The 57,671-nt window shown below is 47.4% G+C and carries 52 protein-coding genes, 1 tRNA gene and 1 pseudogene (1 of these 54 running past the window's edge); 18 read left to right on the plus strand and 36 right to left on the minus strand.

Annotated elements, in window-relative coordinates:
• The coding region (locus ACZM6M_RS14615; RefSeq protein ID WP_489490519.1) for a DUF4368 domain-containing protein at nt 1-1,555 on the plus strand (1,555 nt) is incomplete at its 5' end.
• A gap of 22 nt (nt 1,556-1,577) precedes the next feature.
• On the opposite strand, the gene ACZM6M_RS14620 is transcribed toward ACZM6M_RS14615, so the two are convergent.
• Nucleotides 1,578-1,955: a TOTE conflict system archaeo-eukaryotic primase domain-containing protein gene (locus ACZM6M_RS14620; protein ID WP_489490520.1), complete on the minus strand. Its 378-nt coding sequence runs from the start codon at nt 1,953-1,955 to the stop codon at nt 1,578-1,580.
• A gap of 356 nt (nt 1,956-2,311) precedes the next feature.
• Between ACZM6M_RS14620 and ACZM6M_RS14625 the strand changes: the two genes are divergently transcribed.
• Together ACZM6M_RS14625 and ACZM6M_RS14630 are read left to right on the plus strand one after the other, a co-directional pair.
• Nucleotides 2,312-2,497, plus strand: coding sequence for a hypothetical protein (locus ACZM6M_RS14625; RefSeq protein WP_014080774.1), 186 nt, complete (start codon nt 2,312-2,314; stop codon nt 2,495-2,497).
• On the plus strand, nt 2,490-3,098 hold the full coding sequence (locus ACZM6M_RS14630) for a GNAT family acetyltransferase (protein WP_489490521.1): 609 nt from the start codon (nt 2,490-2,492) through the stop codon (nt 3,096-3,098). The genes ACZM6M_RS14625 and ACZM6M_RS14630 overlap by 8 nt, the downstream gene beginning before the upstream one ends.
• 47 nt (nt 3,099-3,145) lie before the next feature.
• Here the strand turns inward: ACZM6M_RS14630 and ACZM6M_RS14635 are convergent, their stop codons facing one another.
• Nucleotides 3,146-3,289, minus strand: coding sequence for a hypothetical protein (locus ACZM6M_RS14635; protein WP_417301337.1), 144 nt, complete (start codon nt 3,287-3,289; stop codon nt 3,146-3,148).
• A gap of 249 nt (nt 3,290-3,538) precedes the next feature.
• Here ACZM6M_RS14635 and ACZM6M_RS14640 point away from each other — a divergent pair.
• Nucleotides 3,539-3,862 (plus strand): annotated as a pseudogene (locus tag ACZM6M_RS14640) (tetratricopeptide repeat protein); the annotation flags it as partial.
• 56 nt (nt 3,863-3,918) lie between these two features.
• On the opposite strand, the gene ACZM6M_RS14645 reads toward ACZM6M_RS14640, so the two are convergent.
• Entirely contained in the window at nt 3,919-4,206 is a 288-nt protein-coding gene (locus ACZM6M_RS14645; RefSeq protein WP_418496681.1) for a hypothetical protein, read from the minus strand.
• Nucleotides 4,207-4,474: 268 nt separating this feature from the next.
• Here ACZM6M_RS14645 and ACZM6M_RS14650 point away from each other — a divergent pair, with 268 nt between their 5' ends.
• Nucleotides 4,475-4,804 (plus strand): AAA family ATPase, encoded by a 330-nt coding sequence (locus tag ACZM6M_RS14650; RefSeq protein ID WP_337933866.1) that lies wholly within the window; start codon nt 4,475-4,477, stop codon nt 4,802-4,804.
• 40 nt (nt 4,805-4,844) lie between these two features.
• Nucleotides 4,845-5,261 carry a DUF3592 domain-containing protein gene (locus ACZM6M_RS14655; RefSeq protein WP_337933868.1) on the plus strand — a complete coding sequence of 139 codons (417 nt, stop codon included), beginning with the start codon at nt 4,845-4,847 and terminating at the stop codon, nt 5,259-5,261.
• A 127-nt stretch (nt 5,262-5,388) separates the two neighbouring features.
• Here the strand turns inward: ACZM6M_RS14655 and rlmD are convergent, their stop codons facing one another.
• From rlmD to ACZM6M_RS14670, 3 genes are all read right to left on the minus strand, one after another.
• Nucleotides 5,389-6,792, minus strand: coding sequence for a 23S rRNA (uracil(1939)-C(5))-methyltransferase RlmD (rlmD, locus tag ACZM6M_RS14660; protein WP_337933869.1), 1,404 nt, complete (start codon nt 6,790-6,792; stop codon nt 5,389-5,391).
• Between the two features lie 106 nt (nt 6,793-6,898).
• A complete protein-coding gene (locus ACZM6M_RS14665) occupies nt 6,899-7,240 on the minus strand; it encodes a hypothetical protein (protein ID WP_066550662.1) in 342 nt (113 codons plus the stop codon).
• Nucleotides 7,241-7,416: 176 nt separating this feature from the next.
• A complete protein-coding gene (locus ACZM6M_RS14670) occupies nt 7,417-9,777 on the minus strand; it encodes an ATP-dependent helicase (RefSeq protein ID WP_418926636.1) in 2,361 nt (786 codons plus the stop codon).
• Between the two features lie 163 nt (nt 9,778-9,940).
• Between ACZM6M_RS14670 and ACZM6M_RS14675 the strand changes: the two genes are divergently transcribed.
• Nucleotides 9,941-10,564, plus strand: a complete 624-nt coding sequence (locus ACZM6M_RS14675) for a DUF1836 domain-containing protein (RefSeq protein ID WP_337933873.1) — start codon at nt 9,941-9,943, stop codon at nt 10,562-10,564.
• 115 nt (nt 10,565-10,679) lie between these two features.
• Here the strand turns inward: ACZM6M_RS14675 and xdh are convergent, their stop codons facing one another.
• The 4 genes from xdh to ssnA form a co-directional block, all read right to left on the minus strand.
• Nucleotides 10,680-13,358 carry a selenium-dependent xanthine dehydrogenase gene (gene xdh, locus ACZM6M_RS14680; protein WP_066547142.1) on the minus strand — a complete coding sequence of 893 codons (2,679 nt, stop codon included), beginning with the start codon at nt 13,356-13,358 and terminating at the stop codon, nt 10,680-10,682.
• The gene (locus ACZM6M_RS14685; protein ID WP_337933513.1) at nt 13,342-13,581 is read right to left on the minus strand and encodes a putative Se/S carrier protein; all 240 of its coding nucleotides are present in this window, start codon (nt 13,579-13,581) and stop codon (nt 13,342-13,344) included. Before ACZM6M_RS14685 ends, xdh begins: the two co-directional genes overlap by 17 nt.
• 153 nt (nt 13,582-13,734) lie before the next feature.
• Nucleotides 13,735-16,722, minus strand: coding sequence for a putative selenate reductase subunit YgfK (gene ygfK / locus ACZM6M_RS14690; RefSeq protein WP_489490522.1), 2,988 nt, complete (start codon nt 16,720-16,722; stop codon nt 13,735-13,737).
• 153 nt (nt 16,723-16,875) lie between these two features.
• Entirely contained in the window at nt 16,876-18,207 is a 1,332-nt protein-coding gene (ssnA, locus tag ACZM6M_RS14695; RefSeq protein WP_489490523.1) for a putative aminohydrolase SsnA, read from the minus strand.
• A gap of 234 nt (nt 18,208-18,441) precedes the next feature.
• On the opposite strand from ssnA, the gene ACZM6M_RS14700 reads away from it, so the two are divergent.
• The 6 genes from ACZM6M_RS14700 (at nt 18,442) to ACZM6M_RS14725 (ending at nt 25,547) form a co-directional block, all read left to right on the plus strand.
• Nucleotides 18,442-19,095 carry a helix-turn-helix transcriptional regulator gene (locus ACZM6M_RS14700; protein ID WP_066547132.1) on the plus strand — a complete coding sequence of 218 codons (654 nt, stop codon included), beginning with the start codon at nt 18,442-18,444 and terminating at the stop codon, nt 19,093-19,095.
• Between the two features lie 28 nt (nt 19,096-19,123).
• Nucleotides 19,124-20,332, plus strand: a complete 1,209-nt coding sequence (gene dpaL, locus ACZM6M_RS14705) for a diaminopropionate ammonia-lyase (RefSeq protein ID WP_066547130.1) — start codon at nt 19,124-19,126, stop codon at nt 20,330-20,332.
• 31 nt (nt 20,333-20,363) lie between these two features.
• Nucleotides 20,364-21,680, plus strand: a complete 1,317-nt coding sequence (locus ACZM6M_RS14710) for a YgeY family selenium metabolism-linked hydrolase (RefSeq protein ID WP_337934211.1) — start codon at nt 20,364-20,366, stop codon at nt 21,678-21,680.
• A 91-nt stretch (nt 21,681-21,771) separates the two neighbouring features.
• The gene (gene ygeW / locus ACZM6M_RS14715) at nt 21,772-22,965 is read left to right on the plus strand and encodes a knotted carbamoyltransferase YgeW (protein WP_337934212.1); all 1,194 of its coding nucleotides are present in this window, start codon (nt 21,772-21,774) and stop codon (nt 22,963-22,965) included.
• Nucleotides 22,966-23,133: 168 nt separating this feature from the next.
• On the plus strand, nt 23,134-24,096 hold the full coding sequence (gene arcC, locus ACZM6M_RS14720) for a carbamate kinase (RefSeq protein ID WP_066547119.1): 963 nt from the start codon (nt 23,134-23,136) through the stop codon (nt 24,094-24,096).
• Nucleotides 24,097-24,215: 119 nt separating this feature from the next.
• A complete protein-coding gene (locus tag ACZM6M_RS14725) occupies nt 24,216-25,547 on the plus strand; it encodes a uracil-xanthine permease family protein (RefSeq protein WP_337934062.1) in 1,332 nt (443 codons plus the stop codon).
• Between the two features lie 118 nt (nt 25,548-25,665).
• Here the strand turns inward: ACZM6M_RS14725 and ACZM6M_RS14730 are convergent, their stop codons facing one another.
• The 7 genes from ACZM6M_RS14730 to ACZM6M_RS14760 form a co-directional block, all read right to left on the minus strand.
• Nucleotides 25,666-26,400 (minus strand): SIMPL domain-containing protein, encoded by a 735-nt coding sequence (locus tag ACZM6M_RS14730; RefSeq protein WP_484073964.1) that lies wholly within the window; start codon nt 26,398-26,400, stop codon nt 25,666-25,668.
• A 159-nt stretch (nt 26,401-26,559) separates the two neighbouring features.
• The gene (locus tag ACZM6M_RS14735) at nt 26,560-27,426 is read right to left on the minus strand and encodes a TrmH family RNA methyltransferase (protein ID WP_066547113.1); all 867 of its coding nucleotides are present in this window, start codon (nt 27,424-27,426) and stop codon (nt 26,560-26,562) included.
• Nucleotides 27,427-27,555: 129 nt separating this feature from the next.
• The gene (locus ACZM6M_RS14740) at nt 27,556-29,946 is read right to left on the minus strand and encodes a DNA internalization-related competence protein ComEC/Rec2 (RefSeq protein WP_489490524.1); all 2,391 of its coding nucleotides are present in this window, start codon (nt 29,944-29,946) and stop codon (nt 27,556-27,558) included.
• 9 nt (nt 29,947-29,955) lie between these two features.
• Nucleotides 29,956-30,912: a GerMN domain-containing protein gene (locus ACZM6M_RS14745; RefSeq protein WP_417045348.1), complete on the minus strand. Its 957-nt coding sequence runs from the start codon at nt 30,910-30,912 to the stop codon at nt 29,956-29,958.
• The gene (locus ACZM6M_RS14750) at nt 30,909-32,378 is read right to left on the minus strand and encodes a sensor histidine kinase (RefSeq protein ID WP_337934056.1); all 1,470 of its coding nucleotides are present in this window, start codon (nt 32,376-32,378) and stop codon (nt 30,909-30,911) included. The genes ACZM6M_RS14745 and ACZM6M_RS14750 overlap by 4 nt, the downstream gene beginning before the upstream one ends.
• Nucleotide 32,379: 1 nt before the next feature.
• Nucleotides 32,380-33,249, minus strand: a complete 870-nt coding sequence (locus tag ACZM6M_RS14755; RefSeq protein ID WP_337934055.1) for a DegV family protein — start codon at nt 33,247-33,249, stop codon at nt 32,380-32,382.
• A gap of 14 nt (nt 33,250-33,263) precedes the next feature.
• Complete coding sequence (locus ACZM6M_RS14760) at nt 33,264-35,039, minus strand: ABC transporter ATP-binding protein (protein ID WP_417045350.1); 1,776 nt, start codon at nt 35,037-35,039, stop codon at nt 33,264-33,266.
• Nucleotides 35,040-35,215: 176 nt separating this feature from the next.
• Here ACZM6M_RS14760 and ACZM6M_RS14765 point away from each other — a divergent pair, with 176 nt between their 5' ends.
• Nucleotides 35,216-36,100, plus strand: coding sequence for a DMT family transporter (locus ACZM6M_RS14765; RefSeq protein WP_337433461.1), 885 nt, complete (start codon nt 35,216-35,218; stop codon nt 36,098-36,100).
• Nucleotides 36,101-36,206: 106 nt separating this feature from the next.
• Here ACZM6M_RS14765 and gpmI read toward each other — a convergent pair whose 3' ends face one another.
• From gpmI to gap, 4 genes are all read right to left on the minus strand, one after another.
• Entirely contained in the window at nt 36,207-37,748 is a 1,542-nt protein-coding gene (gpmI, locus tag ACZM6M_RS14770; RefSeq protein WP_337433460.1) for a 2,3-bisphosphoglycerate-independent phosphoglycerate mutase, read from the minus strand.
• Between the two features lie 22 nt (nt 37,749-37,770).
• Complete coding sequence (gene tpiA, locus ACZM6M_RS14775) at nt 37,771-38,526, minus strand: triose-phosphate isomerase (protein WP_066547098.1); 756 nt, start codon at nt 38,524-38,526, stop codon at nt 37,771-37,773.
• Between the two features lie 95 nt (nt 38,527-38,621).
• The gene (locus tag ACZM6M_RS14780) at nt 38,622-39,845 is read right to left on the minus strand and encodes a phosphoglycerate kinase (protein ID WP_066547096.1); all 1,224 of its coding nucleotides are present in this window, start codon (nt 39,843-39,845) and stop codon (nt 38,622-38,624) included.
• An 84-nt stretch (nt 39,846-39,929) separates the two neighbouring features.
• A complete protein-coding gene (gene gap, locus ACZM6M_RS14785; protein WP_296038380.1) occupies nt 39,930-40,961 on the minus strand; it encodes a type I glyceraldehyde-3-phosphate dehydrogenase in 1,032 nt (343 codons plus the stop codon).
• Nucleotides 40,962-41,228: 267 nt separating this feature from the next.
• Between gap and ACZM6M_RS14790 the strand changes: the two genes are divergently transcribed.
• Nucleotides 41,229-42,038 carry a histidinol-phosphatase HisJ family protein gene (locus ACZM6M_RS14790; protein WP_066547092.1) on the plus strand — a complete coding sequence of 270 codons (810 nt, stop codon included), beginning with the start codon at nt 41,229-41,231 and terminating at the stop codon, nt 42,036-42,038.
• 33 nt (nt 42,039-42,071) lie between these two features.
• Here ACZM6M_RS14790 and ACZM6M_RS14795 read toward each other — a convergent pair whose 3' ends face one another.
• Both ACZM6M_RS14795 and ACZM6M_RS14800 read right to left on the minus strand, forming a co-directional pair.
• Nucleotides 42,072-42,824, minus strand: a complete 753-nt coding sequence (locus tag ACZM6M_RS14795) for a peptidoglycan recognition protein family protein (protein ID WP_334302654.1) — start codon at nt 42,822-42,824, stop codon at nt 42,072-42,074.
• Nucleotides 42,825-42,961: 137 nt separating this feature from the next.
• A complete protein-coding gene (locus ACZM6M_RS14800) occupies nt 42,962-44,542 on the minus strand; it encodes a glucose-6-phosphate isomerase (RefSeq protein WP_066547091.1) in 1,581 nt (526 codons plus the stop codon).
• A gap of 271 nt (nt 44,543-44,813) precedes the next feature.
• Here ACZM6M_RS14800 and ACZM6M_RS14805 point away from each other — a divergent pair, with 271 nt between their 5' ends.
• The gene (locus ACZM6M_RS14805) at nt 44,814-45,314 is read left to right on the plus strand and encodes a sigma-70 family RNA polymerase sigma factor (RefSeq protein ID WP_066547090.1); all 501 of its coding nucleotides are present in this window, start codon (nt 44,814-44,816) and stop codon (nt 45,312-45,314) included.
• A 13-nt stretch (nt 45,315-45,327) separates the two neighbouring features.
• Complete coding sequence (gene rsiV, locus ACZM6M_RS14810; RefSeq protein ID WP_337433458.1) at nt 45,328-46,215, plus strand: anti-sigma-V factor RsiV; 888 nt, start codon at nt 45,328-45,330, stop codon at nt 46,213-46,215.
• An 83-nt stretch (nt 46,216-46,298) separates the two neighbouring features.
• Here the strand turns inward: rsiV and ACZM6M_RS14815 are convergent.
• From ACZM6M_RS14815 to yqeC, 10 genes are all read right to left on the minus strand, one after another.
• A tRNA-Ser gene (locus ACZM6M_RS14815) sits at nt 46,299-46,387 on the minus strand.
• Nucleotides 46,388-46,481: 94 nt separating this feature from the next.
• On the minus strand, nt 46,482-47,831 hold the full coding sequence (locus ACZM6M_RS14820; RefSeq protein ID WP_066547085.1) for an MATE family efflux transporter: 1,350 nt from the start codon (nt 47,829-47,831) through the stop codon (nt 46,482-46,484).
• Nucleotides 47,832-47,989: 158 nt separating this feature from the next.
• Entirely contained in the window at nt 47,990-48,346 is a 357-nt protein-coding gene (gene rplT / locus ACZM6M_RS14825; RefSeq protein WP_021869087.1) for a 50S ribosomal protein L20, read from the minus strand.
• A gap of 29 nt (nt 48,347-48,375) precedes the next feature.
• Nucleotides 48,376-48,573, minus strand: coding sequence for a 50S ribosomal protein L35 (rpmI, locus tag ACZM6M_RS14830; RefSeq protein WP_021869086.1), 198 nt, complete (start codon nt 48,571-48,573; stop codon nt 48,376-48,378).
• Nucleotides 48,574-48,604: 31 nt separating this feature from the next.
• A complete protein-coding gene (infC, locus tag ACZM6M_RS14835; protein ID WP_066547082.1) occupies nt 48,605-49,099 on the minus strand; it encodes a translation initiation factor IF-3 in 495 nt (164 codons plus the stop codon).
• Nucleotides 49,100-49,408: 309 nt separating this feature from the next.
• The gene (locus ACZM6M_RS14840) at nt 49,409-49,723 is read right to left on the minus strand and encodes a DUF1540 domain-containing protein (protein WP_066547079.1); all 315 of its coding nucleotides are present in this window, start codon (nt 49,721-49,723) and stop codon (nt 49,409-49,411) included.
• Between the two features lie 104 nt (nt 49,724-49,827).
• The gene (locus tag ACZM6M_RS14845; RefSeq protein WP_337934049.1) at nt 49,828-51,471 is read right to left on the minus strand and encodes a glycoside hydrolase family 113 protein; all 1,644 of its coding nucleotides are present in this window, start codon (nt 51,469-51,471) and stop codon (nt 49,828-49,830) included.
• Nucleotides 51,455-52,831, minus strand: a complete 1,377-nt coding sequence (locus ACZM6M_RS14850) for an MATE family efflux transporter (protein ID WP_489490525.1) — start codon at nt 52,829-52,831, stop codon at nt 51,455-51,457. Before ACZM6M_RS14850 ends, ACZM6M_RS14845 begins: the two co-directional genes overlap by 17 nt.
• Nucleotides 52,815-53,438, minus strand: a complete 624-nt coding sequence (locus ACZM6M_RS14855; RefSeq protein ID WP_337433454.1) for a nucleotidyltransferase family protein — start codon at nt 53,436-53,438, stop codon at nt 52,815-52,817. Before ACZM6M_RS14855 ends, ACZM6M_RS14850 begins: the two co-directional genes overlap by 17 nt.
• Nucleotides 53,439-53,464: 26 nt before the next feature.
• The gene (gene yqeC / locus ACZM6M_RS14860) at nt 53,465-54,271 is read right to left on the minus strand and encodes a selenium cofactor biosynthesis protein YqeC (protein WP_418496686.1); all 807 of its coding nucleotides are present in this window, start codon (nt 54,269-54,271) and stop codon (nt 53,465-53,467) included.
• A 550-nt stretch (nt 54,272-54,821) separates the two neighbouring features.
• Here yqeC and ACZM6M_RS14865 point away from each other — a divergent pair.
• Nucleotides 54,822-55,118 carry a DUF2325 domain-containing protein gene (locus ACZM6M_RS14865; RefSeq protein WP_066547061.1) on the plus strand — a complete coding sequence of 99 codons (297 nt, stop codon included), beginning with the start codon at nt 54,822-54,824 and terminating at the stop codon, nt 55,116-55,118.
• Here ACZM6M_RS14865 and ACZM6M_RS14870 read toward each other — a convergent pair.
• The 3 genes in view from ACZM6M_RS14870 to yedF are tightly spaced (at most 12 nt apart) and all read right to left on the minus strand, a layout consistent with a single transcriptional unit that may run on beyond the window.
• Nucleotides 55,115-56,266: an aminotransferase class V-fold PLP-dependent enzyme gene (locus ACZM6M_RS14870; RefSeq protein WP_418496687.1), complete on the minus strand. Its 1,152-nt coding sequence runs from the start codon at nt 56,264-56,266 to the stop codon at nt 55,115-55,117. The genes ACZM6M_RS14865 and ACZM6M_RS14870 overlap by 4 nt on opposite strands.
• A 12-nt stretch (nt 56,267-56,278) precedes the next feature.
• Complete coding sequence (yqeB, locus tag ACZM6M_RS14875) at nt 56,279-57,103, minus strand: selenium-dependent molybdenum cofactor biosynthesis protein YqeB (protein WP_337934044.1); 825 nt, start codon at nt 57,101-57,103, stop codon at nt 56,279-56,281.
• 10 nt (nt 57,104-57,113) lie between these two features.
• Nucleotides 57,114-57,671, minus strand: the 3' portion of a protein-coding gene (gene yedF, locus ACZM6M_RS14880) for a sulfurtransferase-like selenium metabolism protein YedF (RefSeq protein WP_337934064.1). 78 nt of this gene lie beyond the right edge of the window; 558 of the gene's 636 nt are visible here — the last part of the coding sequence; its start codon lies beyond the right edge, outside the window; the stop codon is at nt 57,114-57,116.

Below are 57,671 nucleotides of genomic sequence, written 5' to 3' on the forward strand. Positions count from 1 at the left end.
TCAAAAAGCAGTTTTAACAAAATATGCTTCGGATAACGGCTTTACAAATCCTGTATTCTTTATTGATGACGGCGTTTCCGGTGTAACTTTTGACAGACCGAATTTTAACCGCATGATTGCAGAGATTGAAGCCGGAAATGTGGCGACAGTCATTGTCAAGGATATGTCCCGCTTGGGGCGTGATTATCTGAAAGTCGGTTACTATACGGAAATCTTTTTCGTTGAAAGAGATGTTCGCTATATCGCAATCAATGACGGCGTGGACAGCGCAAAGGGCGACAATGATTTTACTCCTTTCCGAAATCTGTTTAACGATTTTTACGCCAAAGATACCAGTAAAAAAGTACGGGCAATCAAGAAAGCGCAGGGCATGGCAGGAGAACATCTGACTAAGCCGCCCTATGGCTATAAGGTAGACCCCAACGACAGAAAGAAATGGATTGTAGATGAAGAAGCTGCCGCTGTGGTAAAGCGAATTTTTGATTTATGCGTTGCAGGAAAAGGACCTATGCAAATAGCGAAAATTTTGAAAGCTGACAAAGTGCTGACAACACGCGCTCATTATGCAAAGCAGAAAGGAAAATCACTTCCCGATAATCCGTACAGTTGGAATGAAAGTACGATTGTAGCAGTTTTGGAGCGTATGGACTACTGCGGACATACGGTAAACTTCAAAAGCTATTCCAAATCCCACAAGCTGAAAAAGCGTATTCCCACCACAAAAGAACAGCAGGCGATTTTCCGCAACACCCATGAAGCAATCGTTGAGGAAGCTGTCTTTGAACGGGTACAGGAATTAAGGGCAAATAAACGCCGCCCCACAAAGGCAGAGCGACAGGGAATGTTTTCCGGCTTGGTATTCTGTGCGGATTGTGGAAGTAAACTGCACTTTGCCACCTGCAAGAGCTTTGACGGTTCACAAGACAACTACCGCTGTGCAAGATATAAAAGCAATACGGGAGATTGTACGGCACACTTCATCAGAGAAGAAGTCCTGCGGAAAATCGTTCTCAATCGGATATTTGCCGTAACTGCCATGTTCTATGAGGACATTACCACCTTTATGGAACTGATACAGAAACAGCGGTTTGATGAAGCGGAAAAGGATATGAAACGCAAGCAGTGTGAAGTAAGGCAGGCAAGAAAACGGATTGCAGAACTTGACCGGATTTTCAAGCGGATTTATGAGGACGACATCAACGGCACAATCAGCCATGAGCGATTTTTGAAGCTGTCCGCAGAGTATGAAGCAGAACAAAAAGAGCTGACGGAAAAGGTAAAGGCAGAACAACAGGAAGTCGATACCTACGAACAGAATAAAAGCGATTTTGACAGCTTCGCCGCCATCATCCGCAAGTACGTGGGAATAACCGAATTAACTCCCACTATCGTCAATGAGTTTATAAAGAAAATCGTTGTCCATGCGCCGGAGAAGATAGACGGCAAGCGTTTTCAGAAAGTGGATATTATCTTTAACTTCGTGGGAGAAATCCATTTGCCGACTGACCCGCAGACAGAACAGAAAAAAACCGATAAACAGGAAAAGACGGCATAGCCCTTAAACGGGGCTATACCGCCTAATTGAAAAATATACTTCCTTGTAACCGAAAACCCTTCTCTTTACGTTGTTTAGGACAAAGCCGGTCATTCCAACGATTTGCACATTGTGGAAAATAACCCCCGTTCTTTCCCCGTCTGGCATATACATCTTCTCTTCCCCAAAACATCGAAAAGAAACGTATTGCCATTTTCTCTGTAATATATGGCGGATTTACGATACGACTCCCTTGATCCAGGTCATATTCTTCTGCACTTTCTATTTTTTCTTCAAAAGGATTCACCTCTTCATATGAAATGCCTGCTTTCTTCAATTTATCTTTTAATATCTTGTTCTCATATTCAAGCAACCTAACCATCTTTCTCAATGAATCCGCATCATATGCTTCTATGCTCAAACCTTCCACCTACACTTCTTATTATTTCGTAATGTAACCCTCATTTTGTGTCCCAACTTTATTTTAGTACTTGTTCCAACTATTTTCAATATTTATTTTCCGTATTGACGCATTTCTTCGCCAATCGTATAATTAAGTTAGATACAGAGCATTTCTGTTATCAAAATATTGCCCGCCCACCATTGGCGACTTATAAATGATTGGCTCGAAAATATTGTTCGCTTACCGGAAGCGTCTAATAAATGTCCGGCTTGAAAATTATTTAGAAACTATTTTTGTTTTCGATATTGTGTTTTTATCACACATTGCATATACTATAAATACACAAAAAAGCCAGAAAAAGAGGAGGTGTTAGTATGGCTACTTCAAGTATTACTCATAATTTTGTCGTATCCAATCCAAATAGCGTAAAGCGTTTTGTCGCAGCAATTGACGAAGCCGACCGTGACCGCACACCAAAGCAGACACTTCCCGGACGTCAGTTAACGAACCCACAGGAAATCTTAGCTTTAATGTCAAAAAGGAAGAAAAAACATGTCTGATAAATATTTTACCGTTAATATTCGGGCATATTTGGATAAAGACGAACCGACATATATCGGAGAGGAAAGTCTTTACGACTTACTCTCCGATTTTTCTTGTCCCAAAAATCCCGATGTGGAATACTTTTTATTACATAATGCGATTGAGTTTACCAAAAAAGATCAATCTATCACTTATCTGGTATTTGATGCTGAAGATGCTTCACTGGTTGGTTATTTTTCACTTACAGTAAAACCCATCTCTGTCCGTGCTTCAAATATCAGCAAGACAATGGCAAAAAAGCTGTCCCGTGTCAGTATTTTGGATGAAGAAACACAATCCTATACTACCGCAGCTTACCTGATCGCCCAGTTGGGAAAGAACTATTCTCTTCCAAAGGAAAAACGAATCACTGGAAATATTCTACTGGGATTTGCACTGGAAACAATATCCAGTCTCAAATATTCCGTAGGCTGCGTTATGGAGTTTCTTGAATGCGAAGATAATGAATTTCTTCTGAGCTTTTATACGCAGAATCATTTCAAGCCATTTGATACTCGTATTACCGCTTCTCAGAATAATGAGCCACACACTCTGCATCAGCTTTTAAAATTTATTTGATTTAAAAATGCATGAAAAAAGCGACAGTCTGATTTACATTTTGTATTTCAGGAAACTGCCGCTTCTTTTTCTTCTTTTTCTTTTTTATTCTGTTTTTCTTCCTCCAACTCCCGGAGGACTTCATCGCCGTACTTATCAATCATCCGTACCAGAAAATCAATGCACCGCTCAAATTCAATATTCTGTTGCATAAGCTCCTCCCGTTATTGTTTGATCTGAGCTTATTTTACAGAACCTGCCTGAAAACCACATTGAATAGAAATTGATTGTAAATTGACACAATCAATTTAAAAATATCTGCATTTTCTTGAATCAAATATACGTTCGTGTTATGAGGGATATACTTAATCTTAACTACGAAAGGGGAATTTCTATTGAATCGATGCGATTTTTCTTCTATTAGCACTTGCTTAAAAAATCATATCAGCGAAAGTAATCAAATGAGTCAGCCCGATTTTTTATACGAATTATTTGAAGATTTTATGGATGATCCGGCAAATCAGGATTTTTCAATGGATAACTGTCTGGTTTGCCGCTGGATGACTGGTCGGGCTAAAATCAGTCCTAAAATATCCGCTTACTATTCCAAGCCATCCAATCAGGAAAAATTAGCCCATACCATCCACCAGAATCTTCTTCCACTGATGTCTGACTGTAATATGGCTATACAAGATATTTACACTTTATTCATTCAGGATGACAGCATCTCAGATGCGAAAAAGAAAAATCTGACTCCCTTATCTTCGGCCGCCACTTTCAAAATCCGATGCGTCCTCTTTTGTGATTCGTCCAGAAGCCCCCTGCAGTCAGAATGTTCCGTCTAATGCCCGTCCCAGGTTATTACAGTAAACCTGACCGCAAATATCTGCCTCATAACTTTCACTTCCCATCCAAAGCTGTGGCCGTTCCCATAGTACAGCTTGCTTGTTCCTTTATTGATGAACTTCGCATTATATGCAATCAGGTTGTCTTTCGACTGCCGAAAAATCTGATCCAAAACGGTAACTGGAATCAGCCCGCACTGGATCAGTTCATGAAACACATTGCCAGCCATATATCCACCATAGAAAATCGCACAGAGCCGTACAACTGCTCCCCATTTCTGCAATCATCCGCTTGGATCTTATCATCGAGTAAATAAAAGCGGCTGAGGGCGTGACAAAAGGAATGAAGCCACAAAATCAGATGACATGGGATAGAGAGCCATAAACAGTATCCGTAAGCCGGCTGGCCAATGCTTGATTTCTTATGCTATGAAAAATCGAAATTCACGCTTTATTCACCGTAAAAAGCGTAATTATTCTCCTAAAACTCGTTGTAATTTTTTGTAATTATACATTATACTATATTTGCATTATAAGGACGAAGGTGTGTATATGTACCGAATTGCTATTGAAAAGCTATTAAAATGGAAACAAAGCAAATACCGTAAGCCTTTGATGATCGAAGGGGCACGTCAAGTCGGTAAGACCTGGCTTATGAAAGAGTTTGGCCGACAGGCATATGCGGATACCGTATATATCAATATAATGGAAGTTTTAGAAGAAAAAACCTATCCCTTTCAGGTAAATCAGGATAATCCGAAAATATTCTTTATAGAAAATCAGCGGATAATAATGCAGGAAACAACGTGGTTTGTTATAGGCAGTGTAGTCCTGATTTTAAGTTTCCTGTCAGGACTGCTCTCGCATTTTACGGGGGATTAGAACATTGAAGAAAATTTGAATACAGCAAGGAGGGAAACGTATGGCAGGTTATATTTGTGCCCTTGCAATCAGCTTGTTTGCAGTTATAACAGGGATCATTTTCATGATTTATCCGCTGTATCACAAACATGTCTGCAACGAACCGGCAACGGCAAACGTAATTGATATTCATATGGAGTGGAGGGATGATCACTGGCACTCCTATCCAGTATTTCAATATCAGGCCGATGGAAAAACGGTCATAATACAGCACAATGTCAGCCCCACCTCCTATGAGATTGGGGATCAGGTCGAACTGCGGTATAACCAGAAAAACCCAGAGCAGTATTACATTCCCCATGCGTCCGGTGGGAATTGGATGTTCCTGTTTGGCGGGTTGTTTTTCTTTTTGATGGGGTTTGGCTTTACCGCACTGATCATAAAGGTATGGCTGCTTCCGCTGATTTTGAGAATTTAAACTAATGTAAGATCAGACAAAACAGTTCACTTTAAAAAAACAGCAACCATTTGTCAACCGCTCAAAAAAGGGTTGACAAATGGTTGACAAATCGACAATTATGTATTGCAGCTTCCCCTGTAAACACTTATTTTACGTGGGAAAGGAGGCACACAGTTTCTATCCCGCTCGTAAATGGAAACATATCCACGCAGCACACCTTTTCAACCTTATATCCGCCCTCCTGAAGAGGCACCAGATCTCTGGCCAGGCTGGTAGGTTTGCAGCTGATATAAACCATCCGATCTACCCCAAATTCAATGATCTTTCCAATAGCCTTTGGGTGAATGCCATCCCTTGGCGGATCCAGGATAATAATATCCGGGCGGTCGGTAAGTTCATCAATAACCTTTAATACGTCTCCTGCAATAAATTCACAGTTTTCCAGACCATTGAACGCCGCATTTTTTCTGGCAGCTTCCACTGCCTCCTCCACGATCTCCACACCTACTACCTTGTCAGCCACCGGTGATGTGATCTGGGCAATGGTTCCGGTTCCGCTGTAGAGGTCAAATACTACCTTGTCCTTTGTCTCCCCTATGTAGCTTCTGGCTGTTTCATAGAGAACCTCGGCCCCCAGTGAGTTGGTCTGGAAGAAGGAAAAGGGGCTGATGCGGAAGGTAAGGCCCAAAAGCTCCTCATAAAAATAGTCCTTTCCATAAAGTACCTGTGTTTCATCGCTCTGAACCACATCTGCCAGACTGTCATTGCGGATATGGAGAATCCCTGCAAAGCTTCCCTCTAAAGGCAGTTCCTTAAGCGCCTCCATCCATCCCTTTAACAGTTCCTGCTCCTGAGCCCGTCCGTCTCCCTGAGTATCCCCGGCAAAAACCTCTGTCTGGCCTGAGGTTACAAGAGCGGTAAGGATTTCTCCTGTTTTTACAGCCCTGCGCACCAGCAGATGACGCAGATAGCCTGTATGCTGCAGCTTTCTGTAATATCCGATCTTTCGACTGGAAAAATATTCCAGAGTCGCCTCCAGAATCTGGCAGAAATCAGGATGTACGATTCGACACTCTGGTGTAGTCACAATATCATAAAAGCTTCCTCTGCGGTGCATTCCAAGAGCCAGAGGCCCATCCTTATACTCATCCCCAAAGGAAAATTCCATCTTGTTGCGGTAGCCTTCGTATATGGGACTTCCCTTAATTCCCTGAAATTCGTAGGAATCACAGACCTCATCAATCAGCCCCTTTACCTGCTCTGCCTTAATCTTTAGCTGCTCCTCATAGGGAAGCCCCTGATACAGGCAGCCGCCGCAGATGCCGCCATGGGGACAGGCCCTATCCGGCTGCTCAATCGGTGAGTGCTCCACCACCTCCAACAGGCGGCCTTCACACTTTCCCTTTCTTTTTTTATTGATCACAAAACGAACCTTCTGACCGGGAACTGCATTCTTTACAATGACCCGCTCTCCATCCACATGAAGAATCCCTTTATTTGGAAAATCAATTTTTTCTACAACTGCTTCGCAGATATCTCCCTTTTTCAATACGTTTACTCCTTACTTCTTATGTCTGTTTCAAAGAAACAGCCGGAAACGGATCCGGCTCTTTTCGCCTTTTGTTCCCGGCTGTTACGCGCTGTTTGGAGGATAATTATGCTTCCTGATCCTCTTCTTTTTCTTCCTTCTTTTCCTCTGCCTTCTTTACAGACTCCTCATCCTCGAAGAAATCATCGTCGAAATCGTCGTCGAAATCATCCTCAAAATCTTCCAGATAATCAGGTGTAAAGAAACGGTATACGGCATAGGCAATACCGGCTACGGCAGCTACAGCTCCGATAATAGCCAGAATCCAGAGAATGCAGTTTCTCTTTTTTTCATCCTCTTCTCTTTTGTGCATCAGTTCGTTGATCCGGCTGGTATTCATCAGCTCCTCTACACGGCTTAATGCTTCTTTTCCCATGGCATCCAGTCTGTCTCTGTCAAAACGATTCATGGCATATCCGTCCTTTCTTGCAATAACGGGAAGCCGGGATTTAGAACGGTTCATCCGCACGCAACCCCATTTTAGCTGCCCGGCGCTTCGCTATAACTTATTATAGCATGGAATCATTGTTTTTACTATCCCATTTCTTTTCAGTTTTTCCAATTTTCTGCCAGATATCTGAACATTTATATTTTTTTCAGCTTTGCAAAGCAGGCCATCATTTTTCTCTGACCACCTGTATCAAATTCTACTGTCACCTCGTAATCTCTGGCTCCGTCCACAATTTCCTTTACTGTGCCGTCTCCGAACCGGTCGTGGTGAACCCGGTCGCCCTCTTTATAATCCAGTGACGCTGCCTTTTGAACTGTAAATGACTTTCCAAAGCCGGGGTTCGTCCCAAAGCTCTGACCGCTGCCAAGGCCGCCTTTACCACCTTTAAAGCCCGCATTTGCCGTTCCAAAACCTGTCGTTTTTGAAGCATAGGCATTGTACCCCTTTCCAAAGGTGCTTACCGTGCCGCTTCCCGGCTGATTCCAGGGAAGTCCCTCTTCTCCAGCTCCAAATCGTCCTGACGCTCCGCCAAAACTATCTGCCCCTCTCGCACTTCCAAGCACCGGCTCCAGCCTCTCCTCCTTAAGAAGCTCTGCCGGGATTTCCTCCACAAAACGGCTGGGTTTACAGTAGCGCGTTTCTCCGTGGGTCATCCGCTTTCTGGCCGCAGTAATCACAAGCTCCTTTTTGGCTCTGGTAATCCCCACATAGCACAGCCTCCGCTCTTCCTCCATATCCGTGGGGTCATCCGAAGAAACGGCCATCATTCCCGGAAACAGTCCGTCCTCCATACCTGCCAGATATACTTTGGGAAACTCCAGTCCCTTGGCGCTGTGAAGGGTCATAAGCGTTACCCTGTCTTCTGAGGAATCTACATTATCAATGTCAGCCACCAGAGCTACCTGCTCTAAAAATTCATCCAGAGAAGGATGCTGTGAATCCTCCTCATAGGCGGCTGCCTTATTGATCAGCTCCTGGATATTTTCCATACGGGTCTCCGCTTCAATCTCACCCTCTGCCTTCAGCTCCTCCTCATATCCCGTTTCCTCCAGAATCGCCTCAATCAGATCCTGAATGGAATATTCTTCCGACTGGGCCATTGCCCGAAAGCACTCCATCTGAGAAATAAAACGACCGATTTTCTCAACTGCTTTTCCAAGCCCAGGCACCATTCTCGCTTCCCTAAGAGCACTGTAAAGGCTCATGCTATGTTCTGAGGCAAACATCGTCACCCTTCCCATGGATGTTGCTCCAATTCCTCTCTTCGGCACATTAATAATTCTCAGAACGGAAAGATCGTCTACACCATTGGCAACCGTCTTTAAATAAGCCAGAATATCCTTGATTTCCTTTCTCTGGTAGAAATTCACGCCTCCCACCAGCCGGTATGGCACATTGTAAAAAATACACCGCTCCTCTAACAGACGGGACTGGGCATTGGTACGGTAAAGTACCGCCTGATCCTGATAGGAAAACTCACTGTCTCTGATCTGACGGGCAATATAATCCGCCTCATCCCTTGCATCATCAAACTGTTTAAACAGGATCTCATCTCCTGTTCCGTTGGCTGTCCACAGGGATTTTTCCTTTCTTCCTCTGTTGTGGCGGATCACACCGTTAGCCGCATCCAGAATATTCTGGGTAGACCGGTAATTCTGCTCCAGCTTAATCACTCTGGCGCCGGGAAATGTCTGCTCAAAGCTTAAAATATTTTCAATATCCGCCCCTCTGAACCGGTAAATGGACTGGTCATCATCACCTACCACACACAGATTCCCATATTTGGATGCCAGAAGGCTGATCAGCTTAAACTGAGCCGTATTGGTATCCTGATACTCATCTACCATAATATATCGGAACCGTTCCTGGTAGTAATCCAGAATCTGGCTGTCATTTTGAAATAACTCCACTGTTTTTACAATCAGATCATCAAAATCCAGAGCATTGTTCTTTTTCAGCTGATTCTGATATTCCCTGTAAATCTCCCCTACCTTTTTCTGACGGAAATCCTGTCCTGCATTCAGAAGAAATTCCTCCGGAGAGATCAGCTTATCCTTGGCAGAGGAAATAATTCCCAGTACCGAACGTTCCTTATACTGCTTTGTATCAATATCCAGCGTCTTAAACACCTGCTTCATCAGCGTCTTCTGGTCGTCGCTGTCATAGATGGAAAAGCTGGTGGTATATCCCAGATGTTCAATATAGCGCCGCAGAATCCTCACACAGGTAGAATGAAAGGTGCTGACCCAGATGCTTTCCGCTCCAAAGCCCACCAGAGAATCCACTCTCTCCCGCATCTCTCCCGCCGCCTTATTCGTAAAGGTAATAGCCAGGATATTCCAGGGATTGACCTCTTTTTCCTCGATCAGGTATGCAATCCGGTGGGTCAGTACCCGGGTCTTCCCCGATCCGGCTCCCGCCAGAATAAGGAGAGGACCTTCGGTGTGAAGCACTGCCTCCTTCTGCATGGGATTTAATGTATCATAAATACTCATAAATGTACCGCCTTTTTATTTCTGTCATTTTCGCCTCCAAACAGTATAGCATAAGTGATGACCCAGGAAAAGTCCTTTCGCGATTCCTCTTGCCATCTGGTTTTTAATACTATATAATAGATACAGCAATACAACATCATGTGTCAAACCGAGGTGAATATAGATGAAATCGAACGCTGAACAGCTCTCAGGCCTTATGGAATTTCTAAACTCCCAGACTCATGTAACGCCTGAGGAAATTCCGAACATTGACCTGTATATGGATCAGGTAACTACCTTTATGGAGGAGCATTTAAAGGACTCCAAGCGCTATGAAGAGGACAAGGTCTTAACAAAGACCATGATCAACAATTACGCCAAAAACAACCTTCTGCCTCCTCCGGTAAAGAAAAAATATTCCAGAGATCATATGCTGATGCTGATCTTTATCTACTATTTTAAAAATCTTCTGTCCTTCCATGATATCGAAACCTTTTTCGGTCCCATTACGTCCAGACATTTTTCTTCCGGAAGCCAGTCCTCCGGGCTTTCTCTGGAAGATATTTACCGTGAGGTCTCTTCTTTGGAGGAGCGTGAGATGGAGCACTTAAAGGCAGATGTTTCCGCCAAATTTTCCCGTGCTATGGACACCTTTAAGGACTGTCCCGCCAGGGAAGGAGAACAGGAGTATCTGCGTCTTTTTTCCTTTATATGCGAACTGTCCTTTGATGTATATCTGAAAATGCGCCTGATCGAAAAAATTGCAGATCAGCTCCGTGAGGACGAACCGCCTCTGAAAAAGAAATAAACCACAGCCGAAAACCGCCCCGGTCTTTGACGGATCATTCATCCGACAGCAAGACCGGGGCGGTTTTCCTATCATCACATATTCACATCATTTATCTGCATCATATTGCAGGATTTCACTTCTTTTTTGCATATGGCGTATTCTTAAGAGGCAGTTCTGTCTCAAAAATCTGATTCCACTTATAGTAAGCGCCTGCCACTGCGGGAGCTGTAGGAATAGAGGTAATCTCACCGATACCGATGGCTCCGAAGGCTACATCCACTCCCGGTTTTTCAACAATTATAGACTCTACCTCAGGAGCCTTATCTGCACGGAACAGTCCCAGAGTTCCATACTTGGCTGTAGGTACGCAGTCTTTTAAGGGATACTGCTCTGTCAGCGCATAGCCGCAGCCCATAACGATTCCGCCTTCTACCTGCCCCTCTGCACTCTTTGGATTTACAACTTTTCCCACATCATGGGCGCCCACCATTTTTTCAATGGTTCCGTCCTCTTTTAAGATGCACAGCTGGGTCGCATAGCCGTAAGCCACATGGGATACCGGATACTCTACATCAGCGCCCATCTTATCTGTCTTTGCCAGATATTCGCCGTAGAATTCTTTTCCATTTAACAGAGCCACTTCTTCAGCCGTAAAGGTAACAGCCGCCGTCTCCGGGCTTTCCTTTGCCACCATTACATTGGACAGGTATGCGCTTGGCATCTCCGTTGCTTCATAACTGCGTCCGGTTGCCTCAAAAAGAGCCCTTCTTAAATCCTTGGCAGCCCTTCTGCAGGCTTCTCCTGTTACCAGTGTCTGTCTGGAACCTGAGGTAGTTCCCGAATCAGGAGCCATGGAGGTATTTGGACGGTGATACTCAATCTCATCCATACTGATGCCTGCACTTTCTGCCAGCATCTGTACCAGAACCGTTCCAACGCCCTGTCCGATACAGGAGGCGCCAGAATGGATATGAACCTTTCCGCCCTCTACGATCAGACGTACACGGCCTGTATCCGGAAGTCCCACTCCTACGCCGGCATTCTTCATGGCACAGCCGATTCCCACATAAGGATGGCTGTAGTAAATATCCTTTACTGCCTCCAGGGTCTCTGCCAGACCGGTAGAAGGATCTGCAATCTGTCCATTCGGCAGCACCTGTCCCGGACGGATTGCATTCAGGTAACGGAACTGCCAGGGATCCATACCGCACATCTCTGCCAGAAGATTGATATTCATCTCCGTTGCAAAACAGGTCTGTGTCACGCCAAAGCCTCTGAAAGCTCCCGCAGGCGGATTGTTGGTGTAAACTGCCTTTCCGTCAATGTCGATCACCTGATAATTATACGGTCCTGCTGCATGGGTACAGGCTCTCTGGAGCACCGGCCCTCCAAGAGATGCGTAAGCTCCCGTATCAGCCACTACCACAGCCTTCATAGCTGTAAGACGGCCGTTTTCATCACAGGCAGTTGTCAGGTCAATGCTCATGGGATGACGCTTTGGATGCACCAGAATACTTTCCTTACGGGTCAGCTTTACCTTAACGGCCCTCTTTGTAATATAGGCAATCAGCGCTGCCTGATGCTGAACCGTTACGTCCTCCTTGCCGCCGAAGCCGCCGCCTACCAGCATATTTTCTACGATTACCTTTTCCGGAGGAAGGCCCAAAAGGATAGAAGTTTCATGACGGGTATCGTAGGTACCCTGATCGGTAGAATAAATCAGCACGCCGCCGTCAAATGGCATGGAAACTGCACATTCAGGCTCCAAAAATGCATGCTCTGTCCAGGGAGTCTCATAATGGCGGGTTACTTTGTATTTGGATGCAGCAATCACTTCATCTGCATTTCCCCTCACCAGATGCTCATGGCTTAAAATATTTCCTGTGGAATGTACAAGGGGAGCTCCCTCTTCCATAGCCTCTGCCGGACAGGTCACAGGTTTTAACTTCTCATACTCCACCTCTACCAGAGCCTTTGCCTGCTCCAGAATCTCCGGTGTCTCAGCCGCTACGAGGCAGATTGCGTCTCCCAGATACCGTGTGGTATCTCCCACTGCGATCATGGTATCCCAGTCCTGCTTTAAGTGACCTACCTTGTTCTTTCCGGGAACGTCATCAGCTGTCAGCACGCAGACAACGCCGGGAAGGGCTTTTGCCTTCTCCGTATGAATAGCCTTTACAATGGCTCTGGGATATTTGGAGCGTACAGCACTTCCGTAGATCATTTCCGGAAAATCCACCTTATCCAGATCATCTACATATTTTCCTGTTCCCAGTACCTTTCCCTCAGCATCGATCCGGTGGACCCTGCTTCCCACCCTGATCATCTTCTCCTGCTCCGCCGGAGCGATATCCTCCCGCAGCATCTTAGCTGCCAGCTGGATCGCATCTATAATCTTTTTATATCCGGTACACCGGCAGTAGTTATTGCGGATCGCATAGGCAATCTCCACACGGCTGGGATCGGGATTTACATCCAGAAGCCCTTTGGCGCAGATCACCATTCCCGGAATACAGAAACCGCACTGAACCGCTCCCGTTTCTCCAAAGGCATATACATACACATCCTTTTCTCTCTGGCTTAAACCCTCTACCGTTAAAATGTGCTTACCTGCCAGACGGCCCATCTTCTGTACGCAGGACTTGGTAGCTTTTCCGTCAATCAAAACAGTACAGGTACCGCAGGCGCCCTCAGAGCAGCCGTCCTTTACAGATTTCAAACGAAGATCATTCCTTAATACGTCCATCAGCTTCCGCTCTTCATCCGCTTCCACTTCCTGGCCATTAATCCATACTTTACAATAAGAGCTCATAAACTCCCTCCACTTCTACATCTGACAAACGAATTTCTTCATCTGTTCTTGCTTTTGCTTCAGCCGGAGCCGCCCATGCCATCCCGCAGCCTGCGCTGATCTGCCGGGGAACAGGGATCAGACGGCCGGGAATCCCATGCTCCCTGGCGCACTGCTCCATTTTCATGGCTTCTGTTGTAGTGTGAAATGTATACACTGCCTTTAATGTCCTTTCCCTTGCCATGGCTTCTCCTTTCTTTCGTTATATCCTCTCGAATATAACGTTACTTTTTTAACAAACGTCTTGTGTATCAGGCCCGGAGGGAAATCCTCCTCCCCTCCGGGCCTGCTTTCAGCTTTACATCGAAGCTCTGTCCTTTTTCCCAAACATCAGGAATTACAGAATCAGATAGCTGTAATCCCGGATTACAGTTTCAATGATCTTTGCAATTCCCTCAGGAACTCTCTCGTCTGCTGTTCCGGTCTGGTAAGCAAACTCATTTCCCTGAAGCCGTACTTTACATGCTCCCTTTTCAGCATCTAACACTGCAAAGCCCTGATTAGTGCTGTCTGCCATATCTGCCTCATTTGCAAAGAGAGTGAACTTGTCAAGATATGGAGCGCTGTCCCATGGACAGAAGCTGCGGCAGTTTCCGCACTCGTTACACATATAGTCCACATGGATAATCTGATGCTTCTCCATGCCCGGAACTACAAGGGCAATATTTGCACGGTTGGGGCAGACCTCCATACAGTTCTCACAGTAGCTGTTGCAGGAAAGGCATCTTCCGCTGTCTGTTCTGCTTTCATCCTCTTCTGCCAGATTTCCCTTACGGTACGTGATAACCTCTTCATCAGACATCTTAAAGATATCCTCGGAAAGATCTCTTCCGATAATAGCCTCTGCAGCCTTCTTTCCGTCCCGGATGCCTTCTACTACAGTAGCAGGTCCGAAGAGGCCGTCTCCCACTGCATACACGCCCTTAAGGGAGGTTTCCAGTGTATCCTGATTTACCTGAGGACGCTTTCTGGAATCCAAGGCAATACCGTTTGCTTCATAGAAGCCGGAAGGAACCTTCTCGCCTACTGCTGCGATTACAGTATCTGCCGGAACCTCTACGATCTCATCTGTCTCAACAACGCCTCTGCGGCCGCTGGTATCAATATCGCCCAGAACCATCTTTTTACAGATGAGTACACCGTTTTCCTGACGGACCGGAGAGAGAAGCTCTGCAAACTCTACGCCGTCCTCGATTGCCATTACCAGCTCTTCCTCATCCGCAGGCATATAGCGTCTGGTTCTTCTGTATACCAGAGAAACCTTTTCAACGCCTGCGTTGCGCTTTGCAGCTCTTGCTGTATCCATAGCTGTATTTCCGCCGCCGATCACTACTACGTTTTTGCCCAGGTCAACCTTTCCGTCGGTTGCCTTAAACTGTGCTAAAAATTCAAGGGCATTAACCGGCTCGCCTGCCTCTAACTTCAGTACGCCCGGCTCAGAAGCTCCCAGAGCCAGAACCACATAGTCGTAATCCTTCTTAAGCTCTTCAACAGACTGGATCTCCCTTCCGGTTACCAGCTCTGCTCCCATAGCCTTAACGATCTCTACATCATTGTCAATGGCGCTGTCAGGAATACGGAAGCCCGGGATTACGTTGCGGACAACACCGCCCATTTTCTCTTCCTTTTCAAATACAGTTACCTTCATTCCGCCCTTGGCTAAGAAGAACGCTGCTGCCAGACCTGCAGGGCCTCCTCCTACTACAGCCGCCTTCTTATCAGAAGAAACAGCCGGAGCCTTAAGCTCTTTCATCACTGCCTCATAGCCGCCCTCGGCGCACTCTAACTTGGTTCTGCGGATATTGACAGCTGTCTCATAGAAGTTTCTGGTACATTTGCTCATACAGTTATGAGCACAGATCGTACCTGTGATAAAAGGAAGAGGATTCTTATTTAAGATAACCTTCAGCGCTTCCTCATGCTTGCCCTCTCCTGCCAGCTGCAGATACCGGGTAATATCCTGATGGATGGGACAGCCCTCCTGACAGGGTGCAATAAAGCAGTCTACCAGCGGAACCGGACTGTTTACCTTTCTGGACGGAAGAGGCTTTACAGCCTTTACATGATGCTTATCGGTTCTTGCACCCTCTACCAGAGCTCTTACCTTTGCGGCATCCACGCCCTCAAATACAGGAGCCTGCTTTGCCTCAAAGATTCTTCCGATCTGCTCCAGTCTCTGATAGCCTCCGGGCTTTAACATGGTGGTTGCCATGGTTACAGGCCAGATACCCGCATCCACGATCTTTTCAATATTAAAGTAATCCGCACCGCCGGAATAGGAAATCCGAAGCTTTCCGCCAAAGTCATCTGCCAGCTTTAATGCTACGGACAGAGACAGGGCATAAAGAGATTTTCCGGACATATACATCTCTTCGCTTGGAAGCTCGTTCTGCTTTACATCTACCGGGAAGGTGTTGGTGATCTTTACGCCGAATTCCAGTCCCTTCTCATCTGCCAGAGCCTGCAATCTCTTTAACATGGGAACTGCATCCTCATACTGAAGGTCATCCTTGAAATGGAAATCACCGAAGGCTACATAATCATAACCCATCTCATCCATAATGCTTCTTGCATATTCATATCCAAGAAGCGTAGGATTGCATTTGATAAAGGTATGTACGTGCTTTTCCTCGATCAGATATCTGGCAATGCGCTCGATTTCCTGTGGAGGACATCCGTGAAGGGTAGAAAGGGTAATGCAGTTGCACACATTTGGAGAGATTCCCTCTACATCTTCCTTGGTCAGGTTTTCAAAGCGATCCAGATTGTCTAAGAGCCACTGACGGCATTCTGCAAAAATTGGAGCCTCAGAAGCATCCTTCATGCCTTCGATAAAACGGTCGATTTTCTCTGTCTTAATGCCCTCTAAGTCATATCCCACAGACATATTAAACTGGAACCCGTCCATAGAGCCAAGGCCGTACTCCCTTGCCAGCACCTTGCAGGCGAACCACGCCTTGATATACTCATCATATGCCTGAGGCACATAGAGTTCTGTAGACCACTCACAGTTATAGCACTCATCATCTGCCTTGATACAGGGTTTGGATACGGGAAGATCCTCGCCGTCTAATTTCTGCACGGTCTTTAACTCAAAGAAGCGGCTACCGGCCACATAGGATGCCACAATATTCTGTGTAAGCTGCGTATGGGGACCTGCTGCAGGTCCGAAGGGAGTTTCAAGACCTCTTCCGAAAATGGTGCTCATCTTCTTTGGATCAGCGGCAAAAGGCTTTTTAATTCCGAAAATGGAGCCCTTCTTATGCTCTTCAAGAATCCAGTTCATCAGTTTTCCAAAAGGAATGGGTGTCATAATGTCGCTCATATTTTTCCTCCTTCACACGACCAGGTCCCAGCACCGGAAACATCCATTTTCCTTCTCTTGTCCGGCTCAGCCGCCCGGCCATAAAAGACCGGGGTGCTGCTTTCCCGCCGCCCTGTAATCGGCACTTGTTTTATTTTCTTTGATGGATTATAATCAGCCGTTGATGGATTTTGCCAAATCTGCGGCTGCGTTCCTTACTTCATAGAGAACCTTCTCTTCATCAATGCCAAGCAGCTCCCTGTCCTTCATCAGGATCTTTCCGTTGCAGACCGTAGTCACAACGCTGCGTCCGGTCATGCCGAATAAGATATGGCTGTTTACATTGGATGCGTTCATTGGGGTTCTTGGTATGTAATCTGTTACGATCACATCTGCGGCTGCGCCCTCCTTTAATACGCCCAGCTGCTTTTTAAAATAGCGGTTGGCAATCTTTGCATTGCCCTCGAAGAGTATCTGCGGAACCTCGCCCCAGGCCGCGTTAGCGTCACAGAGATGATGCTTGTGAAGAACATTTGCCACCTTGTAAGACTCTAATATATCCTGAGTATAGCCGTCTGTTCCAAGACCTGTAAGAATGCCTCTGTGAACGATCTCCATAGTTGGAGGACAACCGCAGGCATTGCCCATGTTGGACTCAGGATTATGGACTACCATAGTATCCGTTTCCTTAATTAAATCCATCTCGTGGGGATTTACATAAATGCAGTGGCCCAGCAGCGTTTTGCTTCCCAGGATATTTTTATCCATCAGGCGGTCTACAATACGCTTTCCGTATTTCTTTAAGCAGTCATGCAGATCCTCAATCCCCTCTGCCACATGGATATGGTAGCCAACCTCCTCAGGCTTGTTGGCCGCAGCCAGATCCATGGTCTCGTCCGAGATGGTAAACTGCGCATGCATACCCATCATACCGGCTATCATATCTGTATCATCTGCAAGGGCATGGCGGATCCATCTGGCATTTTCCATCACAGACTCTCTTGCCTTGTCCATGCCGTCACGGTCTGAAATCTCATAGCACAGGCAGGTACGCAGACCAAACTCCTTCGCAGCGTCCTCGATGGCAAACAGGCTGTCCTTGATCTCGCCAAAGCTTGCGTGATGGTCAAATACGGTAGTCACGCCATTTTTGATGCAGTCCATATAGGTAACTCTGGCACTCTGGCGTGTCTGCTCATTGGTCAGATGGCGGTCGATGGTCCACCACATTCCGTCCAGGATATCTAAAAATCCTTTTGGATCATATCCGTTAATGCTAAGGCCTCTTGCCATGGCGCTGTAGATATGCTCATGGGTATTAATGAAAGCCGGCATGATGACGCCCCCCTTTGCGTCAACAAACTCGGCGTCAGGGAACTCTTTTTTCAGGGTTTCCAGATCGCCCACCTTCTTAACTGTGGTTCCGTCGATCACTACTGCCCCGTTCTCAAAAAATGGCTGTTCGGCGTCTCTTGTAACAAGACGTCCATTTCCGATCATCAGCATATGGTACTCTCTCCTTTTTTGTTTTGTTACCCTTATAGTAACACTATAAAAGTCCATTTGCAAGGGTAAAATACAATTTTTTTTAGTTATACAAAATTTTTTTGTAAAAACCTCTTGCAATTACATTTTTTTGTGCTATGATGGAATCATAAACAATGCGGTTGCATTTTGCAAAGTATCATTGTACAAAGTAACCATATACACATCATCTAGAATATGACGGGAGGTAAGGCTATGGCATATACTCTGAATCTGCTGAAGCAGATCGCCGACGGCCTTGCAAAGCAGTTCGGACCTGACTGCGAGATCGTGATCCACGACTTAAAACGGCACGATCTGGAACATTCGGTCGTACATATCAACAACGGCCATGTGACAAACCGCAGGGAAGGCGACGGCCCTTCAAAGATCGTCCTGGAGACGCTCCACAAGGACCCTGCTTTGTTAAAGGATCATGTAGGCTATCTGACGCGCACATCAAATGGAAAGATTTTAAAATCCAGCACATTCTTCATAAGAAATGAAGAGGATACCGCTATAGACTACATTTTCGCCATCAATTATGATATCACCGGCCTTATGACCGTTGACCGCTCCATCCGCTCTCTTATTGATACCGAGCAGGGAAGCAGTCCAAAGCAGCAGCCGGAACAGATCGTACATAATGTAAATGATCTGCTGGATACACTGATTGAACAGTCCGTAGCACTGGTGGGCAAACCCGCCGCTCTGATGAATAAGGAAGAAAAGGTAACAGCGATTCAATTTCTCAACGATGCAGGCGCTTTTCTTATTACAAAATCAGGCGACAAGGTTTCAAAGTATTTTGGGATCTCCAAGTTTACCCTGTACAGCTACATCGATGTAAACAGCCGCAAATCATCTTAAACCACACAAATAAGGAGGACAAAGTATCATGGATCAGAAAATTCTGTGGGCGGTCAACCACATGCCGAAGACAGAAGACAAAAATCTTCCCATCATGGGATTAGAGGAGATTAAAAAGGCAAGAGCGTTCCACGAAAGCTTCCCGCAGTACAGCCAGACTCCTCTTACAAAACTTCCAAACATGGCTTCCTATCTGGGAGTAAAGGAAGTTTATGTAAAAGATGAGTCTTACCGTTTCGGCCTTAATGCATTTAAGGTACTTGGCGGCTCCTTCGCAATGGCGCGCTACATTGCAAAGGAAACAGGAAAGGATGTTTCCGAACTTCCCTACTCCGTTCTTACCTCTGAAAAATTAAGAGAGGAATTTGGTCAGGCTACCTTCTTTACAGCTACCGACGGAAATCACGGACGCGGCGTTGCATGGGCTGCAAACCGTCTGGGTCAGAAGGCTGTCGTACATATGCCAAAGGGCACCACACAGACCCGTCTTGAGAACATCGCAAAAGAGGGCGCTCAGGTAGACATTCAGGAAATGAACTATGATGACTGTGTTCGTCTGGCTGCCAAGGAAGCAGATGAGACTCCAAGAGGCGTGATCGTACAGGATACCGCATGGGACGGCTATGAAGAGATTCCCGCATGGATCATGCAGGGCTACGGCACCATGGCAATGGAGGCCGGCGAGCAGTTAAAGGCTCAGGGCTGCGAGCGTCCTACCCACATCTTCGTACAGGCCGGCGTTGGTTCCTTAGCAGGCGCTGTCGTAGGCTACTTTGCAAACCTTTATGCAGATAACCCTCCAACCTTCGTAGTAGTGGAAGCAGAAGCTGCTGCCTGCCTCTACAAGGGCGCTGCTGCCGGAGACGGCGACATCCGCATCGTTGACGGCGATATGCAGACCATCATGGCAGGTCTTGCCTGCGGCGAGCCAAATACCATTTCCTGGGATATCTTAAAGAACCATGTAAAGGTATTTATTGCTGCTCCTGACTGGGTAGCTGCAAACGGTATGCGTATGCTGGCCGCTCCGATCAAGGGCGACGCTTCCATCACCTCCGGTGAGTCCGGCGCAGCTCCATTCGGCGCTCTGGCAGCTATGACTACACTGGATGAATACGAGCAGTTAAAGAAGGATATCGGACTGGATGAGAACTCCAGGGTTCTTCTCTTCTCCACAGAGGGCGATACCGATCCCGACCGCTACAAAAACATCGTATGGAAGGGCTTAGACAAATAATTTTAAAATCAATTATGGAGGATGATATAAAATGAATCTGGATTACGCAAAAATCAAAGAAGCTGCACAGAACTATCAGAAAGATATGACCAAGTTCTTACGCGAGATCGTAAAGAACCCAGGCGAGAGCTGTGATGAGAAGGCTCACATCGAGCGCATCGCAGAAGAGATGAGAAACCTTGGCTTTGACAAGGTAGAGATTGATCCCATGGGCAACGTACTGGGCTTTATGGGTACAGGCGAAACCCTTATCGGCTTTGACGCACACATTGATACCGTAGGCATCGGCAACCGTGACAACTGGACCTTCGATCCATACGAAGGCTATGAGACCGAAACTGAGATTGGCGGCCGCGGCGTTTCCGACCAGTGCGGCGGTATCGTATCCGCAGTATACGGCGCTAAGATCATGAAGGATCTGGGACTTCTCTCTGACAAGTACACCGTTCTTGTAACCGGTACCGTTCAGGAAGAGGACTGCGACGGTCTTTGCTGGCAGTATATCATCAATGAGGACAAATACCGTCCTGCATTCGTTGTTTCCACCGAGCCTACCGACGGCGGCATCTACCGCGGACAGAGAGGCCGTATGGAGATCCGTGTAGATGTTAAGGGTGTTTCCTGCCATGGTTCCGCTCCTGAGCGCGGTGACAACGCAATCTACAAGATGGCAGATATCCTTCAGGATGTCCGCGCATTAAATGAAAATGACGCAGCAGATGACAAGGAAGTTAAAGGACTTGTAAAGATGCTGGATCAGAAGTATAATCCTGAGTGGGAAGAGGCTAACTTCCTCGGCCGCGGAACCGTAACCGTTTCCGAGATTTTCTTCACCTCCCCAAGCCGCTGTGCAGTTGCAGACTCCTGCTCTGTATCCTTAGACCGCCGCATGACCGCAGGCGAGACCTGGGAAAGCTGCTTAGACGAGATCCGTGCTCTTCCATCCGTTAAGAAGTACGGTGATGACGTAACTGTTTCCATGTATGAGTATTCCCGTCCTTCCTACAAGGGTCTGGTTTACCCCATCGAGTGCTACTTCCCAACCTGGGTAATCCCGAAGGATCATGAAGTAACAAAAGCGTTAGAGGAAGCTTACACCAACCTGTTCGGCGAGAACCGTATCGGTGCTGAGGAGACTCTGGAGATGAGAACCGCACGTCCTCTGACTGACAAGTGGACCTTCTCTACCAACGGCGTATCCATCATGGGCCGTAACAGCATCCCATGCATCGGCTTTGGACCAGGCGCTGAGGCTCAGGCACACGCACCAAACGAGAAGACCTGGAAGCAGGATCTGGTAACATGTGCTGCCGTATACGCTGCTCTTCCAACCGTTTACTGCAAGTAATTTCATATCATCTGCCGTCCGCGGTCTGAAACGATCGGGCTGCGGGGGCATTTATCTCATACTCATTCTATCAAAAAGGAGAACAAAACACATGAAAACTTTACAGGATTACATTGATAAGCTGAATTCCTTAAACTTCAAGGAAATGTATGAGGGCGATTTCTTCCTTACCTGGGAGAAGACAGATGACGAGTTAGAGGCTGTATGGACTCTGGCTGACGCTCTTCGTTTCATGAGAGAAAACAACATTTCCACAAAGGTATTTGAAAGCGGTCTGGGAATCTCCTTATTCCGTGACAACTCCACCCGTACACGTTTTTCCTTCGCTTCTGCCTGCAACCTGTTAGGTCTTGAGGTTCAGGATCTGGACGAGGGCAAGAGCCAGGTAGCTCACGGCGAGACTGTCCGCGAGACTGCAAACATGATCTCTTTCATGGCTGATGTAATCGGTATCCGCGATGATATGTACATCGGCAAGGGAAATGCATATATGCATGAGGTTGTTGACGCTGTTACCCAGGGCTACAAGGACGGCATCCTGGAGCAGAAGCCAACTCTGGTTAACTTACAGTGCGATATCGACCATCCTACCCAGTGTATGGCTGATATGCTGCACATCATCCATGAGTTCGGTGGCGTAGAGAACTTAAAGGGCAAGAAGCTGGCTATGACATGGGCTTACTCTCCTTCCTACGGAAAGCCATTATCCGTTCCTCAGGGTGTGATCGGCCTGATGACACGTATGGGTATGGAAGTTGTTCTGGCTCATCCGGAAGGCTACGAGGTTATGCCTGAAGTAGAGGAAGTTGCAAGAAAGAACGCTGAGAAGTCCGGCGGTTCCTTCCGCGTATCCCACGACATGGCTGACGCATTCAAGGATGCTGATATCGTTTATCCAAAGAGCTGGGCTCCATTTGCGGCTATGGAAAAGAGAACTAACCTGTACGCTGAGGGCGATTCCGATGGCATCAAGGCTCTGGAGAAGGAGCTGCTGGCTCAGAACGCAGAGCACAAAGACTGGTGCTGTACAGAAGAGCTGATGAAGACCACCAAGGACGGAAAAGCTCTGTACCTGCACTGTCTGCCTGCTGACATCAACGATGTAAGCTGCAAGGACGGCGAGGTTGAGGCATCTGTATTCGACCGCTACCGTGATCCTCTGTACAAAGAAGCAAGCTATAAGCCATACGTAATCGCTGCTATGATTATGTTAGCTAAGTTCGCTGATCCTGCCGACATCTTAAAGAAACTGGAAGACAGAGGTACTCCAAGAGTATTCAAGTAATTTTCTGAACTAATATTGCCAGGCTGCCGGACCGGAGCGCGCCTTTACATTGCTTGTGTCAGACGCAATTTCAGGCGTACGCCGGGACCGGCAGCTCTTTTTAACCCATATTTCGTTTTTTGATCAGCAAAGATACTAATTTTTGGTAATACGAGGGGAATTTTAACTATGGAAAATAAGAAGAAAAAACGCATTGTCATCGCCCTGGGAGGAAATGCACTGGGAAATACCCTTCCGGAGCAGATGAAGGCCGTAAAGATCACTGCAAAAGCGATCGTAGACCTCATTGAGGAAGGCTGCGAAGTAATCGTTGCCCACGGAAACGGTCCTCAGGTCGGCATGATCAACAACGCCATGGCTGCCTTAAGCCGTGAAGACGCCAATCAGCCCAACACACCTCTCTCTGTCTGCGTAGCCATGAGCCAGGCTTACATCGGCTATGACCTGCAGAACGCCTTAAGAGAAGAACTTTACAACCGCGATATCTATGATATTCCGGTGGCTACCATGATCACTCAGGTCCGTGTTGATGCAGATGATCCTGCTTTTGATACTCCCTCCAAGCCAATCGGGCACTTTATGACCGAGGAGCAGGCTAAGGTTGCAGAAGAAAAATACGGCTACATTATGAAGGAAGACGCAGGACGGGGCTACCGCCGTGTAGTAGCTTCCCCAAAGCCTGCTGAAATTGTTGAAATCGGAGCCATCCGCTCTCTGGTAGACTCCGGTCAGCTTGTAATCGCCTGTGGCGGAGGAGGTATCCCCGTAACCCGTCAGGGCAATCACTTAAAGGGTGCCAGCGCTGTTATCGATAAAGATTTTGCAAGTGAGCTGTTAGCAGAAAATCTGGATGCAGATTTCCTCATCATCCTCACTGCTGTAGAAAAAGTTGCGATCAACTTCGGAAAGCCGGAAGAAAAATGGCTGAATGAGCTTGATACGGAAGAAGCAAGAAAGTATATGAAAGAGGGTCATTTTGCTCCCGGTTCCATGCTTCCTAAGGTTCAGGCTGCTGTTAAATTCGCTGAATCAAAACCAGGACGCACTGCCCTCATTACCCTGCTTGAAAAGGCAAAGGACGGTATCCAGGGCAAAACCGGTACCCACATTCACTTAGGGCAGAATAACTAAATAATTTTGCATACAGATAACCTGTTCATCCGGCTGCTGGGATGGACGGGTATTTGTGGGGGGTCAAAAGTCTGCTATGGCAGCCTCCTGTATACTAAAAAGTAAAGGAAAACAACATTATGAATACAGCAAAAAAACATGCGTCTCTTTTTGAACTGGACGGAATACCAAAGATGAGCCAGGCCATTCCTCTGGCTCTGCAGCACGTTGTTGCTATGATCGTGGGCTGTGTAACGCCTGCCATCATCATTTCCGGCGCAGCCGGTATTGACACTGCCGACCGCGTGCTTTTAATCCAGGCTTCCCTTGTGGTATCCGCTCTGGCAACGCTTTTGCAGCTCTTCCCCATCGGAAGCAAAAACGGCTTTCATCTCGGCTCTGCCCTTCCCGTTATCCTAGGAGTAAGCTTTGCCTATGTACCCAGTATGCAGGCGATTGCTGAAACAGGCGGTATTCCCGCCATTCTGGGCGCTCAGATCGTAGGCGGTATCTGCGCGATCCTGGTAGGTCTGTCCATCAAAAAGATCCGCAGATTCTTCCCGCCTCTGATCGCAGGAACAGTTGTATTTACCATCGGCCTCTCACTCTATCCTACTGCCATCAATTACATGGCCGGCGGAACCGGCCAGCCCGGCTACGGCTCCTGGCAGAACTGGACGGTTGCCATCTTCACTCTGATCGTTGTAACCGTTCTCAACCATTTTGCAAAGGGATTTTTAAAACTGGCTTCTATTTTAATCGGAATGATCGCAGGCTACATCTTTTCCAGCTTTTTCGGAATGGTAAGCTTTTCCAACGTGGCACAAGCCGGTGTATTCCAGCTTCCCGAAGTCATGCACTTTGGCATCGAATTTGAGCCCTCTGCCTGCGTAGCCTTAGGTCTGCTCTTTGTCATCAATTCCGTACAGGCCATTGGAGACTTCTCTGCTACTACGGCCGGCGGTTTAGACCGTGAACCAACCACCGGCGAGCTTCACGGAGCCATCCTCGGATACGGTGTTTCCAATATACTCGGTGCATTTTTAGGCTGCCTTCCCACCGCTACCTACAGCCAGAATGTAGGTATCGTAGCTACCACAAAGGTCGTAAACCGCGTGACTCTGGGGCTTTCTGCACTGATCATCCTGACCGCAGGACTTTTCCCAAAATTTTCCGCCCTTTTAACTACGATTCCCTATGCGGTTTTAGGCGGCGCTACCGTATCTGTGTTCGCATCCATCGCCATGACCGGCATGAAGCTTGTTATGACGGAAAATATGAACTACCGCAATACCTCCATCGTAGGTCTTGCAGCCGCTCTGGGAATGGGTGTTTCACAGGCCTCTGCCTCTTTGGCTTCCTTCCCGGACTGGGTAACTACCATTTTCGGTAAATCGCCGGTAGTTATCGCTACTCTGGTTGCTGTTTTCTTAAACGTAACGCTTCCAAAAGACAAGGCGGCAGAGAAATAAATTGAATCTGTATACAGCAACGTGCGCCGCAAGGCGCACTAAAAAAGGCTCCGTCCATCCGCTTTGAATGGCCGGAGCCTTTTTTTGCTCAGTAATCCTCTTGTCTCTTTCGTTATCCTTACTCCAGCCCATAGGTCACTGTAACCTGGGCCTCTACACTGACCTCTCCGGGCATTACCGCCATGTCTGAAGCTGCAGCCGTTTCTTCCACTGCCATCTTGGCTGCTGGGGCATTGTAGGAGGAATATCGGGCCTGCGGATTGTAGCCGTATTCCTGAATATCTACCACAGAAGAAAGCTTCTTTCCAGATGCCTCCGCCATCGCTTCTGCCTTTGATCTTGCCATAGCGACAGCGCCCTTTAACGCTTCCTGATAGCTCTCATCATATTGGCTTGAAAAATAGGTGACAGACTCGATCTGATTCACACCTGCTGTCACAGACTGGCTGAGGATCTCTCCTGCCTGGTCAATGGGAATATCCGATACCGTGATCTCTGTATTCATCTCATAGCCTGTGATCGTCCGGTTTCCTGAGTTCCAGTCATAAATGGGACTCAAGCCATAGGCAGATGTCTGAATAGAAGTTTCCTTCACCCCCAGTCCTTTTAAGGTTTCAATGGTCTGATCCAGCTGTTTTGCATTGTCCTCCTGGCACTGGGAAGCAGTCTGGGCCTGACTGTAGACTCCATAGCGGATCTCGGTCATATCCGGAACCACCTTTACCTCTTCCTTCCCTGTAACTGTGATTCCCTCTGAATCATTTACATCCTGAACCTTAATCGTGTCCGGGAACTGAGCCGGAGTTGCGCAGCCACCTGCCATTACAGCCGCAAACAGTACAGCCGCCGCCATTCCTGCCCGGTTCCGGATTTGTTTTCCGCTCAAACCTCTCTTTTTTCGCTCTGCAATGTATCTATCTCGTTTCATCTAAGTCTTCCTCCCGTCATTGGCACGCCTCTTCTTTCTGCCTTTATTCTACCAGATTCAGGGAAAGATGGTATTTCTTTTCGCTTAAATTGTCTTACGATTTTTCCTGGAACCTCTGTCAGCATCCCTTTTTCCCAGTTCCCAGAATGCCACTGCACTGGCGCAGCTGATATTCAGCGAATCCACCCCATGACTCATGGGGATCATCACCGTGTAATCACAGTCTGCAATGGTATCAGACGCCAGTCCGTCTCCCTCTGTTCCAAGGATCACCGCCAGCTTTTCTTCTGCTCTGAGAGACGGATCATCCAGAAAAATAGAATCCTGCTTTAAGGCCATAGCCGCAGTTTTAAATCCCAGTTCCTTTAAAAGTTCCATTCCTCCTTCTGGCCATGGCTCTTTTTTCTCATCAAATTTTGTCCAGGGAACCTGAAATACCGTTCCCATGCTGACTCTGGCCGCACGGCGGTACAAAGGGTCGCTGCAGCCGGGAGTCAAAAGCACCGCATCCATATTTAACGCTGCAGCAGAACGGAATACAGCGCCTACATTGGTAGGATTTACCACATTTTCAAGAACTGCAATCCTTCTGGCTCCGGCACAGATCTCACGGACAGACGGAAGGGATTTCCGCTTCATAGCACATAAAAGTCCTCTTGTAAGCTTAAAGCCCGTAAGTCCCGTAAGTACATCCGGTTCTGCCATATAAACCGGAATATCCCCGCACCGCTTAATGACCTCATCAGCCTCACCTTCCATTTTCCCTTTTTCTGCCAAAATAGATATGGGCTCATAGCCTCCGTCCAGAGCGCGCTGGACTACCTTTGGACTTTCTGCGATAAAAATCCCCGGATTTGGCTCAAACAGACGCAGAAGCTGAACCTCCGGCGTCCTGGAGTACACATCCAGAGCGGGATCCCTTATATCCGTTATCATTCTAATATCTGCCATGTTAAATTCTCCTGTGTTCTAAGGTAAAATAGCGATTCTTTGACCAGGATATTTTCTGCTCCCGGTTCAATCATACGCACCGTTTTATTATGGAAAATGGAACCTTTTTTGTCAACTGCCATTTCGGTTTTATGGAACCCAGATCCGGATGCTCCCCTTTCCGCCGGTCGTAAGTACCTTAATTCCCAGATGCTCCATCCTCTTTACGACTCCCGGATCCGGATGGCCGTAGGAATTTCCTTTCCCGTAGGAAATAACCGCCAGCCGGACGTTCGTAACAGCTTCCAAAAAGGCCAGACAGGATGAGCCGGAAGAACCGTGATGAGCCGTCTTTAATAGATTGATATGGGCCAGATGCTCCCTGATCCATGCTCCCTCTCTGCGGTCTGCCTGGATCAGAAGCTGCTCCTCTTCCCTTTTTCCCATATCCCCCGTAAACAGCATATGAAAATCTCCACTGTCTGCGCATATCACCAGCGAGTGGGCGTTACGGTCTGTTTGATCGCTGCCCTCTCCACTGTAAACACAGGTAAGCTTAAGCTCACCTACACGGAGCACGTCTCCCGTTTCCATATACTGGGTTTTCCCTCCTGCTTCTTTCTGAAGCCGTTCCAGACGTTCATAGATCTCCTGTCCTTTCCCTCCGGCAGGAAGAAGGAGAAGCCCCGGACAAACCGTTTTCTGCTCCAAAAGATACATAAGGCCGCTTATATGGTCATTATCCCCATGGCTCACTACAGAAACATCCAATCGTTTGATTCCCATACTGTTTAAACAGGGTTCCAGCGTCATCTCTCCCAGTTTCTTTTCACTGCTGCTTCCTCCGTCTATAAGCACGCTGTGGGTTCCTGCCTGCAAAAGGAATCCGTCTCCCTGTCCCACATCCATACACAGAACGCCAATTCCCCTTACAGGCATAGGGATAAAGATTACAAGGCTGAAATAAAAGGCGCAAAAAAACAGCGCAAGCTTCACTGACCTGCCAGTCTTCCCCTTCTTCCCGTTCCAAACCCGCAGTCCCGCAAACAGAACGATCATAAAGAGCACATACACCGCTATCCTTTCCCATCCGGGTCTTCCAAGTACCAGACTGTATCCCGGAAACTTCCGGGACTGGCTGCACAGCCAGTCATAATACCCCAGTATATAATGACCTGCCCCTCCAGCCCCTCTTCCCAAAGCTGTGCTGAAGCCTCCAAGCCCGATGACCAGAAGACCCGAAACCATCAGCATCGGCACAAAGGGAAGAATCAGTACATTTAACGCCATACCATAAAAAGGATATTTAAAATAGTGCCACAGCATCACAGGCGTAAGGATCATCTGAATGCACAGGCTTACAGCGGCGCCCTTCTGCCAGCCTTTTTCCAGCCCCAGAAGCCTGCAAAGCCCCATTCCCGGCCCGGCAATGGCCCATACGGCAAGAAAGGAAAGCTGAAATCCGCTCTGAAATACCAGATAGGGCTGCTGCCACAAAAGCAGCACTGCCGCCATCCCCAGTGCAGAGAGGGTGTCATAGGTCCTTCCCTCTTTTTTAGCCAGCCACAGACAGAGGATCATGATCACAGCACGCATGGCAGAGCCGGAGCCTCCGGTGAGAAGGCCATAGTTCAGGACCAAAAAGGCCCCAACAGCTCCGGCTCCCGTAAAGCCAAATCCAAGCTTCCTTAAGATCAGATAAACCCCGCCGCCGATCACGGACAGATGCTGTCCGCTTACAGCCAGAAGATGAGCGATCCCGCTGTCCCGATACAGCTCCCTCTGCTCCTTTTCCATTTCGCCTGAATCGCCTAACAGCATGGCCATAAACACAGCCGCATCTTTCGGAGTACAGCACTTCTTCAAGACCTGAGCACAGTGCTCCTTTATCCGTTCAAGCATGGCCGGACAGGGATACGCCGAACCCTCAGAGCCAAAATATGTTTTCCCATATATCTTTACGGCAATTCCTTTTGAACGGTAATAGTTACGAAAATCGAACTCTCCCGGATTGAGAGGCCCTTTTACCACCTCAGGCCGTCCTGAAATCTCCACCGTTTTCCCTGCTGCCAGTTCATTTTCCCAGTCCGGCACATTGCCATAATCCATATACAACAGTATACGGCGAAACGTTTCCTTCCTCTCTCCGCTTTGGAGCTCTGATTCTTTAAGCTCCAGTGTCAACCGTTCTTCCTTCCAGCTTCGTTTTTCCACAGTGCCTCTGATCCGGCACTGTTTTCCCTCAAAGGGCTTTACAAGTCCTTCCTCATGATCCAGCCGGTTCTTTACCATACCTCCTCTGCCGCTTCCCGCCGCCATAGCCAAACTAATTAAAAAAACAGACAGGAGTTTTTTTTTAATACCACTCCTGCCTGTCCGTCTTTCTTTTGCCGTCCCCCATTTTAAAACCGCACAAAAAAGTGCCGGTATCAAAAGGACCACCGTCAGCCACACATTCACAGCCTCCTGCATCTGCAGGACCAGCACCTCTCCAAGTACGAAACCTGCTGCAATACCTGCAATCGGCCGTTTCATATTCATTTTACCTCATTATTCTTCTTGGATATACTCATGGTTTAACTCAAAGGTCTGGTTTAAGGATACCACATCCCGAAACATCACATCCTGGGAACCGTTTACCATGATCTGAACCCTTGTAATGCTTGTCATCTCAGCCAGAGAAGAGACAATGGCATAAATGGGAAGATATTCATTTACTGGATGCTCCATTTTCAAAAAAGAGGAATCAAAGTTGATGTAGCATACATTATCCGTAACAGAAATGCTTAAAATCTTGCAGTCAGATGGGAGCACCGCCAGATGGCCTTCTTCCGCCGGACCTGCTAAAAGCTGTTCCACGATCAGCTGCTCCATGGAGGTATTTATATTGTGGACAACCTCTCTTGTCTCAGAGATCAGCTTTGTTCCCGTTTTATCTGCAAAATACAGCTTCAGCTCTGTTTTTTCATAGGAATTTACATTACTGGTATTTAATATAAAATCGGAGGCAGACACAGCGCCTACCGGATTTCCCTGACCATCCATCAGCGGCTGATCTCCACAGTAAATACTGATATAATCTACGCCCGGTATCTGGGTAAGCGTCCTCGCCAGAGCCGCGCGGCATAAAATTTCCTGCTCTGGCTTCATATTTACATAACTCACATCAAAATACAGCGACAGTACCCCTGCGTCCAGACGGCTTTCCCTGAATACTGCCTTGTCTCCCAAAGCAGTCTGGCATTCCAGATCCTTAGGGACGTAACGCAGCTGCTCCATCAGCTCATCAGACAGGGCAAGCGGATCTGTTTCCTCCGTTTCATACACCCTGGGAATCAGATTTACCCCGGAACCATTCAGATAGTAAACCAGATATCGTCCTTCCTTCGGAGCTGCCACAGGCTCCTTCTCCAGATGACAGCCGGAAAGGAATAAAATCCCTGTCAGACAGAACAGTCTCAGAAGGATCTTTACTGAGAATCTTCCCTTTTTTCCTGTGGTACTCATGATTTATCCTCCTGTCTGGACACATAATTTAGGGGAATGCGCACACTGAAGGTTGTCCCTTCTCCCGGTGTACTTTCCGCATCAATGATCCCATGATGCATCTGGATCACATTCAGCGTAATGGCAAGCCCAAGGCCTGTGCCTCCCACCTCTCTGGATCTGGCCTTGTCCACGCGGAAAAAACGTTCAAAAATATGATCCATGCAGTCCTGAGGAATCCCGATTCCGGAATCCGCTACACGAATATAAAAATATTTATGATCTGCATCCAGAGTGACCCGCACCCAGCCGGAATCCACATTATACTTAATAGCATTTTCTACCAGGTTCGATACAGCCAGGGAAAATTTCACCCGATCCACATCTCCTGTTACCTCTCTGATACTTTCTAAAATCAGCTCTACATTGCTTCGCTTGGCAATGGGACGCAGGCGCTTTAAGATCAGCTCCAGCTCTTCATTTATATTCGTCTGTGTAATATTCATCTGGCTCTGGGCAGATTTATCCATTTTCACAAGCGTTAACAGATCAGTGATGATCTGATTTTCCCGGTCTACCTCATCCGAAATATCTGCCATAAACTCCCGGTACAGCTCTGCCGGCACTTCTTCCATGCTCATAAGCGAATCTGCAAGCACCCGGATAGAGGTGATCGGGGTCTTCAGCTCATGGGATACATTGGAAACAAACTCCTGTCTGGACTGATCTACTGCCTTAAGCTTTCTGAGCGACTTCTGTACTGCCTGTGAAAGCTGGATTGTTTCCTTATAGGCATCCTCCATGATATCGGTGTCCAAATCTCCGTAGGAAACACGCTCAAAGGAAGCCAGAAGCCGCTTAAAAGGCCGTATAAGGAAAAACACGGCTGCCATGGAACAGACCACCACCACCAGGATCATGCACAGCAAAAACAGCTGGGTGCTTCCCTGAACCCGGTCGGTCAGTGCGGAAATATTTTCCGTAGAAGCCATAACCACCATCACTCCCGTAACCTTCTTTTTATCGGAAGCACTGTGGATGGGAATAGTCTGGGTCAGATAACCCATCTCCTGATTCATACGGCTGTTTGTCTCCCCGTTAAAGCAGCGGATAACCTCTTCTGAAACATAATACTTCCCTGCCGCCAGGTTAAAAGTATCCTTCATAATCTTAAAGCTGCTGTTTACAATTACGATCCGCCCGTTATAAATATCTGCGATCGTCTGCATACGGGTATCCAGCTCCATGGTATTTCCCTTATCCGAGGTCATATAACCTGAACGCATGAGGCGGCTGCTTAAGATCAGACACTGATTCTGTATCTCAATGCCCTTCGCCTCCAGCTGGGTCTGGTTAAAGGCCCTGCGGCTGATCATTGCCTGCAAAAGCATGGGAACCAAAGCAGTAAGGATCATCAGAATCACCATAGGGATCATGACGCTTTTTCCCCTTAGCTTAAACCGCTCAAGCCATTTCTTCTTTTTCAATCTACTCCAGCTCCTTTAAATGGCCGCTGCAGGCCACAGCAAGACAGCCCGGTCCGATATGGCAGGCAATGCTTAATGACAACGGCGCTATGCAGATATTGGCATCCGGATAGATTTCTGCCACTGTTTCCTTAAATTCCTGAGCCATCTCATCGCTGCAGGTATAAGCAATCTCCAGCCAGGTATGACGTGCCTCAGGATCGTGAAAACGTGTTTCCAGATCCTTTTTAAGAGCGGTCATCATAATGGTCTTTCCCTGCTTTAAGGTTCTGGCCTTGGAAAATGCATCCAGCTTTTCCCCCTGGATGGTGAGGACAGGCTTAATCTGGAGAAGAGTTCCCAACATAGCGGCTGCCGGAGTGATGCGTCCTCCCTTTTTAAGATATTTTAAAGTGGTCACTGTAACATAGATGGAACTGTCAAACTTTGTTTCTTCCAAAATATTGCGGATCTGTGCAGCCGCATATCCCTTTTTTATCAAATCTCTGGCATCCAGCACAGACTGCATCTGGGTCACGGAAATGCGCTGGTTATTGACTACATATACCTTTCCCTCGTAATCCTCTGCTAAAAGCATGGCGGTCTGACAGGAACCGCTTAAACCGCTGGACATGGGGATATACACCACTGCATCATACTCCTCTAAAAGTTTATCCCAGAAATCAGTCACCTCACCGGGGGACGGCTGAGAGGTGGTAATATCCGCTCCCTCCTCCATCCGTCTGAAAAATTCCTCGTGGGTAAGATCCACACCCTCATAGTACATCTGCCCGTCAATAATAAAGGGCATGGGAAGCACATGGACTCCCAGCTGCTTTGCCTGATCCTGGGTAATGCCGCTGTTGCTGTCCGTAGCTGCTGCTATTTTCATAACATATCCTCCTTTCAGTTAAGCCCCTGATTCAAACGGTTGGCTGTCATATAAAGCTGGTAATACATCCCCTTCTTTTCAAGAAGTTCCTTATGATTTCCTTCCTCCACGATCTCATTGCCGGAAAGCACCAGGATCCGGTCTGCCCCCTGAATGGTCGTCAGGCGGTGGGCGATAGTTAACGTAGTGCGGCCCTCAGCCAGCTTTTCCAGAGACTGTGATACCAGATACTCGCTCTCATTGTCCAGAGCTGAGGTGGCCTCATCCAGAATGAGGATTGCCGGATTTTTAAGAAATACCCTGGCAATACTGATGCGCTGTTTCTGCCCGCCGGAAAGCTTTACGCCCCGTTCGCCCACATAGGTATCGTAGCCGTCTTTTAATTCCGTAATAAACTCATGAGCCCCCGCCATTTTTGCAGCCTTGATCACATCCTCTCTGGAAGCGCCGGGGCGTCCGTAGAGAATATTTTCAAATACAGTGCCGGAAAACAGGTATACATCCTGCTGTACCACTCCGATATTGGAGCGCAGGCTTCTCAGGGTAATATCCCTTACATCCATTCCGTCAATGGAGATAGTTCCCCCTGTTGTGTCATAAAATCTGGGCAGCAGATTACAGAGTGTAGTTTTTCCGCCGCCGGAAGGGCCAACTAAAGCAATCCTCTCGCCTGGACGGATTTTTAAACAGATATCATTCAGTACCTGGGTATGATCGTCTGCATATTCAAAGCTTACATGGTCAAATTCGATTGTTCCCTTTACATCGGAAAGAGGCTTTGCTCCCTTTTTATCCCTGATATCGGGAGTCACATCCATAATCTCCTGAAAACGCTCAATCCCGGTCATTCCTCTCTGGAACTGCTCCGCAAACTCGATAATCCGGCGGATGGTTGTCAAAAGAGTGGTCACGTACATGGTATAGGCGACCAGATCTCCCGGAGCGATCTTTCCGTTAATCATGAAAAGGCCTCCGGCCACGATCACCAGCACATACATCAGGCCGTCAAAGGAACGGGTGGTAATCTGAAAGGCCGCCATATACCGGTAGGTATGCTTTTTGATCTTCATAAACTCCCGGTTGCCTTTTCCGAATTTTTCAATCTCCACCGGCTCATTTGCAAAGGCACGAACCACCCGGTTTCCTAAAAGCGTATCCTCAATCTGGGCGTTCAGCTCGCCGATCTGATTTCTCTGAAGCCGGAAGGCCGCTTTTACCTTCAGATTAAACCAGGTACAGGAAACGATCATGATCGGGATCATCAGGAAAATGAGCAGCGTCAGCTCCAGATTGATTCCTGACAAAATCACAAAGGATACGATTCCCTTTAAAATGGCAATAAAAAATTCCTCCGGACAGTGGTGTGAAAATTCCGTCACGTCAAACAGATCGCTGGTGATCCTGGACATGATCTGTCCAACTTTGGTATTGCTGTAGTAGCTGTCCGAGAGCATCTGCAGATGCTCAAAGGCATCCTGGCGCATATCTGTTTCAATATATACGCCCATCACATGGCCCGTATATGCCATATAATAGGCAGCCAGCGAATCGATCACCCGCAGGATCAGATATAAAAGGCCGATTTTTACCACAAGCCCTGTGGTTAAGGAAGCCAGATCCTGCATTCCCTGATTGGTGATAAACCGAAGGATCAGAGGAAGCACCAGCTCTCCCAGCGTGGTCAATGCCGCACAGAACAGATCCAGGATCAGGACCTTTTTGTACTTTCCATAATATGGAAGAAAGCTTTTTAACAGCTTTGCCGCTTTCATTCCCTTTTTCGTATTCATATTCCTTTCTCCCCTGTTTTGTTCTTGCCATCAGAGTAATTTCTCCGGGCAGTTATCTTTTTATTGTAACGTATCTGAATGGAAAATGGAAGAGGCAGGGGAAAGAATTTTTTCCTACCCTTTTTTCCAGATTTTGCTATAATAGTGTCAAATAGATTTGAAGGAGAAAATCAGCTATGGGATATGTCTATCTGCTCTGCGTTGCCCTGATGTTCAGCTTCGGCGGTACCTGCGTCAAACTGATCAGCCCTTATTTTAATGCTTCATGGATTACCTTTTTCCGTTTTTTCATTGGAGTGGTGTGGCTGCTCATCTTAAAGTGTATCCTGAGGCAGCCATTTCAAAAAAACTTAAAACAGGCCCTCTTATCCTGCTGGAAATGGATCCTGTTCGGAGCCTTTATCAAATGGATGGCCTATCTGACAGAAAACTACGCCTTAAGCCACGGACTTTCCTATGGAAATATTGTGACCCAGCCTGCCCAGACCCTGTTTCTGACGCTGGTAAGCGTACTGTGCTTTAAGGAGAAGCTGTCCCCCAAAAAGGGATTCTGTATCTTTCTCTGCATCGGCGGCGTTCTGTGCATCTCTTTAAACGGCCGTCCTCTGGATGTATTTTTTAAAGAAAATCTCCTTTTTACCGGCCTGTTTATCCTGTCCGGTATCTGTGCAGGCTGCCATGTGCTTTCCCAGAAAATGGTAGCTGGACGGCTGGATATTATCGACAGCAATCTGGCTATATTTACCCTGTCCGGTCTTTTTTCCCTGATCCCGGCCGCAGAGCCTGTATTTACAGGGAAAATAGCTTTTATCCGTCCGGATCTGGCCTGCATCCTTGCCATCCTTGCCTTCGGCTTTATCACGGGAATGGGCTTTTACCTCAATGCCAAAGCCATCCCCCTGGTGCCCTTTTATATGGTTCCCGTGATCCAGAGCATGATGGCCGTATTCGCCATTCTCTGGGGCGTATTCTTCTTTCACGAAACGGTCACTGGCTGGATCATCGGCGGAACAGCCGCTTTTATGATCGGGGTCATCGGGCTGCAGATGAAGAATAATTAAAGTCTGAGTCCTCAGGCGTACTACTGCAAACCCCCCCGGAAAAGCTTCTGATATGCTCTCTCCGGGGGGGGAATTGTCAGCCACTCTCAAGCGGTATCATTTTATCTTATTTCACCAGCAGAGACTTGCCAGTCATCTCCTTAGGCTGCTCCAGTCCCATCAGCTCAATCAGGGTAGGTGCGATATCGCAAAGAGCGCCGCCTTCACGAAGTTTAAAGGATGGATCTGCATTTACCAGGATAAAAGGAACAGGATTTGTGGTATGAGCAGTGAATGGCTCACCTGTCTCATAGTCTACCAGCTGTTCTGCATTTCCGTGGTCTGCGCAGATAAACATTACACCGTCCACTTCTTTTACAGCCTCTACGGCCTTTCCTACACAGGCGTCTACCGTCTCAATAGCCTTGATGGCTGCATTTTCAACACCTGTATGTCCCACCATATCCGGATTTGCAAAGTTAATGATCACTACATCATACTTTCCTGAGCGAATAGCCTCTGTCAGTTTGTCGCATACGCCGTTTGCACTCATCTCAGGCTTTAAATCATAGGTAGCCACTTCCTTTGGAGAAGGCACCAGAATACGATCCTCTCCTTCATTTGGCTCCTCTACTCCGCCGTTAAAGAAGAAGGTAACGTGAGCGTACTTCTCTGTCTCGGCAATGCGTACCTGCTTCTTGCCGTGAGCAGCCAGAAACTCTCCGAAGGTATTGGTGATCTGCTCCTTCTTAAATGCCACCAGCTTATTTGTGATGGTCTCGTCATAGTCTGTAAAGCAAACATAAACCAGATCCAGTTTTTTCTCTCTTGCAAAGCCGTCAAACTCATCGTCACAGAATGCATGAGTAATCTCTCTTGCACGATCAGGGCGGAAGTTAAAGAACACAACAGAGTCGCCATCTTTGATGGAAGCTCTGGGAGCACCGTTTTCGGTTACAACGAAAGGAACTACAAATTCATCTGCCTTTCCATCATCATAAGACGCCTGAATACCGGCTGTAGCGCTCTCAGCTGCCTTACCTTCACCCTTTGTAAGTGCTCTGTAAGCCAGCTCTACGCGATCCCATCTCTTATCACGATCCATTGCATAGTAACGTCCCATAACGGAAGCTACCTTTCCAACGCCGATCTCAGCCATCTTTTCCTCTAACTGAGCCACAAAATCCTTACCGGATTCCGGAGGTGTATCACGTCCATCCAGGAAGCAGTGTACATATACCTTCTCCAGGCCATTTCTCTTTGCCAGTTCTAACAGGCCATAGATATGGGTTAAATGGCTGTGTACGCCGCCGGTAGATACCAGACCGAACAGATGAAGAGCGGAATCATTCTTTTTACAGTTTTCTACTGCCTGTAAAAATTCAGGAACCTGGAAGAAATCGCCGTCCTCAATCGACTTGGTAATGCGGGTCAGCTCCTGATATACCACACGTCCTGCACCCATATTTAAGTGGCCTACCTCAGAATTACCCATCTGTCCATCAGGAAGTCCTACAAACAGGCCGCTGGCCTGACCTTCCACAAAAGGACACTGGCTCATCAACTGATCCATAACCGGAGTCTTAGCCTCGCAAACTGCATTGTGATCGCAGTTTTTATTCAGACCATATCCGTCCAGGATCATAAGAACTACTGGTTTCTTATTCATAATCGTTTATCTCCTTATTGGCTTACGCCTGCTTATAATTTACAATCTTTCCGAAATCAGGCTTTAAGGAAGCGCCGCCTACCAGACCACCATCGATATTTGCCTGTGCAAACAGCTCGGGAGCAGATGCAGCAGATACAGAACCGCCGTACTGGATGCGGATAGCTTCTGCAGTTGCTTCATCATAAATTTCACCGATGCAGGCACGGATAGCTGCACATACCTCTTCTGCCTGCTCTGTGGTAGCTACTTTTCCGGTTCCGATGGCCCAGATTGGCTCATATGCAATTACTGCAGTTTTTGCCTGATCTGCTGTTACATTCAAGAAAGCGATCTTGATCTGCTGACGGATCCAGTCAATAGTAATCCCTTGCTCTCTCTGAGTCAGAGACTCGCCGCAGCAGATAATCGGGGTAATACCGTGTTCAAATGCCTTTAATACTTTTTTATTTACAGTCTCATCTGTCTCTGCAAAATACTCTCTTCTCTCGGAATGTCCGATGATCACGTATTTTACGCCTGCGTCTGTCAGCATATTGGGTGAAATCTCACCTGTATAGGCTCCCTTTTCCTCAAAATACATATTTTCAGCACCGATATTGATATTGCTTCCCTTTGCAGCCTCCATTGCCGGGATAATATCAATAGCAGGTACACAGAACACTACATCCACCTCATCATTGGCTACTAAAGGCTTTAACTCGTTTACCAGTGCTACTGCCTCAGAAGGGGTCATATTCATCTTCCAGTTGCCTGCAATGATTTTCTTTCTTGCCATGATTATCTCTCCTTTACACACATTGATTCCGTAAATGGACCGCCCGGACCGCAGGCTTATCTCCGGTCCGGGCGGTATACTTATGCTATACAGCCTTATTTGTCATCTGCTGCTGCTACACCTGGAAGTACCTTGCCCTCAAGGAACTCCAGAGAAGCGCCGCCGCCGGTGGAAATGTGGCTCATCTTATCAGCAAATCCCAGCTGATTTACAGCTGCTGCAGAATCGCCGCCGCCGATAATCGTAGTTGCATCTGTCTCAGCCAGAGACTCAGCAACTGCGATGGTTCCCTTTGCCAGAGTCGGATTCTCAAATACGCCCATCGGTCCGTTCCATACAACAGTCTTTGCAGACTTTACAGCCTCAGCATAGATCTTTGCAGTCTCAGTGCCGATATCCAGACCCATCTTATCAGCAGGCATAGCATCTACGGATACGTTCTCTGCCTCAACAGGAGCATCAATTGGATCCGGGAAGGAAGCTGCTACTACTGCATCTACAGGAAGAAGGAGCTTCTTGCCAAGCTTCTCTGCCTTTGCCATCATTTCACGGCAGTAATCTAACTTGGTATCATCTACTAAGGACTTTCCGATTTCCTTGCCCTCTGCCTTTAAGAAAGTAAATGCCATACCACCGCCGATGATCAGAGTATCGCACTTCTCTAACAGATTAGAGATAACATTTAATTTATCAGCAACCTTTGCACCGCCAAGAATTGCTACGAAAGGTCTTACAGGATTTTCAACTGCATTTCCCAGGAAATCAATCTCCTTCTGCATCAGATAGCCAACTGCATTTGTGCCGCCCTTGGCAGAAATGAACTTGGTTACGCCCTCTACGGAAGCGTGTGCTCTGTGGGAGGAACCGAATGCGTCGCATACATAATCGTCAGCCAGATCTGCTAACTCTTTGCTGAATGCCTCGCCGTTCTTTGTCTCTTCAGCGCCGCGGAAACGGGTATTCTGAAGAAGAACCACATCGCCTTCGTTCATGGCCTCTACAGCCTTGGTTGCCGCCTCGCCGGTTACGTTGTAATCCGCTACGAATACAACTTCTTTACCTAACTTCTCGCTCAGTCTCTTTGCGACAGGAGCTAAAGACTCACCCTCGTTAGGGCCATTCTTTACCTTGCCTAAGTGGGAGCAGAGGATTACCTTTGCACCGTCAGCGATCAGCTTGTTGATGGTTGGCAGAGCAGCCACGATACGTGTCTCGTCGGTGATCTCACCATTCTTTAACGGCACGTTGAAATCGCAGCGCACCAGCACTCTTCTGCCTTTTACGTTCATATCGTCGATAGATTTCTTATTTAACATAATGGATGTACCCCTTTCATACTGCGTAAAAAGGGCCCGGCCCTGACGACCGGACCCTTTTTATGAGTCTACTAAAAAACTGAATAATTAAGCCAGCTCTGCAAAGTACTTAATGGTTCTTACCATCTGGCTTGTGTAGGAGTTCTCGTTGTCATACCATGAAACAACCTGAACCTCATACAGATCCTCAGCAATCTGAGCTACCATGGTCTGAGTAGCATCGAACAGGGAGCCGTACTTCATGCCGATAACGTCAGAAGATACGATCGGATCCTCGTTGTAGCCGAAGGACTCGGAAGCTGCTGCCTTCATAGCTGCGTTGATGTCTTCCTTTGTAACGCCAGCCTTCTTAACAACTGCTGTTAAGATAGTGGTAGAACCGGTCGGTACAGGAACACGCTGTGCAGAACCGATCAGCTTGCCGTTCAGCTCTGGGATAACCAGGCCGATAGCCTTAGCAGCACCTGTAGAGTTAGGAACAATGTTTGCAGCGCCTGCGCGTGCTCTTCTTAAGTCGCCCTTTCTGTGTGGTCCGTCAAGGATCATCTGATCGCCTGTGTAAGCGTGGATGGTGCTCATGATACCGCTCTGGATAGGAGCGTAATCATTCAGAGCCTTAGCCATTGGAGCCAGGCAGTTTGTTGTACAGGAAGCTGCGGAAATGATAGTATCCTCAGCAGTCAGAGTATCCTCATTTACGGAGAATACGATAGTCTTTAAGTCATTGCCTGCGGGTGCGGAGATAACTACCTTCTTAGCGCCTGCATCGATATGAGCCTGAGCCTTATCCTTAGAGCAGTAGAAACCGGTACACTCTAATACTACGTCTACACCGATCTCTCCCCATGGAAGGTCAGCAGCCTTTGGCTCCTTGTAAATCGTGATCTTCTTTCCGTCAACAGTGATGGAATCCTCACCAGCCTCTACAGTGTGCTTGCCCTCGCCGATGTGGCCAGCGTATCCGCCCTGAGCGGTATCATACTTTAACAGATGTGCTAACATCTTAGGATCAGTCAGATCGTTAATAGCAACTACTTCGTAGCCCTCTGCGCCGAACATCTGACGGAATGCCAGACGGCCAATACGTCCGAAACCATTAATTGCAACTTTTACTGCCATGATTCAATTCCTCCTAGTTGTTAAATTGTATTATTGTTAAATAATAATCAACTTGTACTCATTGTAATCAATTTTTTCCAAAATAGCAAGCGTTTTTTTTAATTCTACCTTTTCGTTAATTTTATAACAATTTGTGCGGGAAATTACAGCATTTTACCTCTTTCCCCTGAATTTGTTTGTCAGCCTTGAACTTTTTATCTGCCGCAGGTATAATATTTATCATCAAACGCCGCGCCTTTGGCATCCGGCCTGAAAGGAGGAGCCTGCATGATCTGCGACTGTCATCTGCATACCGCTTTTTCCGGCGATTCAAATACACCCGCCCGTGTTCAGATTGAACGGGCCGTTTCTATGAGAATGAAGGAAATAACCATTACGGACCATCATGACCGCGACTCATCCTTCTGTGAGGATAACTTTGAGCTGGATCTTCCCTCGTATCTGTCCGCCCTGAACACTCTTAAAGAAGAATACCGGGATAAAATCCGCATCAATATCGGCATCGAACTGGGGCTGCAGCTTCACATCTGCAGGTACCTGGAAAAATTTCATAAGGATTTTGGCTCTGAATTTGATTTTATCATCGGTTCCAGCCATTTTATCCGCTCCCATGATCCCTTTTATCCCTCCTTTTGGGAAGCCTGCGGTTCCAGGCAGGGACTTGAGGAGTTTTTCACCCTTTCCTTTAAGCGCGCCAGAGCCTTTCATCCATTCTTTGACTCCTGGGGCCATCTGGACTATGCCGCACGCTATGCTCCGGACAGTGCTTCTGTCTACAGCTATTTTGCCTTTAAAGAGCAGATTGATTCTATTTTGAGGGTTTTGGCTGAAAATGGAAAGGCTCTGGAATGCAATACGGGCGGCTTCCGCAGCAGGCTGAGTCATCAAAACCCCGATACAGAGATTTTAAAGCAATACCGCAGGATGGGCGGCGAACACATCACCATCGGCTCTGACGCCCATGCTCCGGAGCATCTGGGATATGGATTTACCCGCGCAAAGGAGCTTTTAAAGCAGTGCGGCTTTCATTACTATACGATTTACCATAATCGAAAAGCGGAGATGATCCCCCTGTAGGGATCTCCCCGCTTTTTTATGCAGTATCGCAGATCACAGCTCCTTCATGGCCGCATCAATGTCCTTTCTCAGCTGCTTCCACTCTTCCTCATGCTCCACATAATATTTCGGACACAGCTTACCGTTGATATCATAATGGCGCACCACATCGCTGCTTTTAAGCTTTAACTGGGTACACAGCCAGGCTGTAAGCCTCACGACAGACTCATATGTAGCATCGCTGTATTTTCCCGTATCGTCCGGGTGACAGACCTCAATGGAAAGAGTATCCTCGTTTCTGGGAGCATTTGCGTAGGCAATCTCATTGATCGGGATACACTGGATCACCTCTCCTTCCAGGCCCACAATAAAATGGCTGCTGGTAGAGGTGCCACCTTTCTGGCTGTCCTGATCCGCCAGGCTGTCAAAATAATTTCGGTTGCCCTCTGCACTGGAACCGGGATTTGCCACATAATGAAGCACAATATTGTTGATCTTCCTGCGGCTCACATCCGGCCTTGAAAAAATATTTTTCCGGATAAACTCCTGCTTTACCCAATCCGGAACCTCTACTGCCTTAAGATCTACCGTATAGGGCCGTTCCCAGCCCCATACGTAGTAACCGCCGCCCAGTCCTGCCAGAACGCCTACCACAAGAGCCATAAATACGGCTGCAAAGGGAAATCCCCTGCGTTTTGCCGTTTTTTTGCGGCTTCTGCGGCTCTTTTTCTTTTTTCTGTCATTTTCGTCTATGGGAACCTGGCGCAGCTCCTTGAGCTCTTCTTCCAGTCTCTTATCTTCATCCATGATATCCTTCATATCTGTAACCCGTCTTTCCGTGAAAGACAGGAATGGAATCCCCAAACCAGACCTGCGCCCTCACTGATACTATCAGTATAACGGACGGTTTTTCTCTTCGCAAGTATATTTTTTCTTCTGTTTGATCAGATGTTCAAAAGCTCGCTGTAAACCTGAAGCGCTCCGTCTGTTTCATGGGCCAGTACGCGCTTTGCAAGTACCTTGCCCAGCTGTACGCCTTCCTGATCGAAGCTGTTTACATTCCATACAAAGCCCTGGAACATGATCTTATTTTCAAAATGTGCAAGGAGTGCTCCAAGTGCCTTGGGATTTAACTGCTCTCCAATGATAATGCTGGAGGGACGTCCGCCCTCAAACTTCTTATTCAGATTCTCATCATCTTTGCCGCAGGCAAATGCAACGATCTGAGCAGCCACATTGGCACAGAGCTTCTGCTGGCTCGTGCTGTCCTCGATCACAACGTCTGTTCCGATCTGGCTGTTCTTAAATCCCACAAACTGGATCGGCACAATATCGGTTCCCTGATGGAGCAGCTGGTAGAAGGAATGCTGTCCGTTTGTTCCGGGCTCGCCGAAGAGGACCGGGCCTGTGACATAGTTTACAGGCTCACCAAACCGGTTCACGGACTTTCCGTTAGACTCCATGTCTGCCTGCTGCAGATGCGCAGGGAAGCGGCTTAATGCCTGTGAATAAGGCAGAACGGCTGTTGCCGGATAGCCTAACATATTTCTCTCATATACGCCGATCAGCGCATCCAGCATATCCGGATTCTGGAGCAGGTCTTCCTTTGCTGCCAGCTTATCTTCCTCTGCCGCACCCTCTAAGAACTGAGCGAACACCTCCGGTCCGAATGCCAGTGACAGGACTGCCCCGCCTACTGCGGAAGTAGATGAGAAACGGCCTCCGATATAATCATCCATAAAGAAGGCTGCCAGGTAATCATCACTCTTTGCCAGAGGTGAGGTCTCGCTTGTTACTGCAACCATATGTTTAGAGGCATCCAGACCTGCCTTCTTTAAAGCATCCTTTACAAAGGACTCATTTGTCAGAGTTTCCAACGTAGTACCCGACTTGGAAACCAGCACAAACATAGAATGAGCAACATCAATCGAACCAAGCACTGCAGCCGCATCATCCGGATCTACATTGCTGATGAACTTTGCTTCCATTTTAAATGTATTATGTTTCTTTGCCCAGTTCTCCAGTGCCAGATACATTGCGCGGGGGCCTAAATCGCTTCCGCCGATTCCAATCTGTACAACCGTTGTAAACTTCTCACCTGCTGCATTGGTGATCTCGCCGCTGTGTACCTTCTTTGCAAATTCAGCGATTCTCTCCTGCTGCTCTACATAGAAAGCCCGCTTGTCTGTGCCGTCTGCCACAACCTTATCTCCAAGCTGTCCGCGTGTGAGCTGGTGAAGCACCAGGCGCTTCTCTCCTGTATTGATCATCTCCCCATTGTACAGGGCTTTGTATTTTTCTGACAGCTGCGCTTCTTTTGCCAGCTTTTTTAATACTGCAAGCACATTTTCATCCACCTGCTTTGCCGCATAGTTATAGACCATGCCTGCTGCCATGGGAACGCTGTATGCTTTTACACGCTCTGCACCGCTCTCTCCGGACATTACTTCTGCAAGCTTAACACGCTCTGCTTTGGCAAGCTCCCCGTAGGACTCAAGACTGTCAAAATTCTTCCACTCGATCATTTTCTCATTCTCCTTACCCTTTTTTTCAAATGCAGCATTTTATCTGATACACTCTTACTGCTTAAATATATCAGTTATGTTAATTATACCCTTTCCCTTATAAAAATTCAATACAGGGCGAATCAGAAAATTTCCTGTACGGGCGTTGATTCTTTCGCTCCTTAACGTATACAATAAAAGCAGCCATGCAATAAATTCATTGTTACTGAATGCAACTTTTTCACCATTCCCGCCGTCTAACAGACAGAAACCAAGAAAGGAGAAGTTTAACGTGGATACCAACCCCATCACAAAACAGACCGAGCAGATACTGATCGATGGATATGAGCGCTTTTACCGTCTGGCCTACAGTTATGTACAGAATCGGGAGGATGCTCTGGATGTCGTTCAGGAAAGCGCCTGCAAAGCCATCCGGGACTGCGGCCAGGTAAAAAATACAGACTTTTTATCCACATGGATCTATCGGATCGTTATAAATACCTCTCTGGATCTTCTGAGAAAAAATAAAAAGGAAATCCCCGCAGAGGAAATGCCAGAAATCCCATGGGAGGACAAATATCAGGAGCTGGATCTTAAGACCGCCCTAAAGCATCTGGATGAAAAAAGCAGAACCATTGTCATGCTGCGGTACTTTGAAGATATGAAACTGGAAGATATTTCCAGAGTTGTAGATGAAAATTTAAATACTGTAAAAGCCCGTCTTTACCGAGCCTTAAAAAAACTGAGAATTACCATGGAACCTGAAGAACCGAAGAAATCTTACGCAAAATGAAAGGAGAATCTTTATGGAGCAGAAAGACCTTAAACTTTCCGGATACAGACAGTTAGAACAGCTCAGACAGGAATATGAGTCACTTCCCGTTCCCCTGGAAGCCAGAGACCGGATTCTTGCCGGAATCGCGCAGGGAAAAAAAGAAACAGACAAAGCTCAAATGAAAGGAGTCATTTTTATGAAATTAATGAAACGTACAGGCATGACCGCAGCAGCCGCTATGGTTGCCATTACTCTTCTTACCAATCTGCATCCGACCATCGCCAATGCCATGGAACAGATCCCTGTTATCGGCCCGATCGCAAAGGTTGTAACCTTTCGTACCTACGAAAATAAGACAAACAACTTTGAGGCCAACATCCAGATCCCGCAGATTGAAGCTGCACCCGAAACTCTGAATAAATCCATTGAGGAATATGCACAGGAGCTCATCGCCGCCTATGAAGGCGAACTGTCCCAGTCTCAGGGAGAAGGCAGCTATTCTCTGGACTCCTCCTATAAAGTTGTAACGGATAATGACCGCTATCTGTGCCTGCGCATCGACACCACCATTGTCATGGCAAGCGGAGCGCAGTCCACAAAGATCTTTACCATTGATAAAACCACCGGGAAACAGCTTTCCCTGAAAGAACTTTTTAAGGACCGGCCGGAAATGCTCTCCTCCATCACAGCCAATATTAAAGAACAGATGGCTTCCCAGATGGCAGCCGACGATTCTGTAAGCTATTTTTACAACAGCGACATGCCGGAGGATGACTTTAAGGAGCTTACCGGCGATGAGAGCTTCTACTTTAATGAAGAAGGCCTTCTGGTCATTGCCTTTGACGAATATGAGGTTGCTCCCGGATATATGGGCGCTGTGGAGTTTACAATCCCTTCCTCTGTAGCCGGAACCTTCTGATTGCAAAGCCCATTTATGCATAAATAAATACCGCTTCCTGCAGGATACAGCACGAGTCTGCAGGAAGCGGTATTTTGCAAAAACGGAGGAAAAGGGATTTGAACCCTTGCGCCGGTACTGCCGACCTACTGGTGTTCGAAGCCAGACCCTTCAGCCACTTGGGTATTCCTCCAAAAAACACGGCTTTAATTTCAAGCCGTGTTTTATTATACACTAAAATGCAGGATTTGGGTAGTGGGATTTTCGATTTTTTTCAATCTCCAGATTTACTCCTCCTTTGGCAGCCAGTCCACCTTAAAATAATAAACCAGCATTCCGATGGCGCAGACCACCCAGGTCACAGGCCATCCTGCAAAAACAACGGAAACATTTTTTGTCATAGGAACGGCGATCATCAGATAAATCTGACGCAGAAGCACAAAACAGCCTAACATGAAATACATGGGAACCTTGGAGCGTCCTGCGCCGCGCAGGGCGCCATTTAAAATCTGGATGATGGGCAGGAACAGATAAGCGCTTCCAAAAATACGGATCATACTGCTTCCCACGCTGATCACAGCCGCATCCTCTGTAAAAATACCGATGATGGACGGCGCCTTCAGGAACATGATAACAGAACCCACTAAAATAATACCGGAGCACATAAGCCAGGAAGTAAAAATCCCCTTCTTTACCCTTTTATATTCCTTTGCTCCGATATTCTGCCCCACAAAGGTAGTGATCGTCATATTAAAGCTCTGAAGGGGCAGCTGCAAAAAACCGTCTACCCGCAGTGTAGCAGAATACCCGGCCATGGCTGCCGTACCAAAATAATTGATATAGGACTGAACGATCACATTGGAAAATGAGGTGATGCTCTGCTGGATCGCTGCCGGAAGGCCAATATCCACAATACGCCGGATCATTTTCCTGTCAAAACAGATTTCTCCAAGCCGCACACGGTAAATCTCACGGGTCATAAGAAGCTTTCCCATCACCAGCGCCGCGCTGACCGCCTGCGCAATAATGGTGGCAATCGCCGCTCCCTCTACTCCCATTCCAAACCCGCAGACAAATAAAAAATCCAGGACAATATTTACCAGACTGGCTGCAATGAGGTAAAACAAAGGGTTTTTAGAATCACCGATCGCACGCAGAATACCGGAGCCCATGTTATAAAAGAGCGAAAATGTCATTCCCCAGAAATAGATGGATAAATACAGGGCAGAGTTAGGCATTACATCCTCCGGTACGCCGATGGCGTGGAGCAAAGGCTTTGTAAAGCTTAAGCCCAGTGCTGTAAACAAAACGCTCAGGATTGCCGTAAGAGCCAGGGAACTGTGGATGGCCCGGCGCATCTGCTCCGTCCGGCCTCCGCCAAAATACTGGGATATCACCACCCCCGCACCGGCTGCCAGACCTGTAAAGAAACCTACCAGCATATTTACGATCGGCGTAGATGCTCCGACCGCCGCCAGCGCACTGGTATTCACATAATTTCCCACCACATAGGCGTCTACTGTATTGTAGAGCTGCTGGAAGAAATTTCCAACCAGAAGAGGAATAGAAAACAGCAGGATGGACCTGGCGATGCTTCCGTGGATCATGTCTGTACTGTCTTTTACATTCTGTGCCATAACTTTCGTTTCCTTTGTGTGTATTTTTATACAATTATAACTCTGCAAAACAGCCTTGTCCATGTTGCTTTATCCATTTTTTTACACAAAAAAACCTGCCCCACGGCTGAATCTGTATCATCAGCCATAGAACAGGAGCTTTTATCAATATATTTTAATTAAGCAAGCTTGGACTTTGCCAGCTCAGCCAGCTTTGCGAAGCCTTCTGCATCGTTGATCGCCATATCGGACAGAACCTTACGGTTTAAATCAACCTCAGCCAGCTTTAAGCCGTACATGAACTTGCTGTAGGACAGGCCGTTGATACGTGCTGCAGCGTTGATACGTGCGATCCACAGCTGTCTGAACTGTCTCTTTCTCTCTTTTCTGCCTGCGTAGGAGCTGGTCAGTGCGCGCATTACGGACTGCTTAGCTACTCTGTACTGCTTGGAACGGGCTCCTCTGTAGCCCTTAGCCATCTTCAGGATTCTATTGTGCTTCTTTTTTGCGTTTAAGCCGCCTTTAATTCTTGCCATCGGTAATTCCTCCTAATTTAATCTAAAACTTACAGATATGGTAAAATCTTCTTCATTGCCTTTACGTTAGTAGCATCGGTAACGATATCTTTTCTAAGATTTCTCTTTCTCTTTGTAGACTTCTTAGTTAAGATATGAGACTTGTAAGCTTTATTGCGGACTAACTTACCGGTTCCTGTCTTTTTAAAGCGCTTTGCTGCTGCTCTGCTGGTTTTTAACTTTGGCATTGTAAATTTCCTCCTTGAAAACTTTCTATTTTTAACGTTTTGCAGTTAAAAACATAACCATGCTTCTTCCTTCCACCTTTGAGGGCTTATCAACAACTGCGATGTCAGCCAGACTCTCAGCGAAATCGTCCAGAATGTACTTTGACTTGGACATATGGGCCATCTCACGGCCACGGAAACGAAGAGTTACCTTTACCTTATCACCCTTTTCCAGGAACTTTCTGGCAGCTCCCACCTTGGTGTTTAAGTCATTAGTATCAATGTTCGGGGACAAACGAACTTCTTTGACGTCAATCACTTTCTGTTTCTTTCTGGCTTCCTTTTCTTTACGGGCCAATTCGTAACGGTACTTTCCATAATCGATGATCTTGCATACCGGCGGCTTTGCAGTAGGAGCGATCTTCACAAGATCCAGCTCTGCCTCCTGCGCCATCTTGTAGGCGTCTCTTGCAGACATAATACCTAACTGTTCGCCGTTCTCACCGATCAGACGGATCTCTCTGTCTCTGATTTGTTCGTTGATCATTAACTCGCTAATAGTCGTACACCTCCATAGTCATGTTTGTTTGAATGAAGAGCCTTTGCCTCTGCTTGGTAAATGTAAAAAGCGGACAGCTTATGCCATCCGCTAAAAAATCATACTCGTCTGCTGCTCTGGTTTTAAACCGAAAAAGATTCTTTATATAAAAAACCTTTTATACAGCTTCTGATATAAACCCGGGTCACTGACTCGTGCCAAGGTGAGGCGGATAACCTGCTTTCCTGTGCGTTGTTTTCACAACTTCTAAAATGATACCATATGATTCCGGGAATGTCAACTATTTTTTTAAGTTTCCTATTTTGCCTTATAAGTGGCGCATCTTGTATTTTCACAGTCGCAGGCTCCGTTTCCGCAGATACAGATTCCGGACGCCGTACAGCAGCAGTCCTCATTGTAGACGCAGTTTACGGCATCACAGTCTACCTCCAGACGGGTTTCCGGAGTTTTAAAGAGATTTTTAAAAGACCCGCCCTTATTTTCCTCAAAGCTGGCACAACAGGTACCCTCTGCATCCCTGGCTCCGTGTCCGTCTACCAGGATCGAGCCTCTGCAGCAGCACTGATCTGCATTGTGCACACAGTTTTCCACTGAACATTCCAATTTTGTCATATTTGATTTCCTCCTGTCACATAAATTTTCCCAAAACGTAAGGTTTCAGGCGTCATGACAGGATTTAGTATGCGCTCTGGTGGCTTTTCTCATGCAAAAATACCTTAATCCTCTGCCCCCAGAGCCTGGTTCAGCTGCCGGATCCCATCCGTACATTCCCCCTCGGAGCCATCCATGCGGTATATATCACCCTCTGTCACAAACGTATACAGATTCAGATCGTCAATCCGTACGCTGCCTCCTCCGGTGCAGGAAATGGTCAGTTCTTCTGCTAATGCATTCTCAAATACCAGTTCTGCATCTGTTCTTTCTCCTGCCTGAAGGGTCTTAGTCCGCTTCCCCACCCGGACGCTTACCATACTCCCGGCTGTTCCTTCCAGAGAAAAACGCACATGGACATCCGGGCCAGTTCTGCCGGTGACTCTGCCCCGCATCTCCTGGGAAATGCTGCTTCCTGAAGGAAGAACCGCTTCTTTTCCATTCTTCCCCTCTTCGATATAGCTTTCTCCGGTTACCTTCCAGCCTCTCAGTCCCAGGGCAAACTGGGGGTTATAAAGCTTGTTATCTCCGTAATCCCTGTAAGTCCACACGCCGTATCCTATGGTCATGGTGCGAAACAGCTCACCCATTCCGGCCAGATAGGCGTTTTTCTCCTCCGGCTTTAAACGGGCATTCCTTTCAAAACCAGGAGTATTGTCCGTAAAAAGGAACTGGTCCACATACACCGGTTTATTTCCATTATACCGGCTGACCTGATCAAAAAATACAGGCGCCATGTTTAATGCCTGATCGGCTGTCACCCACTCGCCTTCATTAGGAAACCCCATAGGGACACTGTACATAATACTGGTGCAGGATGCATTTCCACAGCCAAAGGTACTCTGATGAGAAACACCTTCCAGCGTTTTGTCCGCTTTTTTTACCGGATCTGCGTCCAGCCGAACTTCCATGGAAAGATCTGGAAATACCTTCTGAGTTTCCGTCAAAAGCTCTGCAAGAAACGCATCATAAAATTCATAAAAAAGCTTTCTTGCATAAGAGTCCTTCTCCGGAAGCCATATTTCCTCATAATTTTCAAAGGAAGTTCCATAATATTCCTTTAGCTGCTCCAGCGTATATTTTTCCTTCAGGTAATCCGTATATCCGCACAGCTTTGCCATTCTGCGTCCGGCAATCCCATTTCCATATCCGGCTGCATTTTCCGTGAAATTCCAGAAATCTTCCCAGGTGAGAAAGCCGCCGCAGAAGTTTTCATAAGCAGAAACCTGTTTATACAGACGTTCTGCATAGGAAATCCATGCGGCTTTTAGCTGCGGATCATATAAAAGTCCCTCATACCGTGACAAAGCAGACTCCGGTGACGCATAATCCCAGGTATAACCCACTCTGAGGATCACTCCCAATCCCTGTTTTCCGGCTGCTTCCATAACATGCCCCAGCTTCTTCCAGGCATACTCCTCATACATGACCGGAGCTGTTTCCGCCTGAAATTCCCTCCACGGAACTGCCAGGATAATACTGTTAAAGCCGTCTGCCGCAATACGTGCCAGTTCCTCCTCCATATGGACACTTTCGCTGTTCCAGAAATTGATCACCCAGTCATCGGAATAATAGGTTGCCGAACGCAGATGACCCCTTTCTCCAGAAGAATACTCCGACATTCTGCCAAATCCGCATGTAAAAAGAATAGCAGTCCCCACAAACAGGACTGCTGCCACCCATGTCCTGCTCTTATGTTTCCTGTGCATTTGATTTCTCCTTCTTTCCCAGTTCGCGCCATACCGTACACAGCATGGTCCCGAAACAGGCCGTTCCGCCGATAAAATTAGATATGGGTTCTGCCATAAGGATACCGTCTGTGCCCAGATGAAAAATTGTCGGCAAGATCAATATCAGCGGGATTACGATTATCACTTTCCTGAAAATGGAAAAGAATACGGCATATCTGGATTTTCCCAAACCTACAAATACGGACTGGCCTGCAAACTGCAGGGACATCATAAAAAAGCCGAAAAAGTAAATCCGCATAGCCGGTATTCCCGCCTCCACCAGTTCTCCGCTGCGGTTAAACATCCGGATAAAAAATCCAGAAAAACCATGGATCAGCCCCCAGGCAGCCAATGTATATAAAACAGAAACAGAAGACATAAATACAATGGCCTTTTTTACCCGTCCATACTCCTTTGCCCCATAATTATACCCCATGATCGGCTGAGCGCTGTTGGTCACGCCCTGAGCCGGCATGGAAATCACCTCACGGACAGAATTGATGACGGTCATAATCCCCACATAAAGATCACCTCCGGCCCTCTGCAGCATGGTGTTGTACATGATCTGCACCGAACTGTTGGTGATCGCCATGGTAAACCCGCTCATTCCCAGACCCATAATACGGAAAATCCGCTCCCGTTCCAGCCGCATGGATGAACGGCGCAGCCGTAGAGTGGCCTTGGGCCCGGTGAGGAACCGGAGGATCCAGACAGCTGAAAGAAACTGTGAAAGAATGGTAGCCAGAGCCGCTCCCTGAACCCCCATATGAAATCCAAATATAAATACAGGATCCAGTAAAATATTGGCGGCTGCTCCCAAAAGAACCGTCATCATGCCAATGGTTCCAAAGCCCTGAGAATTGATAAAGCTGTTCATACCCAGTCCGACCATCACAAATATATTTCCCAGAAGATAAATCGTCACATAGTCATCCGCATAGCCAATGGTAGCGTCGCTGGCCCCAAACAGATATAAAAGCGGCCGCTTAAACAGAAGGCCCACAGTGGTAAGGAGCAGCCCCACCAGTACCATCATTACAAAGGAATTTCCCATAATGGCCTCTGCCTCTTCCTTATTTCCTCTTCCCCGCTCAATGGAGCATAAGGGTGCACCTCCCATTCCAAAGAGATTTGCAAAGGCTATTACGATGGAAATAATAGGAAGACACAGCCCAAGACCTGTGAGAGACAGCGTAGCATCCTCAGGAAGCTGGCCGATATAGATCCGGTCTATGATATTATAGAGTACATTGATCAGCTGGGCCAGCGTCATAGGAAGAGCCAGCTTTAAAATATTTGAAATGATACTGCCCTTTGAAAAATCATGCTCCTGTGCCATACTCTTTTTTCCCCCTCTTCAAATCCTCCGGCAGATCCACATCCCACAGCTGTTTTTCCTCTGTTTCCATGATCCAGAGTTCCTCCGGATGGTTCTTCATAACCTGACGGCCACCCTTATCTCCTGAAATAGCCAAAAGCTCAGAGCGGTAACAGGCTCCAAACGCAGTAGGACTTCCCCTGCGTCCCTTAAATGCCGTACAGCCGAGCTTTTTTCCGCTTTTAAAATAGCCCTCCGCAAAAGAAGCGATCATTTCTCCTTCCGTATAGGGCTGATCTGCCACAAAAAAAAGGAATGCATCCGTATCTTCCCAGGCGGCGGCTACCCCAAGGCGGATCGACGCCGTTATCCCCTCTTCACTGAACGGATTTTCCAGCACCTTTTCTCCGGAGATCAGGCAGCGGGCACTTTCCAGGATCTGGGGATATTGACTTACCGTAATTATCTCACAGCTTATCCCCGATTTTTTTTCCAGGATCTGCGCCCCTTTTTCCAGAGCAGACAATCCGTATGTATAAAGAGGACGTCCCTCAAAGGATGCCAGAAGCTTATTGGAACCAAATCGCTTTCCAAAGCCGGAAGCCATGTAAATCATCGAAAGTTTCATTGTATAAAGTCACCTTTCTATCCTGTTTAAAACAACTCAAATGACGGTTCCTTCCACAGGTTTCCCGTGATCAGACCCTCTGTATGTCCGATCTGCTCCAGTATCCGCTTTCCTGCCAGAACAAGCTCCCCTATATCTGCCTGATTGAACACAGGAAGGATCCTGGCCTGAGGAAATGACTGCTTCAGCGGACTTAAATATCCCTGTTTCATCAGACAGGCCATATATTTCTCCTCCATTGCCCATTCCCTGTCCTCTTTATCCAGACTGAAGCTCTCTCCCAAAAGCGTTTTTGCCTGTTCCATACGAAAGCAGCATTTCTCTCCCTTTTGTCCCAGAGCCTTAAGACCGTACACGCAGAGGATCAGATCTGTATCTCCCGGTATCACCGGCTCTGCCGGTCCCGGCACCTTCACCGGAAGCCTCTTTGCTCCATCGGCCTCCACTAAGACGAGATCCGCTTTTTCTCTGGCCTGCTGGTAAAATTCCCAGCCCCAGAAGGATATCTTTTTCTCTCCGGGCTTTCGTTCCTCCGGATTTCCCGCAACCGCAATCCCACTGTCTTTTAATGTCTGCTCCAAAGCCCCCACCGAAGGTTCCGGCACAAAAAAATGCTCCGGAAGGGCCATATGGGTTGTAGGAATCACAAGAACCTTAAGTCCCAGTTCCCGCCCTTCCCATGCCATACGGCGGATCAGGGAGGTTTTTCCTCCTCCGCCGGTGAATGAGATCACAAACGGACAGCCGGATAACCGGTATTTTTCTATTTCCAGCGCCTTGAAAATACTGTGAACGGCCTGTGTCAAACATGCTCCGTAATAATATGCTTCCACGTTCTGTCCCCCATCTTCTCCCATTGTTCTGTTTTATTTTATCATGGAGCAAATGACCGCACAAGGAATTTCTATGCATCTGCCGCATCCACAGACGCAAAAACAGCTGTATATAAAAACAGCCCGATTCCTGCAGGCAGAACCCTCTGCCCCCAAAAACCGGACTACTTCCTTTTCAAAATGTATGTTTCATCAGACATTCTGCATTTCTATCTCAATTGTTTCCATGACTACGGATCACACGGTACATATCATAGCCAAGGCTTGCAAATACGATTACTACGGCAATAAATCCCATTTTCTTTCTTCCTCTCCTGTTTCTTATGATGGAATTATTATAGCCCAAGAAGGATATAACCGCAATCTGCATTGTTGACAAAAATTTTTAGTTAATCTAAAACTTTTTGTATTAAATAATTTTCTTTTTGGAATGAACCATTTTCCTGTAAAATTTCTATGGACATTTTACCTGATTTGTTATATGATACTTTTAGTTAGTATATACTAACCTATATATTTCCAAATACATACCTGCAAGGGAGGATATTTCATGAGTGTTGTTATCATCGGAGGTCATGACCGGATGGTCACCCAGTATAAAAAAATATGCAAAACCTACAACTGCAAAGCAAAGGTTTTTACCCAGATGAGTGCCAGCCTGGACAAGCAGATCGGAACACCGGATCTGCTCGTACTCTTTACGAATACGGTATCCCACAAAATGATCCGCTGTGCTCTGGATGAGGTCCGTCCGGACACAACCCAGATCGTGCGGAGCCATACAAGCAGTGCATCTGCCTTAAACGAAATTCTGTCTCAGCGTACCGCTGCCTGTTCTTCTATTTAAAAATGCTTCAGGGCATCAATGGCTTCGTCGATCTGTTCTTCTGTATTAAAATGGGAAAAACTGAACCGTACCGCCCCCTGCTCCACGGTTTTAAGCGCCTCATGCATCAAAGGAGCACAGTGACCTCCAGAGCGGGTGGCAATGTCATATTCCTCAGAAAGATAGTCGCTGACCTGAGCGGAATCCTCTTCTCCCAGATTCAAAGATACAATAGCAGCCCTGTCTTTCTGGGAAAAATCCCCATAGATACGGATATCCGGAATTTCCAGCGCCTGCTCATAAAAACGCCGCATAAGCTGCTGTTCCCTCTTTCTCAAATGCTCCATACCCTGTTCCTTAATATACAGAAGGGCGGCCCGCAGTCCTGCAATCCCATGTCCGTTCAAGGTACCTGCTTCCAGCGCTGTCGGCATCTGTGACGGATGCTGCTTTTCAAAGGTCATAATACCGCTGCCTCCGGATAAAAGAGGCCGTATATTCACTCCTGTGCCAAGGCAGATCCCGCCAGTTCCCTGAGGCCCCATCAGGCCCTTGTGACCGGTAAAGCAGAGGACATCGATCTGATCTCTCTTCATATCAATCGGAAAGAGTCCTGCGGTCTGAGAGGCATCTACAATAAAAAGAGCGCCTGCCCTGCGGCACCATTCTCCCACCTGAGCCAGATCCTGGCAGTTTCCGGTGAGATTGGAGGCATGAGTCATAACCACAGCCTTTGTGCCCGGAGTAATGGCCTTCTCCATGGCTATCATATCCAGCCTTCCTTTTCTGGAAGTCCCGTTAGAAGAATCCTTCTCACAGCCCACAATGGTCAGCACAGCGCCCCTTTTTTCCATCTCATACAGAGGTCGGAGCACGCTGTTATGTTCAAGCACGGTAGTCACTACCCGGTCTCCCGGATCGATCAGGCCTTTGACTGCCATATTTAAACTTTCTGTGGAATTAGCCGTAAATGCCACCTGCTGCGGTCCGGGAGCATGAAACAGCTCTGCCAGAAGCTGTCTTGTCTCAAAAATGATCCTGGCTCCCGTTAAAGCTTCTCTGTGCGTTCCCCGGGAGCAGTTTCCCATGGAGTTCATCGCCTCTGCCACTGCCCGGGCCACCACAGGAGGACGGTAAAAGGAGGTAGCCGCACTGTCAAGATAGATCATAATGCGCCTCCCTTAAAAGCCCTGTTTCTGTTCCAGATATAAAAGGGCTTCTAATACAGAACCGCCGATCGCCCTCGCTTTATCTGAAATGGTAAAGCAGTTTTCATACTCGCTCTCTCTTGGATCAATATCCGCGATCTTAAAGCCCTTTGCCACCGGATAACCGTCCCGGATCAGCCCACGCACCAGGCCTGTAAGAGAAGCTTCTACCACTACCTCTCCCTGCCCCGTAACAATGACCGCGACGGGCTGTCCCTTTTCTACCCGGTCTCCGATCCTCACTTTTCCAAAAAGGATCCCCATGGCCGGCGAATGGATGACCCGTTCCTTTCCCGCGCCTCCGATCAGCCCCGGAGTTCCTGTATTCGGAAGGGCCGTTCCCCTGGAAATGATCCTTCCCAGGTTGTGGCCCCGCATGGTCTCGATCACCAGATCCACATCTTCCCCGGCTGCAAAGCCTGGCCCCAGGCCAATAGTCTTATCCGCCATATTCCGGTTCGTTCCTAGGTTCTTTTTTGCCAGGATCGCATCCACCAGAGCCCAGGGACGGACTTCCTTTAATATTTCACACGTCTCATCCATCATCATGGGGATGGCTCCTGCCTCTAAGACAGCCTTTGCCTCTGCAAAATCGGATACCTTTAAGCAGGTCACACCCTCAATTTCACTCTGTCCGTCATAGATTGCTTCGGAAAATGCCACCTGCCTGCGGATGGCAGAAGGACTGCCTGTTTCCAGCACCAGCACCGGATAACCGCACCGATGAAGGCGGTGGATGGTTCCTGTGGCAATATCCCCTCCGCCTCTTACTATGATCAGCTGCTTTTGTCTGTTCATGCTCCCCACCTTAAGGCCGTATCAGCACAGCTGCCCCGGTCATCCTTTCTGCAATCTCATACATATTGGTAACGCTGCCTACTCTCAGCCGGTCCCCGATCCCATAATGGTTTAAGCAGGTGCCGCAGGTAAGAATTTCTACGCCCTGAGCCTCCAGCGTCTTAAGATCCTCCAGATTATCCGAGCCCTCACAGGAAAGGAAGGCGCCTCCATTATAGAGAAGAATGGTTTCCGGCAGTACGTCCTGCTGTGTAAGAGCATAAATAAATCCCTTCATCAGAAGGGTTCCCAGCGCCGGATCTCCCTGCCCCATTTCACGGGAAGAAATCACAACCACCATTCCCTTCCTGCGTCCGTCCGGATGGCAGACTTCAGGCTCTTTTTCCGGTAAAGCATCTGCCTGCGGTGCGCTTTCTCCTTCTTTTACTCCCTCACCAGCTGTAATAACAGCCACATATTCTCTGCTGCTCTTTTTTTCAGATGCAAAGGACAGCCCCTTGTGATCTGCCAGCTTCTTTAAATTCTGTACTGCGATCTCATTATCCACGACCACCTCTACTGCTTCCCC

It is taken from the genome of Enterocloster sp., from assembly GCF_057861365.1.

Bases quoted from the DNA above. Each gene is read 5' to 3' on its own strand.
- ACZM6M_RS14765 (WP_337433461.1), top strand. From the start codon at position 35,216: ATGGGATATGTCTATCTGCTCTGCGTTGCCCTGATGTTCAGCTTCGGC.
- ACZM6M_RS14755 (WP_337934055.1), bottom strand. From the start codon at position 33,249: ATGAAAATAGCAGCAGCTACGGACAGCAACAGCGGCATTACCCAGGAT.
- ygeW (WP_337934212.1), top strand. From the start codon at position 21,772: ATGAAAACTTTACAGGATTACATTGATAAGCTGAATTCCTTAAACTTC.
- ACZM6M_RS14735 (WP_066547113.1), bottom strand. From the start codon at position 27,426: ATGGCAGATATTAGAATGATAACGGATATAAGGGATCCCGCTCTGGAT.
- dpaL (WP_066547130.1), top strand. From the start codon at position 19,124: ATGGATCAGAAAATTCTGTGGGCGGTCAACCACATGCCGAAGACAGAA.
- ACZM6M_RS14845 (WP_337934049.1), bottom strand. From the start codon at position 51,471: ATGCACAGGAAACATAAGAGCAGGACATGGGTGGCAGCAGTCCTGTTT.
- ACZM6M_RS14655 (WP_337933868.1), top strand. From the start codon at position 4,845: ATGGCAGGTTATATTTGTGCCCTTGCAATCAGCTTGTTTGCAGTTATA.
- ACZM6M_RS14700 (WP_066547132.1), top strand. From the start codon at position 18,442: ATGGCATATACTCTGAATCTGCTGAAGCAGATCGCCGACGGCCTTGCA.
- ACZM6M_RS14625 (WP_014080774.1), top strand. From the start codon at position 2,312: ATGGCTACTTCAAGTATTACTCATAATTTTGTCGTATCCAATCCAAAT.
- ACZM6M_RS14760 (WP_417045350.1), bottom strand. From the start codon at position 35,039: ATGAATACGAAAAAGGGAATGAAAGCGGCAAAGCTGTTAAAAAGCTTT.
- ACZM6M_RS14790 (WP_066547092.1), top strand. From the start codon at position 41,229: ATGATCTGCGACTGTCATCTGCATACCGCTTTTTCCGGCGATTCAAAT.
- arcC (WP_066547119.1), top strand. From the start codon at position 23,134: ATGGAAAATAAGAAGAAAAAACGCATTGTCATCGCCCTGGGAGGAAAT.
- ACZM6M_RS14855 (WP_337433454.1), bottom strand. From the start codon at position 53,438: ATGAAACTTTCGATGATTTACATGGCTTCCGGCTTTGGAAAGCGATTT.
- infC (WP_066547082.1), bottom strand. From the start codon at position 49,099: ATGATCAACGAACAAATCAGAGACAGAGAGATCCGTCTGATCGGTGAG.
- ACZM6M_RS14665 (WP_066550662.1), bottom strand. From the start codon at position 7,240: ATGAATCGTTTTGACAGAGACAGACTGGATGCCATGGGAAAAGAAGCA.
- ACZM6M_RS14745 (WP_417045348.1), bottom strand. From the start codon at position 30,912: ATGAGTACCACAGGAAAAAAGGGAAGATTCTCAGTAAAGATCCTTCTG.
- rsiV (WP_337433458.1), top strand. From the start codon at position 45,328: ATGGAGCAGAAAGACCTTAAACTTTCCGGATACAGACAGTTAGAACAG.
- ACZM6M_RS14670 (WP_418926636.1), bottom strand. From the start codon at position 9,777: ATGAGTATTTATGATACATTAAATCCCATGCAGAAGGAGGCAGTGCTT.
- tpiA (WP_066547098.1), bottom strand. From the start codon at position 38,526: ATGGCAAGAAAGAAAATCATTGCAGGCAACTGGAAGATGAATATGACC.
- ACZM6M_RS14820 (WP_066547085.1), bottom strand. From the start codon at position 47,831: ATGGCACAGAATGTAAAAGACAGTACAGACATGATCCACGGAAGCATC.
- ACZM6M_RS14870 (WP_418496687.1), bottom strand. From the start codon at position 56,266: ATGATCTATCTTGACAGTGCGGCTACCTCCTTTTACCGTCCTCCTGTG.
- gpmI (WP_337433460.1), bottom strand. From the start codon at position 37,748: ATGAATAAGAAACCAGTAGTTCTTATGATCCTGGACGGATATGGTCTG.
- gap (WP_296038380.1), bottom strand. From the start codon at position 40,961: ATGGCAGTAAAAGTTGCAATTAATGGTTTCGGACGTATTGGCCGTCTG.
- rplT (WP_021869087.1), bottom strand. From the start codon at position 48,346: ATGGCAAGAATTAAAGGCGGCTTAAACGCAAAAAAGAAGCACAATAGA.
- ACZM6M_RS14710 (WP_337934211.1), top strand. From the start codon at position 20,364: ATGAATCTGGATTACGCAAAAATCAAAGAAGCTGCACAGAACTATCAG.
- ACZM6M_RS14685 (WP_337933513.1), bottom strand. From the start codon at position 13,581: ATGGCAAGGGAAAGGACATTAAAGGCAGTGTATACATTTCACACTACA.
- ACZM6M_RS14725 (WP_337934062.1), top strand. From the start codon at position 24,216: ATGAATACAGCAAAAAAACATGCGTCTCTTTTTGAACTGGACGGAATA.
- ACZM6M_RS14795 (WP_334302654.1), bottom strand. From the start codon at position 42,824: ATGGATGAAGATAAGAGACTGGAAGAAGAGCTCAAGGAGCTGCGCCAG.
- ACZM6M_RS14865 (WP_066547061.1), top strand. From the start codon at position 54,822: ATGAGTGTTGTTATCATCGGAGGTCATGACCGGATGGTCACCCAGTAT.
- ACZM6M_RS14675 (WP_337933873.1), top strand. From the start codon at position 9,941: ATGAAATCGAACGCTGAACAGCTCTCAGGCCTTATGGAATTTCTAAAC.
- ACZM6M_RS14850 (WP_489490525.1), bottom strand. From the start codon at position 52,831: ATGGCACAGGAGCATGATTTTTCAAAGGGCAGTATCATTTCAAATATT.
- ssnA (WP_489490523.1), bottom strand. From the start codon at position 18,207: ATGCTGATGATCGGAAATGGACGTCTTGTTACAAGAGACGCCGAACAG.
- ACZM6M_RS14840 (WP_066547079.1), bottom strand. From the start codon at position 49,723: ATGACAAAATTGGAATGTTCAGTGGAAAACTGTGTGCACAATGCAGAT.
- ACZM6M_RS14730 (WP_484073964.1), bottom strand. From the start codon at position 26,400: ATGGCGGCGGCTGTACTGTTTGCGGCTGTAATGGCAGGTGGCTGCGCA.
- yqeB (WP_337934044.1), bottom strand. From the start codon at position 57,103: ATGAACAGACAAAAGCAGCTGATCATAGTAAGAGGCGGAGGGGATATT.
- ACZM6M_RS14630 (WP_489490521.1), top strand. From the start codon at position 2,490: ATGTCTGATAAATATTTTACCGTTAATATTCGGGCATATTTGGATAAA.
- ygfK (WP_489490522.1), bottom strand. From the start codon at position 16,722: ATGAGCGACATTATGACACCCATTCCTTTTGGAAAACTGATGAACTGG.
- ACZM6M_RS14650 (WP_337933866.1), top strand. From the start codon at position 4,475: ATGTACCGAATTGCTATTGAAAAGCTATTAAAATGGAAACAAAGCAAA.
- xdh (WP_066547142.1), bottom strand. From the start codon at position 13,358: ATGAGCTCTTATTGTAAAGTATGGATTAATGGCCAGGAAGTGGAAGCG.
- rpmI (WP_021869086.1), bottom strand. From the start codon at position 48,573: ATGCCAAAGTTAAAAACCAGCAGAGCAGCAGCAAAGCGCTTTAAAAAG.
- ACZM6M_RS14740 (WP_489490524.1), bottom strand. From the start codon at position 29,946: ATGAATATGAAACGGCCGATTGCAGGTATTGCAGCAGGTTTCGTACTT.
- ACZM6M_RS14800 (WP_066547091.1), bottom strand. From the start codon at position 44,542: ATGATCGAGTGGAAGAATTTTGACAGTCTTGAGTCCTACGGGGAGCTT.
- ACZM6M_RS14635 (WP_417301337.1), bottom strand. From the start codon at position 3,289: ATGCAACAGAATATTGAATTTGAGCGGTGCATTGATTTTCTGGTACGG.